This is a genomic window from Polynucleobacter sp. HIN9, assembly GCF_030297635.1.
Classification (GTDB): Bacteria; Pseudomonadota; Gammaproteobacteria; order Burkholderiales; family Burkholderiaceae; genus Polynucleobacter.
The window spans coordinates 1,768,633-1,809,006 of the sequence record NZ_AP028140.1 but is presented as its reverse complement, the minus strand read 5'-3'; the positions used below and the strand labels follow the sequence as shown (position 1 = coordinate 1,809,006).

Annotated in this window: 41 protein-coding genes, 1 tRNA gene and 1 pseudogene (1 of these 43 only partly in view); 31 read left to right on the top strand and 12 right to left on the bottom strand. The window is 46.8% G+C overall.

Annotated elements, in window-relative coordinates; all coding sequences use genetic code 11:
- The first annotated feature begins 112 nt into the window (after nt 1-112).
- From rpmH to QUE62_RS09080, 7 genes and pseudogenes are all read left to right on the top strand, one after another.
- Nucleotides 113-247 carry a 50S ribosomal protein L34 gene (gene rpmH / locus QUE62_RS09110; RefSeq protein ID WP_108509260.1) on the top strand — a complete coding sequence of 45 codons (135 nt, stop codon included), beginning with the start codon at nt 113-115 and terminating at the stop codon, nt 245-247.
- Between the two features lie 4 nt (nt 248-251).
- Entirely contained in the window at nt 252-566 is a 315-nt protein-coding gene (locus QUE62_RS09105) for a ribonuclease P protein component (RefSeq protein WP_286223740.1), read from the top strand.
- A complete protein-coding gene (yidD, locus tag QUE62_RS09100) occupies nt 563-811 on the top strand; it encodes a membrane protein insertion efficiency factor YidD (RefSeq protein ID WP_286225410.1) in 249 nt (82 codons plus the stop codon). Before QUE62_RS09105 ends, yidD begins: the two co-directional genes overlap by 4 nt.
- A gap of 2 nt (nt 812-813) precedes the next feature.
- Nucleotides 814-2,532: a membrane protein insertase YidC gene (gene yidC, locus QUE62_RS09095; RefSeq protein WP_286223738.1), complete on the top strand. Its 1,719-nt coding sequence runs from the start codon at nt 814-816 to the stop codon at nt 2,530-2,532.
- Nucleotides 2,533-2,553: 21 nt separating this feature from the next.
- Nucleotides 2,554-3,936: a tRNA uridine-5-carboxymethylaminomethyl(34) synthesis GTPase MnmE gene (gene mnmE, locus QUE62_RS09090; RefSeq protein WP_286261637.1), complete on the top strand. Its 1,383-nt coding sequence runs from the start codon at nt 2,554-2,556 to the stop codon at nt 3,934-3,936.
- A gap of 100 nt (nt 3,937-4,036) precedes the next feature.
- Complete coding sequence (locus tag QUE62_RS09085) at nt 4,037-5,905, top strand: phosphoenolpyruvate carboxykinase (GTP) (RefSeq protein WP_286225407.1); 1,869 nt, start codon at nt 4,037-4,039, stop codon at nt 5,903-5,905.
- 32 nt (nt 5,906-5,937) lie between these two features.
- Nucleotides 5,938-6,900 (top strand): annotated as a pseudogene (locus QUE62_RS09080) (FAD-dependent oxidoreductase); the annotation flags it as partial.
- A gap of 77 nt (nt 6,901-6,977) precedes the next feature.
- Here the strand turns inward: QUE62_RS09080 and QUE62_RS09075 are convergent.
- Nucleotides 6,978-9,602 carry a DNA topoisomerase III gene (locus QUE62_RS09075; RefSeq protein WP_286261635.1) on the bottom strand — a complete coding sequence of 875 codons (2,625 nt, stop codon included), beginning with the start codon at nt 9,600-9,602 and terminating at the stop codon, nt 6,978-6,980.
- A gap of 203 nt (nt 9,603-9,805) precedes the next feature.
- Complete coding sequence (gene dprA, locus QUE62_RS09070; RefSeq protein ID WP_286261633.1) at nt 9,806-10,501, bottom strand: DNA-processing protein DprA; 696 nt, start codon at nt 10,499-10,501, stop codon at nt 9,806-9,808.
- 71 nt (nt 10,502-10,572) lie between these two features.
- Here dprA and def point away from each other — a divergent pair, with 71 nt between their 5' ends.
- The 12 genes from def to QUE62_RS09010 all read left to right on the top strand — a co-directional run bounded on the left by def (nt 10,573) and on the right by QUE62_RS09010 (nt 23,189).
- Entirely contained in the window at nt 10,573-11,088 is a 516-nt protein-coding gene (def, locus tag QUE62_RS09065) for a peptide deformylase (RefSeq protein ID WP_286261630.1), read from the top strand.
- 10 nt (nt 11,089-11,098) lie between these two features.
- Nucleotides 11,099-12,085 carry a methionyl-tRNA formyltransferase gene (gene fmt, locus QUE62_RS09060; protein ID WP_286226811.1) on the top strand — a complete coding sequence of 329 codons (987 nt, stop codon included), beginning with the start codon at nt 11,099-11,101 and terminating at the stop codon, nt 12,083-12,085.
- Between the two features lie 172 nt (nt 12,086-12,257).
- Nucleotides 12,258-13,529 carry a 16S rRNA (cytosine(967)-C(5))-methyltransferase RsmB gene (gene rsmB / locus QUE62_RS09055; protein ID WP_286226810.1) on the top strand — a complete coding sequence of 424 codons (1,272 nt, stop codon included), beginning with the start codon at nt 12,258-12,260 and terminating at the stop codon, nt 13,527-13,529.
- On the top strand, nt 13,526-14,113 hold the full coding sequence (locus tag QUE62_RS09050) for a DUF4390 domain-containing protein (RefSeq protein ID WP_286223730.1): 588 nt from the start codon (nt 13,526-13,528) through the stop codon (nt 14,111-14,113). Before rsmB ends, QUE62_RS09050 begins: the two co-directional genes overlap by 4 nt.
- Nucleotides 14,113-16,392 carry a sensor histidine kinase gene (locus QUE62_RS09045; protein ID WP_286261628.1) on the top strand — a complete coding sequence of 760 codons (2,280 nt, stop codon included), beginning with the start codon at nt 14,113-14,115 and terminating at the stop codon, nt 16,390-16,392. The genes QUE62_RS09050 and QUE62_RS09045 overlap by 1 nt, the downstream gene beginning before the upstream one ends.
- 2 nt (nt 16,393-16,394) lie before the next feature.
- The gene (locus tag QUE62_RS09040; protein ID WP_286223728.1) at nt 16,395-17,042 is read left to right on the top strand and encodes a response regulator; all 648 of its coding nucleotides are present in this window, start codon (nt 16,395-16,397) and stop codon (nt 17,040-17,042) included.
- Nucleotides 17,043-17,523: 481 nt separating this feature from the next.
- Nucleotides 17,524-19,884: a beta strand repeat-containing protein gene (locus QUE62_RS09035; protein WP_286261626.1), complete on the top strand. Its 2,361-nt coding sequence runs from the start codon at nt 17,524-17,526 to the stop codon at nt 19,882-19,884.
- A gap of 91 nt (nt 19,885-19,975) precedes the next feature.
- Nucleotides 19,976-20,051: transfer RNA gene (locus tag QUE62_RS09030), tRNA-Phe, on the top strand.
- 112 nt (nt 20,052-20,163) lie between these two features.
- Nucleotides 20,164-20,652, top strand: coding sequence for a hypothetical protein (locus QUE62_RS09025; protein ID WP_286225400.1), 489 nt, complete (start codon nt 20,164-20,166; stop codon nt 20,650-20,652).
- Between the two features lie 113 nt (nt 20,653-20,765).
- Nucleotides 20,766-21,164, top strand: a complete 399-nt coding sequence (locus QUE62_RS09020; protein WP_286226793.1) for an MAPEG family protein — start codon at nt 20,766-20,768, stop codon at nt 21,162-21,164.
- Nucleotides 21,165-21,368: 204 nt separating this feature from the next.
- Nucleotides 21,369-22,133: a methyltransferase domain-containing protein gene (locus QUE62_RS09015; RefSeq protein WP_286261624.1), complete on the top strand. Its 765-nt coding sequence runs from the start codon at nt 21,369-21,371 to the stop codon at nt 22,131-22,133.
- Between the two features lie 30 nt (nt 22,134-22,163).
- The gene (locus tag QUE62_RS09010; RefSeq protein ID WP_286261623.1) at nt 22,164-23,189 is read left to right on the top strand and encodes an NAD(P)H-dependent flavin oxidoreductase; all 1,026 of its coding nucleotides are present in this window, start codon (nt 22,164-22,166) and stop codon (nt 23,187-23,189) included.
- Between the two features lie 13 nt (nt 23,190-23,202).
- Here the strand turns inward: QUE62_RS09010 and QUE62_RS09005 are convergent, their stop codons facing one another.
- On the bottom strand, nt 23,203-23,523 hold the full coding sequence (locus QUE62_RS09005; RefSeq protein WP_286223697.1) for a DMT family transporter: 321 nt from the start codon (nt 23,521-23,523) through the stop codon (nt 23,203-23,205).
- A gap of 46 nt (nt 23,524-23,569) precedes the next feature.
- Here QUE62_RS09005 and QUE62_RS09000 point away from each other — a divergent pair, with 46 nt between their 5' ends.
- Together QUE62_RS09000 and QUE62_RS08995 are read left to right on the top strand one after the other, a co-directional pair.
- Nucleotides 23,570-24,562: an NAD-dependent epimerase/dehydratase family protein gene (locus QUE62_RS09000; RefSeq protein WP_286223696.1), complete on the top strand. Its 993-nt coding sequence runs from the start codon at nt 23,570-23,572 to the stop codon at nt 24,560-24,562.
- Between the two features lie 155 nt (nt 24,563-24,717).
- Nucleotides 24,718-24,900, top strand: coding sequence for a hypothetical protein (locus QUE62_RS08995; protein ID WP_286223695.1), 183 nt, complete (start codon nt 24,718-24,720; stop codon nt 24,898-24,900).
- Between the two features lie 69 nt (nt 24,901-24,969).
- Here QUE62_RS08995 and QUE62_RS08990 read toward each other — a convergent pair whose 3' ends face one another.
- Nucleotides 24,970-25,797 (bottom strand): hypothetical protein, encoded by an 828-nt coding sequence (locus QUE62_RS08990; RefSeq protein ID WP_286223694.1) that lies wholly within the window; start codon nt 25,795-25,797, stop codon nt 24,970-24,972.
- A 74-nt stretch (nt 25,798-25,871) separates the two neighbouring features.
- On the opposite strand from QUE62_RS08990, the gene can reads away from it, so the two are divergent.
- Nucleotides 25,872-26,540, top strand: a complete 669-nt coding sequence (gene can / locus QUE62_RS08985) for a carbonate dehydratase (protein ID WP_286261621.1) — start codon at nt 25,872-25,874, stop codon at nt 26,538-26,540.
- Nucleotides 26,537-26,830 (top strand): DUF1330 domain-containing protein, encoded by a 294-nt coding sequence (locus tag QUE62_RS08980; RefSeq protein ID WP_286261619.1) that lies wholly within the window; start codon nt 26,537-26,539, stop codon nt 26,828-26,830. Before can ends, QUE62_RS08980 begins: the two co-directional genes overlap by 4 nt.
- Here QUE62_RS08980 and QUE62_RS08975 read toward each other — a convergent pair.
- Genes QUE62_RS08975 through QUE62_RS08965 form a run of 3 tightly spaced genes read right to left on the bottom strand, consistent with a single transcriptional unit; the run spans nt 26,827 to nt 28,861 of the window.
- On the bottom strand, nt 26,827-27,555 hold the full coding sequence (locus QUE62_RS08975; RefSeq protein ID WP_286223691.1) for a pseudouridine synthase: 729 nt from the start codon (nt 27,553-27,555) through the stop codon (nt 26,827-26,829). The genes QUE62_RS08980 and QUE62_RS08975 overlap by 4 nt on opposite strands.
- The gene (locus QUE62_RS08970; protein ID WP_286227517.1) at nt 27,555-28,451 is read right to left on the bottom strand and encodes an aspartyl/asparaginyl beta-hydroxylase domain-containing protein; all 897 of its coding nucleotides are present in this window, start codon (nt 28,449-28,451) and stop codon (nt 27,555-27,557) included. The genes QUE62_RS08975 and QUE62_RS08970 overlap by 1 nt, the downstream gene beginning before the upstream one ends.
- Nucleotides 28,452-28,465: 14 nt before the next feature.
- The gene (locus QUE62_RS08965; RefSeq protein WP_286225393.1) at nt 28,466-28,861 is read right to left on the bottom strand and encodes a c-type cytochrome; all 396 of its coding nucleotides are present in this window, start codon (nt 28,859-28,861) and stop codon (nt 28,466-28,468) included.
- A 60-nt stretch (nt 28,862-28,921) separates the two neighbouring features.
- Between QUE62_RS08965 and QUE62_RS08960 the strand changes: the two genes are divergently transcribed.
- Together QUE62_RS08960 and QUE62_RS08955 are read left to right on the top strand one after the other, a co-directional pair.
- Nucleotides 28,922-29,284, top strand: coding sequence for a hypothetical protein (locus QUE62_RS08960; RefSeq protein ID WP_286223689.1), 363 nt, complete (start codon nt 28,922-28,924; stop codon nt 29,282-29,284).
- A gap of 124 nt (nt 29,285-29,408) precedes the next feature.
- Nucleotides 29,409-29,693 (top strand): HU family DNA-binding protein, encoded by a 285-nt coding sequence (locus QUE62_RS08955; protein WP_108509234.1) that lies wholly within the window; start codon nt 29,409-29,411, stop codon nt 29,691-29,693.
- A gap of 64 nt (nt 29,694-29,757) precedes the next feature.
- Here the strand turns inward: QUE62_RS08955 and rodA are convergent, their stop codons facing one another.
- From rodA to QUE62_RS08930, 5 genes are read right to left on the bottom strand one after another with little or no spacing between them, the layout of a single operon-like run.
- A complete protein-coding gene (rodA, locus tag QUE62_RS08950; RefSeq protein WP_286225391.1) occupies nt 29,758-30,909 on the bottom strand; it encodes a rod shape-determining protein RodA in 1,152 nt (383 codons plus the stop codon).
- On the bottom strand, nt 30,891-32,801 hold the full coding sequence (gene mrdA, locus QUE62_RS08945; RefSeq protein WP_286226786.1) for a penicillin-binding protein 2: 1,911 nt from the start codon (nt 32,799-32,801) through the stop codon (nt 30,891-30,893). The genes rodA and mrdA overlap by 19 nt, the downstream gene beginning before the upstream one ends.
- Before the next feature lie 5 nt (nt 32,802-32,806).
- Nucleotides 32,807-33,331 carry a rod shape-determining protein MreD gene (gene mreD / locus QUE62_RS08940; RefSeq protein WP_286261617.1) on the bottom strand — a complete coding sequence of 175 codons (525 nt, stop codon included), beginning with the start codon at nt 33,329-33,331 and terminating at the stop codon, nt 32,807-32,809.
- The gene (gene mreC / locus QUE62_RS08935; RefSeq protein WP_286223685.1) at nt 33,328-34,242 is read right to left on the bottom strand and encodes a rod shape-determining protein MreC; all 915 of its coding nucleotides are present in this window, start codon (nt 34,240-34,242) and stop codon (nt 33,328-33,330) included. The genes mreD and mreC overlap by 4 nt, the downstream gene beginning before the upstream one ends.
- A 23-nt stretch (nt 34,243-34,265) precedes the next feature.
- Nucleotides 34,266-35,309: a rod shape-determining protein gene (locus QUE62_RS08930; protein ID WP_286261615.1), complete on the bottom strand. Its 1,044-nt coding sequence runs from the start codon at nt 35,307-35,309 to the stop codon at nt 34,266-34,268.
- A gap of 62 nt (nt 35,310-35,371) precedes the next feature.
- Here QUE62_RS08930 and gatC point away from each other — a divergent pair, with 62 nt between their 5' ends.
- The 6 genes in view from gatC to QUE62_RS08900 are tightly spaced (at most 21 nt apart) and all read left to right on the top strand, a layout consistent with a single transcriptional unit that may run on beyond the window.
- Nucleotides 35,372-35,665 carry an Asp-tRNA(Asn)/Glu-tRNA(Gln) amidotransferase subunit GatC gene (gene gatC / locus QUE62_RS08925; protein ID WP_286223684.1) on the top strand — a complete coding sequence of 98 codons (294 nt, stop codon included), beginning with the start codon at nt 35,372-35,374 and terminating at the stop codon, nt 35,663-35,665.
- A complete protein-coding gene (gatA, locus tag QUE62_RS08920; RefSeq protein ID WP_286261613.1) occupies nt 35,662-37,173 on the top strand; it encodes an Asp-tRNA(Asn)/Glu-tRNA(Gln) amidotransferase subunit GatA in 1,512 nt (503 codons plus the stop codon). The genes gatC and gatA overlap by 4 nt, the downstream gene beginning before the upstream one ends.
- Nucleotides 37,170-38,645, top strand: a complete 1,476-nt coding sequence (gene gatB / locus QUE62_RS08915) for an Asp-tRNA(Asn)/Glu-tRNA(Gln) amidotransferase subunit GatB (protein WP_286261611.1) — start codon at nt 37,170-37,172, stop codon at nt 38,643-38,645. The genes gatA and gatB overlap by 4 nt, the downstream gene beginning before the upstream one ends.
- A gap of 7 nt (nt 38,646-38,652) precedes the next feature.
- Nucleotides 38,653-39,291 carry a DUF484 family protein gene (locus QUE62_RS08910; RefSeq protein ID WP_286261610.1) on the top strand — a complete coding sequence of 213 codons (639 nt, stop codon included), beginning with the start codon at nt 38,653-38,655 and terminating at the stop codon, nt 39,289-39,291.
- Nucleotides 39,292-39,312: 21 nt separating this feature from the next.
- Entirely contained in the window at nt 39,313-40,269 is a 957-nt protein-coding gene (gene xerC / locus QUE62_RS08905; RefSeq protein WP_286261608.1) for a tyrosine recombinase XerC, read from the top strand.
- Nucleotides 40,266-40,374, top strand: partial view of a class I SAM-dependent rRNA methyltransferase gene (locus tag QUE62_RS08900; RefSeq protein ID WP_286261606.1) — the beginning only. 1,100 nt of this gene lie beyond the right edge of the window; only the first 109 of its 1,209 coding nucleotides appear in the window; the start codon lies at nt 40,266-40,268; its stop codon lies off the right edge, out of view. The genes xerC and QUE62_RS08900 overlap by 4 nt, the downstream gene beginning before the upstream one ends.

The window sequence follows — 40,374 nt, the reverse complement described above, 5'->3', positions numbered from 1 at the left end:
ATTTAAATCAAACGCCTAGGGTGTTTAGTGAAAATAATTAGGCAAAACCCGGATATAAAGTTGACGCTATCCTTGCAAATAGAGAAAATAGAGGGTTTTCTTAGGACAAATCATGAAAAGAACATATCAACCATCTGTAACGCGCCGTAAAAGAACTCACGGGTTTCGGGTGCGCATGAAAACTAAAGGCGGCAGAGCCGTACTCAATGCGCGTCGCTCTAAGGGTCGCAAAAGACTAGCAGTGTAATGAATTGAAGTCAGCACGCATCCAGGCGCTTTTGCGAACTAGTCCAGTAAGCAGTGGAGCCTGGGCCATATATGCGGAATCAAAAAAGGATGGCATCCCCGACCTTGGTCTTGCAATTGCAAAAAAATTTGCCAAACGGGCGGTAGATCGCAATCGTCTAAAAAGAGCCGCGCGAGAAATGACTCGCAACAAGACCCATGGTAATTTCGTAGAGCTTGTCATTCGATTAAAAAAACCCGTAGGCGGATCAACGCGCGGAAGACTTCGTAACCGAGAATACCAAGCGCTTAAGAGCCAACTTCAAGGTTTGGTTTCATGAACCGATTGCTGGGCTATTTAGTAAGGGCATATCAATTGACATTTTCACCTTTTGTGGGCGGGCAGTGCCGTTTCGTGCCAAGTTGCTCGGACTATGCATGCGAATGCCTAAAGAAACACTCTACGTTAAAAAGCATCGGTAAAATCAGTTGGCGTATTTTGCGATGCAACCCCTGGTCGGCTGGTGGTTACGATCCAGTTGATCATGAGCAGAAGAAACAAAACTTAATTGAAACGAATCAATAACTATGGACATTAAGCGCACACTACTTTGGGCGGTATTAACGATTTCGGGCTTAATGCTCTATAACAATTGGCTTATCTACGATGGTCGCCAAGCGCTCTTTGGCCCAACACCACTAACGCCTTCGAGCCAAACACCAAGCCCATCTAAAGTACCCGAGAGCCTGCCCGCTGCCGCAAACGCAACTCAGCCCCCAGCCGTTGCTCCAGGGCAGGCACAAAAATCAGCCGACCTTCCCAAGACAGAGAGCCTACCCGCTCCTCAGCAATCCCCAGTGCTTAATGCGGCTAATTTAGCCGCCGGTGAAAAACACACCATTAAAAATGATGTCCTAGAGCTCGAAATTAATGCAACGGGCGCAAGCGTCGTCAGCGCAAAACTGTTGAAACAACTAATGCCCGACCAAAAACCGGTCGCTTTATTGCAAATTACTCCACAAAACCAATACTTTGTTCGATCGGGCCTCATCTCGGCGGGCAGCAACGAATTACCCAATCACACAGTTTCCTTTGTAGTGAGCAAAAGCGGACGCGTTGATAACAAATCGTTTGTAACGTTTGTGAATGAGCGTGGCGGAGTTCGTCTTGAAAAAACCTATTATCTGGTCGATGGAAGTTATGTTATTGAGGTAGAACATCGCATTACTCAGCTCAACCAGGCCAATCCAAGTGGCCTGGTTCTCTACAACGAAATCGTGCGGGATAGTTCGGCTGTGAGTGACAGTGAGTTCTACAGCACCTTCACTGGCCCGGCGCTATATACCAACAAAGATAAATTTATTAAGATTAATTTTTCTGATATCGAAAAAAATAAGGCGGATATTCCAAAGCAAATACCTGCCGGAGAGCCAGGCTGGATTGCCATGGTGCAACATTATTTTGCAAGCGCCTGGATACCAAGCGATAAGTCAGCAAGAGACGTATACGTTGGAAAAGTTGAGCAAAACCTGTTTCGAATTGGCTTACAAATTCCGATTGCCGCAATTGCAGCGGGATCCAGCCATGTGGAAAGCACACGCTTGTTTATCGGCCCCCAGGAAGAAACGCTTTTAGAAAAAATTGCCCCCGGTTTTGACTTAATTAAAGATTACGGCTATCTCACAGTCATTGCCAAACCCATTTTTTGGCTTTTAGAGCAAATCCATTCCTACGTAGCCAACTGGGGTTGGTCAATTGTTATTTTGACCTTCATTATTAAATTAATTTTCTTCCCGCTTTCTGCGGCTAGTTATAAATCGATGGCGCGTATGAAAGAGGTGCAACCAAGATTAATGAATCTCCGCGAGCAATTTAAGGGCGATCCCCAGAAGTTAAATCGCGCGATGATGGACCTGTATAAACAAGAAAAAATTAATCCTTTAGGCGGATGCTTGCCGGTAGTTGTGCAGATTCCTGTTTTTATTGCTCTCTATTGGGTTTTGCTTTCATCAGTTGAAATGCGAAATGCACCATGGATTCTTTGGATTAAGGATTTGTCGGTACCCGACCCCTATTTCATTTTGCCAATCATTATGGCCGTATCGATGTTTGTGCAAACGCGCCTAAATCCGACGCCACCCGATCCACTTCAAGCAAAAATCATGCTGTGGATGCCGATCATCTTTTCGGTCATGTTCTTTTTCTTCCCAGCAGGATTGGTGTTGTACTGGGTGGTTAACAATATTTTGTCAATTGCCCAGCAGTGGCAAATTAATCAAATGTTTATTAAGCGACCTGCCAATTAGGTTGCTAAGGATCGGGGTTGAATGCATAAAAATCCCATTGCTGCGATAGCAACCCCCCGGGGCGCTGGCGGCGTTGGGATTGTTCGCGTTTCTGGTCCCGATCTTATTGGGCTTGCCAAAATATTTCTCGGCTCTGAACCCAAGCCCCGCTTTGCGCATTACTTGGTTTTAAAAGATGCACACCAAGAGCAAATAGATCAAGTTTTATTGTTGTACTTTAAAGCGCCTGCATCATTCACCGGCGAGGATGTGCTTGAGCTTCACTGCCACGGTGGGGCGCGCGTCACCCAATTGGTTCTCAATCGCGTCATGGAGCTTGGAGCCCCCGAAGGGATCGTGCTCGCTGGGCCGGGCGAGTTTTCATTGAGGGCGTATTTAAATGGCAAGATTGATTTAGTGCAGGCCGAGGCGATCGCTGATCTTATTAATGCTCAAAGTGATGCTGCCATACGAGGAGCAAACCTTTCTTTGCAAGGGCGCTTTTCTGATCAGATTAATGAATTGATTGATCAAATTACACAGTTACGAATCTTGGTCGAGTCAACCCTTGATTTTCCTGAAGAAGAAATTGAGTTTATTGAGGCCGCCAACGCACAGCAACGCCTTGAAAAAATTATGAACGATCTAGAACAAATTATTCAAACTTCGCGCCAAGGAAAAATTTTGCGCGATGGTATTCGTCTAGCACTCGTTGGCTCTCCAAATGTCGGAAAGAGCTCTTTATTAAATGCATTGGTAGGGGAGGAGCGAGCAATCGTCACACCAATTGCGGGCACGACACGCGATCGAATCATTGAAAACATTTCAATTGATGGCATACCTGTGCATGTGATTGATACCGCTGGTATTCGCGAGTCTAATGATGTTGTAGAGCAAATCGGCGTAGCCCAAACTTGGGATGAAATTGCTAGAGCCGATATCGTTTTATTAATACACGACGTTACACAGGCGCCCGAAGCAAATTTTGTAGACATTGAGAAGGCGGTCAGGGAACGTGTACATCCAGGCGCTCATATTCTGGATGTGATGAATAAGCTGGATTTGCTAGAGGGCCAAAAAGAAGGTCACACAAAAATCGGGCTAGGTGTAAAACAAATTTTTATATCAGCAAAAACGGGTGAGGGCATTAGTCGGCTTCAAGAAACAATCTTACGTTTTGCAGGGTGGGAAGGAAACGCAGGCGGCGGAATTTACACTGCGCGCTCCCGCCATCTTCGCGCCATCGGGCTTGCAAAGGATCGTTTACAAAAAGCCATGATGCATGGATTTGGCGGTAATCGTGCCCTGGAATTATTTGCTGAGGAGTTGCATTGCGCTCAAAATTGTCTCGGCGAAATTACTGGAAAACTGCTGCCTGACGACCTATTGGGCAAGATCTTCAGTGAGTTTTGCATTGGCAAATAATCAGTCAATTTAACGTTACACAAATGTTAAAATTGTTATAAATTTTGCGCAGGCATTAAATAATCTTCTTAAAAATTAAACGGTTACGTTTGAGGGTCCCATGAATAAACCAGCCAATCCCGCCACAGTAAATTTGAATGTTCCACCATATGTAAAGAACACAAAATTGATTCAATGGGTTGAAGAAGTTGCTTCCCTAACCCAGCCCGATCAGATCCATTGGTGCGATGGATCTCGGTCCGAATACGATGCGTTGTGTGAGCTGTTGGTTAAGGCTGGTAGCCTCAAGAAGCTAAATCCGCAAAAACGCAAGAATTCGTATTTAGCGATTTCGGATCCAATGGATGTGGCGCGCGTTGAGGATCGAACTTTTATTTGTTCAACCCATCAAGAGGATGCGGGGCCAACCAATCATTGGGTAGATCCCAACGAGATGCGCGCAACTCTAACCCCGTTATTTGAGGGTTGCATGCGGGGTCGCACGATGTATGTCGTTCCTTTTTCAATGGGACCTCTCGGATCCCCAATCGCACATATTGGCGTTGAGCTATCCGATAGCCCATACGTCGCAATTAATATGCGCATCATGACGCGCATGGGCAAATCGGTTCTTGAGTTATTGGGGGCCGATGGCGAGTTTGTTCACTGCGTTCATTCAGTCGGTAAGCCATTGGCTCCCGGTGAAAAAGACGTGGTTTGGCCTAATAACCCAACTAAATATATTGTTCATTACCCCGAAACGCGAGAGATTTGGTCGTTTGGTTCGGGCTATGGTGGCAACGCCCTTTTAGGAAAAAAATGTTTTGCTTTGCGTATCGCCTCAACCATGGGGCGCGAACAAGGATGGTTGGCAGAGCACATGCTGATTTTAGGAGTCACCTCTCCTGAAGGAAAAAAATACCACGTGGCAGCAGCCTTTCCGTCAGCCTGCGGCAAAACCAACTTCTCAATGATGATCCCTCCCAAGGGTTTTGAAGGATGGAAGGTAACCACGGTTGGCGATGACATTGCTTGGATTAAGCCTCGCAAAGATCCAAAAACTGGCCAGGTACGTCTTTACGCAATTAATCCTGAGTCGGGCTATTTTGGTGTGGCCCCTGGCACCAATCGCGAGACCAATGCCAATTGCCTTGACTCATTAAATGAAGATGTCATTTTTACCAATGTGGCGCTCACGGATGACGGCGATGTTTGGTGGGAGGGCTTAACGGAGACCCCACCAAGTCACTTAATTGATTGGCAGGGTAAGGACTGGACGCCTGAAGATGGCAAAGCCGGTCGCTTAGCCGCGCATCCTAATGCACGCTTTACGACGGCAGCAACCAACAACCCCGCGGTTGATCCAAATTGGGATAACCCGGAAGGGGTTCCATTAGACGCGTTTATTTTTGGGGGTCGCCGCTCAAATACAGTTCCCTTGGTTAGCGAGGCTCGAAACTGGACCGAGGGCGTTTATATGGCCGCAACAATGGGCTCAGAGACCACGGCTGCGATTACCGGTAAGGTTGGTGTCGTGCGGCGCGATCCGTTTGCGATGATTGCGTTTGCGGGCTACAACATGAGCGATTATTTTCAGCATTGGCTCAATATGGGCAAGAAGCTTGAGGCAGAAGGCGCCACCTTGCCAAAAATTTATTTAGTGAATTGGTTTCGCAAAGATGAAAATGGCAAGTTTATTTGGCCAGGCTTTGGTGAGAATATGCGCGTCTTGGCGTGGATCTTGGGCCGAACCGAAAACAAAGCGGGCGCAACTGAAACACCACTTGGCCTATCGCCAAGTCATGTAGATTTCAATTGGAATGGCTTAGCCTTGTCACCCGAGCAATTTAATCAATCTATTGCAGTTCGTGCTGATGATTGGAAAGTCGAACTCGATTTGCATCAAGAGCTTTTTGATAAATTGGCTAAGCGCTTACCAAAAGAGCTGCTCGAAATTAAAACCAAGATTGCCAGTCGCTTTCAAGCATAAGCAACTTGCTTTCCAAGCCGGTTGATGTTTTAGTGATCGGTGCCGGCATTGCTGGCGCCTCGATTGCTAATCAATATCACCGCCTTGGCATCTCAGTGTGCATTGTCGATGGTGCATCTGGACCTGGTCAAGCGACATCGGCTCATGATGGCGCAATCACGCATCCAGCTCTTGGCCGCACAGCTAGCAGATTACATCGTTTAGCCTTGGCTGCCTATCGGATGGTCGAGCTTGACTGTGCTGGCGCATGGGGCCAGCGCGGTGTTTTTGCCCTTGCTAAGATCGAGGCCCCTTTCGATGAAGAGGCATTGCAAAACAAATTAACTCAATTGGGCATTACGGCTGACATTGGGGAATACATTTCGGCTGAGAATGCTCAAAAGCGTTTTGGGATTGGGCGTGGAGGCATTTGGTTTCCTGGCGCCGGCTCTATCAATCTTGCGAAGTTATGTAAAGAACGAATTCTGTTTTGCAAGGGATTGCAGACCATTTGGTCTAAGACCATTGAATCCCTTGAGCGGAAAGGCGACCTCTGGTGCGCTTTGGATAAAAATGGTAGCTGTATAGCGACAGCACAAACAGTTGTCCTTGCAAATGCCTTTGGTGCCCAAGATCTTTTGACCCCATTTGGTCAAAAGCTTTATCTGAAGCCCGTGCGGGGCCAGCTTAGTATTTTTAGAATTGACCGACAGTCCGATTTGTTAGAGCGCATCCCCAAAATAAACTTATCCGGTGATGGCTATTGCACTCCTCCGGTTTGGAATCGAGAGGCCCAATCGTATCGTTGGTTAGTTGGCTCGACTTATGATGAGAATCAGAATTGCACACAACCAAGCGCCGCGAGCGATGAACACAATCGTCGGCTGGCACTGGGACTATTGAGGCCACACACAATTGATCCGGCCAAGCTAGTGGTGGCCGATCAATTTGTTGGCGTGCGCTGCGTAAGCAAAGATCGACTCCCGATCATAGGCGCTGTTTCGGGCCTACCAAACCTATATGTTGCTAGCGCCCTTGGCTCGCGCGGATTGCTTTGGTCAACACTTGCATCGGCCCTTATTCCGGCCCTTTCTCATTCGTCGGATTTTGCTTTGGAGCGACTCGCGCGTTTTGGTTTGGACTCTGAATCACTTTCACTCTTGTCGCCCGCACGCTTTTTGGCGGGAGCTTTAGCCTCAAACTCAAAACCAATTTTCCCCTTAGGATCTAAGGCTAGGTAAGCCTTAAAGCCACGCCCGGTACGATTGGATTTAAAGTTGGTTAAGAGGTCAGTTTTACCTTCTTTTAAGAGCTTCTTAATTTGATCAGAGCTTACTTCTTGCTGTAAGACGACTTTGCCAGTTTTAAAGTCACAAGTTTTTGCCGGACCCGTATTATGTTCGCAAACATAGCGCATGCCATCCTCGTATACCGCACCAGAACATTTTGGACAGACTCCAAGCGCTTCTTTGCCGGTGAAGTCAACGGCTTCCTCATCCTCTCCTCCTGAGTTGCCAAAATCAAACTCGAGCTTGAAGCCTGCGTTGGGATAATCCGCATCATCAAGTGGTATTTCTGTAAGACGAATTATTGCCGCAAAGGGCCTACCCATTTTGCTACGAAAGCCTTGTAACGGTCCGATGGTTTTTTCTTTAAGCAAAGATTCAACCTCTTCGTACTCAAATGCTCGACCGCCCGGGGTTTTACTAATCGTAAAACCGCAGGATTCGCAGGCAAAGCGTCGATAGTTTTCTTTCACGGCCTTGCCGCAATGTGGGCAGGGGGTTTTTAGAGTGGCATAGTCGCCCGGAATGGTGTCGCTACTAAATTCTTTTGCACGCTTGACAATTTTTTGTGTCATCTGTGCAATTTCTTGCATGAAGGTGTTGCGATCAAGCTTGCCTTCTTCAATCAGCGCTAACTTATGTTCCCAGGTTCCTGTAAGGTCGGGTTGGGTGAGTTCAGCAACATCTAGGCCCCGCAAAAGGGTCATCAATTGAAATGCTTTTGCAGTTGGTATTAACTCGCGGGCTTCACGAACGATGTACTTTTCTGCCAACAAACCTTCAATGATCGCAGCGCGCGTCGCGGGCGTCCCAAGGCCTTTTTCGGCCATTGCTTCACGCATTTCGTCATCATCGACCCATTTCCCTGCGCTTTCCATGGCCGACAATAAAGTTGCTTCACTGTAGCGCGCTGGTGGCTTGGTTTTTAAAGGGACCAGTTCAACGGTTTCGTTTTGAACAGACTCATTTTTTTGGACGGGCACTAGTTCATCGTCTGCCTGAGACGATTTTCCATAAACAGCCAACCAGCCCGGCTCAACTAGGACGCGGCCCTCAGTTTTAAATTGATGGCCAGACACTTCGGTGATGCGAGTGGTGACTCGATATTCGGCGGCAGGATAAAACACTGCCAAGAATCGACGAACCACTAGGTCATACAGCTTTTGTTCAGGCTCGCTTAGACTTTTAGGCGCTTCGAGCGTGGGGATGATGGCAAAGTGATCCGATATTTTGCTGTTATCAAAAATCCGCTTATTAGGTTTGACCCATGATTTTTTACCATCGCCTTTGAGGATTGCGGTCGCAAAAGGACGGTATTCTTGAGTGTGCTCTCCCAGCTGCTCAATAGTTTTTTGAACGGTATCCAAATAGTCTTCAGGGAGCGCACGCGCATCTGTTCTGGGATAGGTTAGGACCTTATGGCGCTCATACAAGGCTTGTGCAAGCCCCAGGGTATTTTTAGCAGAGAAACCAAAGCGCGCGTTCGCTTCACGCTGCAAACTCGTGAGGTCAAAAAGTTGGGGCGCCAGTTGCGTTGCGGGCTTTGATTCTTCAGAGACGCTTCCCTTTTTTCCTCGGCAGGCGGCCACAATGCTCTTAGCGGCAGCTTCGCTCCAGAGGCGATTTTCTCGCGCGTCAGGATCTGCGGGATCCTTTTTAAAATCAGGATTGATCCAGCGACCCTCATAAACCCCGGCCGCGGCAATGAACTCAGCGCGGACCTCCCAGTAGTCTTTGGATACAAACTTCCGAATTTGTTCTTCGCGCTGGACAACAATCGATAGGGTTGGTGTTTGAACGCGCCCAACCGTTGTTAGAAAAAATCCACCACTCTTACTATTAAATGCGGTCATGGCTCGGGTGCCATTAATCCCCACCAACCAGTCTGCCTCGGATCTGCAACGAGCCGCATCCGCAAGGGGAATTAACTCATCGTCCGAGCGCAACTTACTAAAGCCCTCCCGAATCGCAGTGGGTGTCATCGACTGAAGCCATAGGCGCTCAATTTTTTGCGGAGCTTTGGCGTGTTGGATAATCAAGCGAAAAATTAGCTCGCCTTCACGGCCCGCATCGCAGGCATTAATAATCCGATTTACATCTTTGCGTTTAATGAGCTTTTGTAAGACCTTAAGGCGGGATTCCGTTTTTGCAATCGGCCTCAGATCAAAATGCGGGGGAATCACCGGCAAATTAGCAAAGGACCACTTGCCCCGTTTGACTTCATATTCGTCAGGGGCGGCAATTTCAAGGAGATGGCCTACAGCTGAAGAGATCAAAAAGGCATCACTCTCAAAATACTCGTCATGCTTGGTAAAGCCGCCCAGGGCCTTAGCAATGTCGTTTGCTACCGATGGTTTTTCAGCGATGATGAGCGCTTTTGGGTGCTCAGCGACTAAATTTTTTTTGCTGCTCGACTTTGTACTGGTTGCCACACTATGCCTAATCAAGATAAGTTTTTTGCACCCCTATTAGGGCCAAAAGGAAGACTAATTTAAACGGTTTTTTAAAAGAGCTCGTCTTCACCCCTTTTTTATTATTAGCCTAGGTCTTTGTAAAAAGTCAAACAAATCCCGGCATCCATAAGCACAAGATAGGATAAAACTGTTTAAATTCAATAAGTTAAATCGATTTACTCTCAATGGGGGCGGACATTAGGCAATTCTTCAAGCACATCCTGAACACTCCTAACTAATTTCGCCCCCTCCTGAATCAGTTGGTGAGACCCTTCAAAAAGGGGTGATGTAATCGGTCCAGGCAAAACGAAAACCTCTCTTCCGAGGGAGCTTGCCTGATAAGCTGTAATTAGGGATCCAGATTTCTGGGCCGCCTCAATCACCACAACACCTAAAGATAGAGCGGCGATGAGTCGATTACGCCTTGGAAAATGAAAGCCTTTTGGGCCGGTTCCCGGAGGATATTCTGAGAGTAGTAGGCCATTGGTGGCAATACGCCTGGCCAATTCGCGATGTTCGGGTGGATAGGTTCGATCGAGCCCGCTACCGCAAACCGCAATGGTTTTACAGCTTGCCCCGATGTCCAAGATGCCTCGGTGTGCGGCGCCATCAATCCCGTAAGCCATCCCAGAAATGATGTGATATCCGGCAAGACCCAGTGCACTGGAAAAGCGCTGCGCTAATAAGAGCCCAGAGGGTGAGGCTTTACGCGCCCCCACCACCGCCAACATCGGCTGTGTCAGTAACCCAATGTCCCCAATATAAAAAAGCCTTTTTGGTGGGTCGCTCAGATCCAATAAGCGTTTTGGATAAAACGAAGAGCCTTGTGTAATCGATTGAATTTGAAAATCGGCATTTGCTTGGAGTTGCTTGTGCATCCCTCATTGTTGCGATAGTAAAAAGGCTTCACTAGAGGGCCAAACGGATTTGTTTGTAAGATAATTGGAATATGGCTGTCTTACCCATCCTTCATTACCCTGACCCACGCTTGCATAAGATTGCCAAGCCGGTAGCTGCAGTAGATGAGCGAATTCAAACCATTGTCGCGAACATGGCACAAACCATGTATGAGGCACCAGGGATTGGGCTTGCGGCCACTCAGGTCGATATTCATGAGCGCATTATTGTGATCGATACCTCTGAGGAGCGGGATCAGTTAATGGTATTTATTAATCCAGAGGTGGTGTGGGCAAGCCCTGAAAAGAAATCATGGCGCGAAGGATGTTTATCCGTTCCTGAATTTTTTGATGAGGTAGAGCGCCCTGAGCGAATTCGAGTGAAGGCGTTAAACCAAGATGGTAAGGCATTTGAGCTTGAAGCCGATGGTTTATTGGCAGTTTGTCTGCAACACGAAATGGATCACTTGCAGGGCAAAGTATTTGTTGAGTATTTGTCACCCTTAAAACAGAGTCGGATTTCAGCAAAACTCAAAAAGCGGGCAAAAGAAATGGTTGGTCTTCGCTAAGCGAGACATCATGAAAATTATTTTTGCCGGCACCCCAGACTTTGCCGCTACCGCATTGGCCGCGATACTTTCAGCGGGTCACGAAGTGGTGGCTGTTCTAACTCAGCCCGATCGTCCTGCGGGACGCGGTTTGCAATTACAAGAGAGCCCGGTCAAACGTCTTGCGAAGGCCAACCATATTCCGGTGCTGCAACCACAAAGCCTGCATTTGCAGAATAAGGATGAAAAGCTGTCAGAGGAGGCCAAGCAGACACTAGCCGCAATAGACCGGATGGATTTCGAGGTAATCGTTGTGGTTGCCTACGGCCTCATTTTGCCTGCAGCATTCTTGGATATGGCAAAGCGTTCGGGTCGCAGGGGCTGTTTTAATATTCATGCTTCGCTACTGCCACGTTGGCGCGGGGCGGCCCCCATTCAGCGAGCGATAGAGGCGGGTGATACCAAGACCGGAGTAGCTATTATGGAAATGGAGCCAGGTTTAGATACTGGCCCTGTCTTAATCGACGAAGCATTGTTGATCACAAATGACGATACTACTCAAACTCTCCACGACCGTTTGGCCCAACTGGGGGGTGAGTTAATTGTTAAGGCCTTGAAATTAATTGCTGATACTACCGACTTAATATTGCATCCTCAGGACCCAAATAGGGTGACCTATGCGCATAAGATTCTGAAGAGTGAGGCAAAACTGGATTGGTCGAGCGCAGCCGAGCTGATTGATCGCAAGGTGCGCGCGCTCAATCCAGCGCCTGGCGCAAGCACAGAGCTTGAGGGTGAGCTTGTAAAAGTCTGGCTTACTCGTATTCCGAAGACCTCAAAAGACGCAGTTGATACAAGACCCGGCACGATTTTGGGAGAGGGTGAGCAAGGGGTTCTGGTCCAATGCGGAGATCGCGCGATTGAGCTTCTTGAGGTACAAAATGCTGGGGGTAAAAAGATCACAGGTCGGCAGTGGTTTTTTGGAAGGCCCAAAGAGAAGACGCAATGTTTTTCCTAAGAAGTCTTGAGCGGATTTCAGGTTGGCCTGTTTGAAAATAATGGAAATAAAGTCATGTTTAATTTAGTCAGCACAGCGATCCTGATGAAGATGGCGCGAACGGGAAGCCATCCTGTCTAAGATCTCCAATCATGATGGGGTCGCTAAACGCAGCGCCCCTCTCGCCCAGCTAATGCTGGAGACTAAAAAAATCGTGATGCAAGTTGTGCACGAGGGGCGTTCATTAAGTACGCTGCTCGATAAATTGAATGAAACAGAGCGACCTGCAATCCAAAGCCTAGCCTATGCAACCTTGCGCAATTGGAATCGCTCCCAAGCGCTCACTTCAAAGTATGTGAGTAAAAAGCCAAGCAAGGAACTTGATGTGCTCCTGACGGTTGCAGCAATGCTGATCATGAATCAAGGGCGCGCTCAAAACCAATACGCGGTTCCAACGATTGTGAATGAGGCAGTGAAGGCGGGCGGGATGTCGCCTAAGACAAGGCATGCCCAAGGGCTAATCAATGCTGTATTGCGCAAAGTCGCCACTGCAGTGCAAAACAATGGCGCTCCGAACATTCAGTTTGGACTTCCTTACCCAGATTGGTGGTTAGGGCGGATTCGGAAAGCATACCCAGAACAGTGGGAGAGCATTTGTAGCCATCAACAATCGCTACCCCCGCTCACCTTGCGGGTCAATCAAATGGTCAATACGCGTGCTGATTATGGTTTGAAGTTAGAGGGTTCGGGCATTGCCTATCAAACCATTGCTGAGCTCGCTGGTGTCCCGTTGGAGAGCGCGGTGATCATTGATGTCCCGCTACCGGTTTCCCAGTTGCCCGAGTTTATGAAGGGGGCTGTATCCGTTCAGGATGCCGGGGCTCAGCTTGCTCCAGTTCTACTTAGCCCACAGAAAGGCGAGCGGCTGCTAGATGCATGTGCTGCTCCCGGAGGAAAGACCGCACATCTTTTAGAGACAATTGACGCTAAACCCGCAGAATTGATTGCGCTGGAGATCGATGCAGACCGTGCAAAGAAAATAGTGCATACGCTTACTCGACTTCGGCTTCTTAATGATCAAGTGCGCGTAATGACAGGCGATGCCGGTCAACAGGATTGGTGGGACGGCAATTTATTTGACAAGATTCTTTTGGACGTTCCTTGTTCCGCATCTGGAATTGTGCGCCGTCATCCTGACATTGTTTTTTTACGCAGATCTGAGGACCTTGCGCGCTTGGTCAAGACTCAACGAGTCATTCTTGAGAATGCCTGGGCAATGCTAAAGAATGGCGGCACCTTGCTTTATCTAACCTGCTCTATTTTTCCTGAAGAGGGCGAAGAGCAGATCGCCCGGTTTGTGAAAGACCACCCAAATGCTTTACGATTAGAAGCACCAGGCCAGTTACTGCCAAGCGAGTATCACGATGGATTTTTTTATGGCTTATTAAAAAAGCATCAACCATGACCACCTTCTTACGACATTCTTTGTGGGGACTGGCTTGCCTGATCGCGGTGTGCGTGACTGGCCCTGCCCAAGCACAAGTCATCAAGGTGAAGCAGGCAGAGTTGGAAAAGGTTGAAAGCGCTTGGTTATTAAACGCCAATTTTGGAATTGAATTACCACCCGGCCTAGAAAATGCCCTAAAAAAAGGGGTAACACTTCATTTCCTGGTTCAGTTTGAATTAACCCGCAGTCGTTGGTATTGGTTTGATGAAAAAGCGGTCAATGTTCAGCGTCAAGTTCGCCTATCGCATCAACCACTGATTAATCAATACCGCATCAATGCTGGAGGGTTGGCATTAAATGCGAGCTCATTAGTGGAGGCATTGCGCATCGCTGGCACGATTGGTGGCTGGAGCGTGATTGAGGCTGCAGCGATTGATGCCGATAAGCAATACGAGGCTGCGCTACGAATGACCTTAGATCTTGGAAAGCTACCAAAACCTTTTCAGGTGGACGCGCTCAATAGTCGAGACTGGTCTTTAAGCGGAGAGTGGTTGCGCTTTCCGTTTAACGCATCGATGACCTCTGTATCGGGGCGTAAATAATGAGCCCTGTATTTACCCTCAGCAATAAAGACTTTATTAAGCGCAGAGCCTTGCCGCTGGTTACTTTATTAAGCGGTCTGATTGCCTTGATTTTGCTGCTTCTCTTATCAACCGCTACATCCAATACTGAGTTCTTTGATCAATATTTCATTTGGTTGTATGCCGCCAATATTGTGGTGGGTATCTTGCTCTTACTCACCATCATTATTTTGGTGGTGGTTATTAGCATTCGTTGGCGCAAGGGTCGATTTGGTACGCGTTTAATTGCGAAGCTCGCCATGATTTTTGCTTTGGTTGGGGTAGTGCCAGGCCTTATTTTGTATAGCGTATCGTGGCAATTCGTTTCAAAAAGTATTGAGACCTGGTTTGACGTCAAGGTGGAGTCTGCTCTGAACTCCGGCTTGGAATTAGGACGCGTGACCTTGCGCATTGCCCAAGAAGAAATTCTGGCGGAGGGAAAGTTTATTGCGGAACAGGTAGTTCAGGTTCCGCCGGGCACGAGCTCCGAACAGGTGGGAAGCATGATTGCCAAGATACGCAATCAGTTTGGGATACAGGAGGTGAGCTTATTTAATATGCAGCGCACCTTGATTCTCAGCACTGAATCCAGACCGAAACAATTTTTCCCGGCGCCCAGTGCCGAGGTCGTAGCTGAGGCCTTTCAGAAAAACGGCATCACCTTCCTCGATGAAATTGAGCTTACCAAGGGGCAGCCTGGATACCGCGTGCGCGCAATCGTCCCCATTGTTCGCCAAAAAGCGGTTCCAACCAAGACCGGTGCCTCACGATACGTCGACGATAAGTACTTCTTGCAGCTGGTTCGATTCATTCCGGAGCCATTAGCCAAAAATATTTATGCGGTTGAGTCTGCCTATAGCGAATACCAAGAGAAAGCACTGGGGCGTATTGGGCTACGCAAGATGTATATCGGCACGCTCACTCTCACACTATTTTTTGCTCTATTTGTTGCAGTGACTTTGGCACTTCTCTTAGGTCGTCAGTTGGCGCAACCGCTGTTAATGCTTTTACGTGGAACCCAGGCGGTCGCACAGGGCGATCTAAGCCCCAAGCCTGAACTTGATACTGGTGATGAGCTGGGCATGCTGACCCGTCAATTTAATGTCATGACCAAGCAGCTCTCGGATGCGCGCGATTCGCTCCAGGAATCAAAGTCGTTTTTGGAGACCGTACTGGGCAACTTAACAGCCGGCGTTTGTATCTTTGATAACAACTTTAATTTGGCATCTAGCAATCCCGGGGCGGCTAAGATTTTGGGGCAAGACCTGTTGCCCATTACTGGTAAGCCCCTTAACTCGGTTGCTGAGCTGGCTGAGTTTGATGGCGCAGTCCGTGAGGGCTTTGCTACCCAAAATTTAATTACCTCTGCCAAAACAGGGGAAGCTAACAAAGCCGAGCTAGTTTGGCAAAAGCAAATTCAGGTACACCCTGTTAATGAGTACGAGAACGATCTTGGCTCAACCCTATTTGTACGTGGAACCCAACTTTCCCCCAGCCTAAAGATGATTGTGTTTGATGATATTAGTGACGTGATTGCGGCACAGCGTTCGATCGCATGGAGTGAAGTCGCCAGGCGCTTGGCGCATGAGATTAAGAACCCACTCACGCCAATTCAGTTATCGGCAGAGCGCCTGCAGCAAAAGCTCGTTGGCAAATTAAGCCCCGACCAAGACGAGATGATCGAGCGCAGCACTAATACTATTATTGGTCAAGTACAAGCCATGAAGCAGATGGTTAATGAGTTCAGGGATTTTGCTAAGACCCCTAGCCCAACCTTGGGAAGCCTTGATTTAAATGGTTTGATTCAAGAGGTGATGGGTTTGTATGAGGGCAGCAACATCGAGGTTCGTTTGGATTCCAGGTGCCCGCGGGTCATGGGCGACCCAACGCAATTACGGCAAGTAATTCATAATCTCTTACAAAACGCTCAAGATGCTAGTTTAGAAACCAATCGTCCTCAACAACTTATCGAGATCACAACGGAGCTTGTGCAAATTCAAGATGCCGATCAAAATAGATCTGCAGTGCGCATGACGATTACTGATAGTGGGCCTGGTTTTCAGGCTAAGATATTAGCAAGAGCATTTGAGCCCTATATAACAACTAAGGCTAAGGGAACTGGATTGGGATTGGCGGTCGTGAAAAAAATTATTGATGATCATGGTGCAAAAATTGAGATCCGTAATCGCAAACAAGGAGACGATGTATTGGGCGCCCAAGTATCTATTTTGTTTGTAAAGCTTGCTAAAGAGGCGACCTAACGATGGCGAGCATTTTGGTAGTTGATGATGAGATGGGCATCCGTGAGTTATTACACGAGATATTGACCGAAGAGGGTCATACGGTATATCCCGCTGAGAGTGCCAATCAGGCAAGAGCAGTGCGAGAGCAAATGGAGCCCGATTTGGTACTCCTCGATATTTGGATGCCAGACACTGACGGCATCACTTTATTAAAAGAGTGGGCTCGAGATAATTTGCTAACGATGCCAGTGGTCATGATGTCTGGTCATGCAACTATTGATACGGCTGTTGAAGCAACACGTATTGGCGCCCTTAATTTTCTGGAAAAGCCCATCGCGCTCCAGAAGCTTTTAAAGACAGTCAGCAAGGCTCTTGAGCGCGCTCCCCTGAAAAAACCAGACGAACTAGAACCTCAAGCCCAGCCCAAATCAATTGATTTACCTAAAACTACGAATCAGGATGAATACATTAGCGGAATTGCAAAAAGCTACTACTCCCTGCCACTTCGTGAGTCGCGCGATCTCTTTGAGAAGGCCTATTTTGAATACCAAATGGTGGTCACGGGGGGTAGCATGACCCGTATCTCAGAGTTCACTGGCCTTGAGCGAACCCATCTCTATCGCAAGCTAAAAGCACTTGGTATTGATGTCACCAAAAAGCAAGAGTAGCTTGCCCAAGAGCCTCTAATTCTTGGCCAGGTGGCGCAGTTGGTAGAGCAGAGGACTGCTGATCCGTTTTCACGGAAATCCCACCGCAATTTCAAAGATCTAGGCATAGTAAAAATCGGGTGTGCTACAAAATGTTTTTTAAAGGACATATACTTATACGGCTAAATTAGCGGCCATAGTAAAAGATAGACGATTTCCACGCCTACCCACCAGCTTTTGGGTTACCCAATCCCCAGATCTAGGGCGCTAGTTGCGCAGGGAAAGCCAGACATTTTTGCTTAGATTTTTGTAAATCGTGTATCGAAAAGGAGCTGTTAATGAAACTCCTAAAGCTTTTACCTAATAGATTTATTGGCGAATCGTTATCAAAAAAAAGTTAAGAAAAAATATACCATTAACCATCGGGATAAATTATTCTTAAGCCCAAATCATTTTCTTATCTGTTTGCGACGTATTAGAAGCATTTTTATTAAAAGGGTATATGGCACCATCTAAATTTTCAGCATTATCTGAAAAGTTATTTTTTGTATCTTTTCAAATTGGTATTTCATTCTTTTGTCTTTTTTCAAATGCGGCACATTCTGCTCCGTGCACCTCGGTTACCGGCGGAGAAAACGCTACTATAAGTGTAGATTGTGAGCAATTGGTTTTAGATTCTGCCGGAGTAGTAACAATTAATTCCGGAGCGACGGTCTCTGGTAACCAAGCAATTTTGAACTCGACTAATAGCTCAACAACATCCCTAAATATTAATGGAACCATTTCGTCAAGCAATAATCAATCAAGTATCTATATTCAGTCAGGAAGTACCATAAACTCCATAACAAATTCAGGCTCCATTGCTTCAGGGGGTTCGTTTGGGGGAAGTGCTGTTGGCATCTATCTTGAATATCAGCCTCGTACAACCACTATTGCCAACTTTGTTAATAGCGGAACAATCTCAGTGGGTAACGGTGCGATTGCTATTGGTAATGCAGGCGGTGTGATTTCTTTGTTGAGTAATACTGGAACAATTTCAGCTGGTCGTTCAAACCCCACCCTTCCCTATGCAATAGATAACTCTAACGATGGTTTGATAACTACGCTGAATAACTCGGGCACAATTTCTACTGGGGCTGGCGGAGTCGGAATTAATAATAGCGCTACTATTACATCACTTGATAATTCCGGTTCGGCCTCTGCTGGAGATAACGGCAGTGCAATCAGAAATACCGGAACCATTTCAACACTAAACAACTCAGGGACAATTTCCGTTACTGATAATGGAACAGGAGCTGCCTACAGCGTTAACTACGGCATTCTTAATACAGGTTCGATCACCACATTAAGTAACCAGGGCAATATTACAGTAACCGCATCAGGACTGGGTAGTTCGGCCGTTGGTATACGAGCTGCCTTTGGCGGCACGGTAACATCATTTTTAAACTCAGGCGCTATTCGTGCCACTACTACAAATACTGATGGCGTTGCTTATGGAATTCGTATTTGGGATGGCGGTACGTTTTCGACAATTACAAATACTGGATCGATTACTGCCGTATCATCCGGCGTAAACGGATTGGCATATGGAATAGCGAGTGTTAATGTTCTAACTACGCTCAACAATGCCCAGGGCGGTAATGCATCATCGCCTGCAACCACCGCATTAACTTACCGAGGCGTTCTTCCGACCAACTACAACATTATTATTAATAGTGCTAGCTATTATGGACAGTTAGCCGTTAGTTCTCCGATTGGCACCATCACCAACTTCGGTATCTATGGCGCCCCATTTATTACTTTACGAACCTATGGCAGCGTTCTTAGTGGAACAGCCCTACCCAGCGGAACTAGATCTGGAACCTATGACAATATGACTTGGTCATTGGTTGAGAATGGTAGCGCCATTGATCTGGTATTTACGGGCGCCTCCCTCATGGGAACCCAACAATCCCTCGTCAACACCGCCTCGGTACTCCAGGGCACCTTCACCCTTCAAAATTCCGTGATGGTGAACGGCTTTACCTACGATTGCTCCCTATTTGATCGGCGTGGTATTTGTGTAAGCGCCGGTGGTCGCAATACTACGGTACAAGCCCAAGGGATTAACAACACCAGTGGCCTCTTGATTGCTTCTTACCGATTAAACAAGAACAATAGCCGGATTGGTGCCTGGGTGGACCAAAACTTGTCCGTGAATGGCCCGGGTACAGTAAAACTCGGTAATAGCACTCCCATGATTGGACTCTTTGGTGTGTGGAGCCAACGACCGGACGGTGTGGGAGCTGAAGTCAAAGTGTCAGCGGCTTATGGTCAAAAGGACACCACGATCACTCGACAAATCGTAGGCTTAAGTGAAGCAGGTAGTGGTAGCTCAAAACTCATCAGCCAAGGTGCCCAAGTGGTCGCTAAGTATGGCTTTGCTGTTCTTCCTGATGTGGTTGTGTCCCCTTATGCTGGGGTGCGCTATACACAGAACAATATGGGTGGTTATACCGAAGCCACGAGCTCTGCTGTGACGACACCGTTGACCTACTCGGCGCTGAACACCAATGCCACCACTGCCTTGGCAGGAGCAGAAGCAAGATACCGTGGCATTCCAAAAACTACGCTCTTTGCCAGCGCGGGAGTGGAAACCGATACTAATACTAGTAATGGTTCCTACTCAGCCACTGGCATTACTGGCTTAACCCCAGTGAACTTCAATCCCAATCCAGTAAAGACTAGACCCACTGCCACAGTCGGTGGTTACTACGACATCCTCAAGAACCAACGCATTGGTATTACTGGTATCTATCGCCAAGAGCCATTCCAAGCCGTATCCACCACTACAGTTCTAGCCACATACACCATTGGTTTGTAGTGTCCTCTTAAAAGACAAACAAATACGTGGGCACGAATCCGATTGGTTTAAGCCTCCTTACCCAGTTTGCGTATAATGAGCACTCTTCCGTGGCCTGGTAGCTCAGTCGGTAGAGCAGAGGACTGAAAATCCTTGTGTCGGTGGTTCGATTCCGCCCCGGGCCACCAAAATGCATCAAAACCACCTTCGGGTGGTTTTTCTTTTTACACAGCAAACAAGAGTTTCATCAGCATTTAATGGTGTAATAAGCGACAAGAATTACATATTGGAGAGCTCGCAATGAGAGAAATTTCAATTGATGATTTATCTTCCTTTGGTTTGTTGATCGGATTTATCGTAGTCTTTTTCATACTAATCGTGTATCACGGACTATGTTTGTGGGGTGCTCAATCTATATATCACCGGCACGCTAAAACACTGATTGCCAAAAATCAATACTTCAGAATGGAAATTTTTTTCTTCATGGGCCTATCCGCCCTTGCCTTAATTCATTTAAGTGAAATTGGAATACTTTCTATATTGGGACTAAAGCATGGAGTAGCAACCAGTATTGATCATGCAATTTTTGTGATTGGTAGTATTTACACGACTATTGGGGCAGAGGGGGCCGTTTCAAATTTACCAAGCCGATATCGCATTCTTGCTGTGGTTCTCTCTATGAGCAGTCTTTTTTGTTTTGCTTGGAGCACGGCCGTAATGATGGATATGATGCGAACTTATCGCAATATAAGAGCGGTTAACCAAAGCCCTGAATCTAGTTCTAATTAGTTCAGAGAAGTCACAGGATTTTTAATACCGACTTATCAAAATATTAACCATATGCCACTCTTCTAGATCTTTTGGGGTTACGTTAACGTCTTTAGCTTATCTAGGATCTCAACATGCTACTAGTAACCTCCATCATTGCTGCTACTCTGACCATTATTTTTATTAAGCTATCTTTCAATGTGATTAGTTTGCGCAGAAAGAATAAGGTTGGCTTGGGTAGTGGAGGCTACGAGGACTTGGAGAGGGCAATTCGTGCACAGGGCAATTTTGCCGAATATGTCCCTTTCGGAATTATTATGATTGCCTGTTTGGAGTTAAACGGAGCACCGTGGTGGTTAGTTCTTGCGCCAGGAATTTTTCTGATTATTGGACGTTTAATTCACGCTAAAGGTATCAATACTCCGCCTCCAGATTTCAGTTTGCGTGTGCTCGGCATGAAATTTACATTCAATACATTAATTGCCCTAGTGGTCTTGAATTTATGTTGGACCCTCTATCAATTGATGATTTAGGCGCTCTGTTTTAAATAAACACTATTGACTGGCTCAACCTAAAAACTAGAGGGTTATTGTCTCCGGGTAGATGGCTTCCCCATACAATGCTCAAAAATAACCTTTGGGACATTTATGCGCCTTTTAGCCATCATCATATCCACCATTTCACTGTTAACCGGTTGCGCGTTACATAACTATGGAGATGACCAATTTCAATTGAGAATGGCCGCCCACGGAAAAGACATTATGTGGGTACCCACGAGGGTTGATACAGCAACGCAGATGCTGGCACTAGCGCAAGTAAAGCCTGGTGATATAGTCTATGACCTTGGCTCGGGTGATGGCGTCATTCCAATACAAGCAGCCAAGCGCTATAGTGTTCGTGCCGTTGGAATTGAATACAACCCCGATTTGGTTGCGCTATCAAAGCGCAATGCGATTCGTGAGAATGTACAAAACTTGGTGACCTTTAAACAGGGCGATATTTTTGTAGAAGACTTTTCATCAGCAACAGTTCTAACTTTATTTTTGGGTGAAAGCCTAAATTTAAGACTGATGCCAACGATTTTGAAGATGAAACCTGGGACTCGAGTGGTTTCCAATACATTTCGGATGGAATCTTGGATTCCTGATCAAGAGGTATCCGTTAGATTAAGTGAGACCACGATTGGCACATTAAATGAAACCATTTATTTATGGATCGTGCCCGCAAATATTGATGGCACATGGGAGTTTACGGGTTTGCCTGGTTTAGATAAAACCGCAATTCGGTTTATCCAGAAAAAGCAGTTCTTTGATGGCAGCATTACCTCACAAGGTAAGCGCTCGATTGCATTTGAGGATGGCCGAATTCGGGGGGATGGGATTCGGTTTGATTTTGAGGGCAATGGAAAAAAATATTCGTTTAATGGACAAGTGAATGGATCTCAAATGCGGGGCACTCTCAATGGAGACCCCAAATTAGTCGTTGTTGGCAAGCGACTTTAGCTGGCTGTATTCATGGTGGATTGATAGAGTATGTTTTCATTCGCCAATCTTTCTATCCCTGTGATTCAGGCGCCAATGGCTGGGGGCATTACCACCCCAGCCTTGGTTTCGGGGGTTTCTAATGCGGGCGGTTTAGGAAGCTTCGGTTTTGCTTATAGTTCGCCCGAAACAATTGGCCACGACCTAAAGCTTGCACAGTCATTAACGCAAGGCCCGATTAATGCCAACTTTTTCATATTTCCAAGTGCCGAATTACCTGATTCAAAAACGATAGGGCAGGTAATTGAGCTTCTTCAAGAATTGACTCCTGATATTGATTTCGTTGTTCCAAAACCACCCTTTTGCCCCGACCTTGAAACGCAATTAGAGCCTGTTTGGCAGTTGCAGCCAGCGGTTCTTAGTTTTCATTTTGGTATCCCGCCTGAATGGGTTATGCAGCGGGCCAGGGCGCTTAGTATCGCCATCGGAATTACAGCAACCAGTCTTGAGGAGGCGCTAAAGATTGAGCAAGCGGGTGCCAGCTTTATTGTTGCTCAAGGCATTGAGGCGGGCGGCCATCGCGGAACATTTGAGATCGATAGTCCTGATGAGCGTTTATCAACATTTGATCTTTTGCATCAATTGGGCAAGCGCTGCACTATCCCGGTGGTTGCAGCCGGCGGCATGATGAATGGCCGTGATATTCGAAAGGCCTTGGATCTTGGAGCAAGTGCTGTGCAAATGGGGTCCGCATTTTTGTGTTGCCCTGAATCGGGAGCCTCTTCTGAATATAAGGCCCTTCTCTTAGATGAGAATCCGCGACCAAGTATTTTTACAAAAGGCTTCTCGGGGCGCTGGGCTCGGGGGGTTGAGAATACGTTTACTCGCCACATGGATGCTAAGTCGACATTACCGTTCCCAATCCAAAATACACTCACTGGCCAATTACGCCAAGCAGCAGCCCGCTCACATAATGCAGAGCATCAGAGTCTATGGGCTGGCAGCGCTTTTTATAAAGCCCGAACTCTTACAGTTGGTGAGCTCATGAAAGCGTTGCAAATTGAGTTTGTGAGCTAGAAAGCATTAAGCATCAGCCCATTTTTAGCAGGATCACCCCAAGCAAAATTAGCGCAACACCAATCCAGCGAATCGGAATATTAGGGTCACCAAAAACTAAGACTCCGAGAGTAAACGTACCCACAGCTCCAATCGATGTCCAAACTGCATAGGCGGTTCCAATCGGAATTTCCTTTAGTGAGTACCAAAGCAGCACCCCACTAAGGGCCATGCTGATTACAGCAATACCAATGCCCCAAATTTTCATATTGGGAAGATCGGCGAGTTTCAAACCTAAGGGCCAGCCTATTTCACAAGCACCAGCGAGAAGTAGTGAGATCCAGTAAATACTCAAGAGTAATTAATCATCCATGTATGTGAATTACGCTAGCATAGCAAAGATGAAAATATTGATCACTGGCGCCACGGGATTTATTGGGCGGCATTTAGTAAGTCGCCTATTAGAGGAGGGTTACTCGATCAGTGGCACCGCCAGATCTGAGGCGGATGCGAAATCTTTAAATCAGCGTGGGGTCAATACGACCCAGATCGATCTTCTGTCGACGAATGATTTGCAATCCTTGGTTCGTGGTCACGATTGCGTGATTCATTGTGCGGCCCACGTTGGGCTATGGGGTCCCAAATCGCTCTATCAGAGGCTGAATATTCAGTTGACGAAACGACTGCTTGAGGCTGCGACTCAAGTGGGCGTTGGTAAATTTATTTACATGAGCTGTGCAAATGTGGCGCTCAATGACTCGGTGCCGATCGAAAATGCTACAGAAGACGTGCCAATTTGCCATCAAGATTCATTGCATTATGCTCACTCAAAAGCACAAGCTGAACAATTGGTGCTATCGAGCGCATCAGAGCGTTTTACCGCAATCGCATTGCGACCCGCCTTGGTTTGGGGTAATGGAGACATCATCGATCGCCAAATCGGACCCGCGGCAGATCGTGGACAGTTTGGTTGGTTTGGTCACGGTCGCTATCCCTATTCCACCTGTTATATCGGCAATTTATGCCAAGCAGTCTTGCAAGTTCTTATAGCAAATGTTCCTAGCGGAGCATTTTTTATTCGGGATGAGGAGCAAATGACCCTGCGCGAATTTCTGAGTGCACGACTTGAGGCCAGCGGCTATGCAGTACCAACCCTATCGATCCCACTATCGCTTGCTTGGCCTTTGGCACGATTTACAGAAAATGGATGGAATTATTTGCCACTCAAAGGAGACCCACCACTTGTACGTGAAGCAGTGCGTACTATGGGCTATCCATTTTCCGTCTCCATGAATAAGGCAAAAATTGCATTTGACTACCGCGCTCTATATTCGGTGGCTGAGGGGATGGCGGCAATTGAGAAGGGCGCCAATAAATCGCTGAATATTTCGTAATACGAAATGGTGTGCTGAAAAATGAAACAGGCCTTACAAAAAACCCATCCGTAAGTAATGCTAATAACATAAGCTTCTGATTTATATAGATTTATTTTGTAATTTCCTATGCTACATTGATTCCATCTAATTATTTTTTTACTTTTGGAGGATCTATGAATAGCAAGCTGGTTGATGAAGCGCCGTATCACCCCGGTTATGAGGATGCGTCTTTTGAGCAGGTTGAGAACCCATTAATGGCTGAATTAGCTCAATACCGCAAAATGAATGAGCGCTATATTGAAACTGCCAAGAAAATTGTTGAATTTTTAGGGGCTGGTAATAAAGCCGCGGCTTAAGCACTCTTTTTTCAAACAAAAACCACCTTCGGGTGGTTTTTTGTTATCCATTAAATAGAGAGAAATTGCTCAAAATCGCAAGGAAACCTTTCCATAGATGGACCAATCATAGGACTTAAAGGTTTGAACTACTTGCTTACTGGCCCCAACGGCAAATAAAAGATGTTTGCTGATGGAGTGTGTCACCATCGCATCAAGTGGTACAAACCAACCACCACCTGCGGTGTTATACAGAATCCCGTTTTCATCCCAAAAGCGGATTTGAGTTCTTGGAGTTAATTGCAGGCCTACGGTTGGAAAAAGTTGCAGCGATCGCAATAACGGTGGTTGCGATGGATTAACTGCAAATGAATTATTTTTGCTATCAAATCCATACATGTAGCGAACAAGCGGAGAAAAATCAGATAGTAGAGATTGACTGGGCGATTGCGGCACAAATGATGCGCTCACTTGTGGGCCAACCGCCCACTGACCATTATTACCGAACGGAAAAATAATTCGACCGCCTAGGTTTAGATTCCATTTGGGGAAAAAATCAGGTGGCATACCCCAGATGGTGAGCATCGTATTACCTGCACTAAATTGACCACTACTTTGACCTGGGGCTGCTGGCCCCCAAGTGGAGTTGTAGGCAGTGTCAATCCGCATCATGCCCTTCCATTGATTAATCGATAGTGGTTGATAGAATCGAAGTCGATAAATATCGCTCAGATTGCCATCACCATATCCATTTTGATAAACCCATAACTCTAAAATCGAATCCTTGCTGTAATTAAACGAATCAGTTTTTAGTCTTAAGAGATTATCTGGTTCTCCCGCAGTATCTTCATCTTGAGCAAAGCTGCACTGAGTAAACAAAAAAGAAAATACACAGAATAGAGTTCTACAAATTCTCATAACTTCATTGACATATATATGAGGGAATAACAAGATCTTGTATATTAGACTTCATTGCCACCAAAGGTATAAAAATGGGTAATCACAATTCGAAGCCCGATCTAGAGCGACTGTTTGAGCAAAATCGCCAGTGGATCGAATCGGTGACAAAAGCTGATCCAGATTATTTTTCAAGATTGGTTGATCAGCAAAATCCCGAGTATCTGTGGATTGGATGTTCGGATTCGCGGGTCCCCGCCAATCAAATCGTCGGACTTAAGCCTGGTGAGGTATTTGTTCATCGCAACATCGCGAACATTGTCGTTCATACCGATTTCAATGCGCTGTCGGTCATTCAATTCGCAATTGATCGCCTAAAAGTTAAGCATATTATTGTGGTTGGCCATTACGGTTGTTCAGGAATTGCTGCTGCCATGAATAACACTCGCATTGGACTCGCCGATAACTGGATTCGACACATTAAAGATGTACACGATAAGCATCATCATGAGCTTTGTACCATTGAGGAGGAGAATGCTCGGTTAGATCGCCTCTGTGAGCTTAATGTATTGGAGCAAGTGATCAATATTGGACAAACTAATATTGTGCAAGATGCTTGGGCAAAGGGTCAGATCATTTCAATTCATGGATGTATCTATCGATTGCATGATGGCTTACTCAAAGACCTTCATACCAGCATCTCTAATCCCCAAGAGCTTCATGATCGATATCATGCACAACTGATGAATTCAGGACCACTATGAGCATTCACGTAATCGGAATATTTAAAATTAAGAGCCCGATAGACTTTGATGACTATCGTGCCCAGGTTAGTACAACCATTGAGCTCTATGGCGGAAAGTTAATACGCCGAGGGGTTTGCCAAAATCCTTTTTGGAACCAGTTAAATTCGGAGCCGTTTGATACCTTTGTTGAGCTTAGTTTTTCAAGTCTAGAGGATGCAAAGCGCTGGGCCGGCAGCCCTGAATACGCAGCATTGCTTCCAGTGCGTGAGCGAGCAATGCAATTGACACTTTTCCCCCTGGTGGTCTAAAAGCGCTCTTCTTTGCCTAAGATGCGCCACTGCCCGCTTGGCAGTGATCCGAGACTTATTTGGCCAATGCGGATTCGTTTTAGACCAACAACAGTGAGCCCAACGAGCTCACACATGCGACGAATTTGTCGTTTACGACCTTCCCGTAATACAAAACGAAGTTGATCTTCATTTTGCCAACTTACTTTGGCTGGTTTTAGTGCCTTACCATCAAGCGATAGCCCATGCTGCAAAGAGCGCAAACCCGTATCCGACAATTTGCCGCTGACACGAACCAGATACTCTTTTTCAATCGGGCTATCCTCGCCGATTAATAGCTTGGCAATCCGCCCATCTTGGGTAAGTACTAATAAACCTGAGGAATCAATATCAAGCCGTCCAGCAGGGGCGAGACTTTTAAAGATGGTGCGCTCGGTTCGTTGAGGTGCGTTCGCATATTGATTTTCAGGGACGATGAGGGACGCTGCTGGCTTATATTGCTCTTCATCATCTAAGTGCGAAATATAGCCTACTGGCTTATTAAGCAAAATCGTGAGGCGTTGCTCTTGTTGGCGTTTAGCGCCAGAGCGTAACTCAATCGTTTGATGCCGAAAGGCTCGCGTACCTAATTCTTGAACAACCTCTCCGTCAACGGTTACCAGTCCCTGTTCAATATAAGCATCTGCTTCCCGCCTTGAACACAAACCACGTTCGGATAGTAGTTTAGAAACCCGAATTTTTTCCATTACCAAAAAATCAACCAAATAAGGCCAATAATTAACACCCACTTAGCAATGTAATAGATCCCTCGGTGTGAGGCCTTCAGCTTTTTGGCCTGCATCCGCAGCCGATAAAAATAGGTAAAGAGAACATTCACAAAACCGAGTGACTCGCCCTCAACATTTTGTGAGGCTGCCGCACTCATCACTTGTAAACCAAACCAGCGATTAAAGCTTCGCATGATTTTGGTATGCAATGGCCTTTCAATATCGCAAAACAAGACAATCCGTTGATGTTCAGTATTGTTGGCCGCAAAGTGGATGTAGGTTTCGTCAAATACAACCGCTTCGCCATCTTTCCAATAATAGGGTTCACCATCGACATCAATAAAACACTTTGGGCTGTTTGGGGTTACAAGCCCTAAGTGGTAGCGCAATGATCCGGCATAGGGGTCCCGATGGCGAACCAATTTTGCTCCAGGCGGCAATGAAGCAAACATAGCCGCTTTGATGCTTGGGATCGATTTAAGGAGCGCTACTGTTTGGGGGCAGGACTCTTCGGCCGACGGGAGATCTTTGCCGTACCAATATAAATAAAAACGCTTCCAGCCAGTACGAAAAAACGAATTAAAGCCAATATCGTTATAGCCAGTTGCTTGACGAATTTGCCCGCTATCTTGAAGCGCCAAGGCTTCATCCCGGATGATTTGCCAGCGATCTTTTAGGGGCTGTAATTCTGGGAATTGATTAACGGGTAGGTAGGCGCTACGTCCTACTTTTGAAAACAAATAAATCAATGTGTTGATGGGCGCCAATAACACCACATAATCAGTGAGGGAGCGCAATAGACCAAAGCGTACCTTACCCCGAAAATAAATAAATAGTGCCGACCCCAAAAAGACCAGAAAAATACTATGCCGAATCTCCATGCCGATTCCTATTTACGAAGCTGTGCCTGTCGACGTTGGATTTCCGCATCGATTTTTTTCAACATGGCATCATCTGGATTATTCCAGTTTGCACCCGCCTGATTGGCCATATAGACAACCGATGCCGCAAAATCACTGGCGCTCAAATCCGGCTTCCCCCCCTTGGCGGGCATGCCACGAACCCCAACGTAGCCATGGGCCGTAATCTGAACCTGACCTTCTTTAATTAGCTTTGCCCATTTTGCTTTGTCGCCCAGCCTCGGAGCCCCCGCCACTCCGGGAGTATGACAGCTGGCGCAAACTTGCTGATAAGTCGACTCACCCGTGTTGGCCAATGAGACACCTGGAAATATAAGCAAGGTGCTGACGCTAAATAAATACGAAGCTGTAATGGGGCGCATCATGAACTCATCCTCTTTGGTCAATTTAATCCAGTAAGATAGCTTTTTAATTCAGTAACTTATATGGCACGTTTCTTTCGATCACTCCTTATTTTAATTCTGATTGGCGGCGTTTTAACTGCCGGCTATACCTATTTAATGCTTCATTGGAGCTATGCGGAGGGCGAACGAGCCGGCTATGTGCAAAAGTTCTCTAAACGGGGCTGGCTCTGTAAGACCTGGGAAGGCGAGTTAGCGATGGTCTCGATGCCAGGAACCATGTCTGAAAAGTTCTTCTTTTCGGTGCGTGATGATGCCGTTGCCAATAAGATTAACGCCAATATGGGGCGTAAAGTTGCATTGCAGTATGAGCAGCACGTTGGTTTACCGACGAATTGTTTTGCAGAAACCCAGTATTTTGTCGTTGACTTGGTCGTTTTGGATTAGTCATATCCTAAAAGGCTCCGCGGCCAATTTTTTTCAAAAGATTATTTATTTTTATAACATTTTGTGTTTACAATTGCGTCAGCGCATGTGCGCGACACAATGAACAATCAACAAGGAGCTTCACTTGAATAAAGCAGACTTAATCGCAGCAATTGCTGACGATGCCGAGATTTCTAAAGCAAAAGCAGAGTACGCATTGAATTCTGCTATTGAGCACATCATCAAAGCAGTAACCAAAGGTGACTCGGTGCAATTAATTGGTTTTGGAACATTTGCTTCTGGCAAACGTGCTGCTCGCATGGGCCGCAATCCAAAAACTGGTGAACCTCTCAAAATTGCCGCTTCCAAGACTGTGAAGTTTTCTGCTGGCAAGGCATTTAAAGACGCTGTGAATAAGCGTAAAAAGTAATCGAGAGCAATCTCTTATCAACCCAGCTTCGGCTGGGTTTTTTATTGCCGTTTTTTGTTACTACTTAGCTTTGTACGAGTCGTCGATGGCGATGAATGCTCATCAAGATACCAGCCCCAAACCCAAGCGTGACAAGGGCTGTGCCGCCATAGCTAAGGAGCGGGAGGGGGACGCCTACTACGGGTAGGAGTCCAGTGACCATGCCGATATTGACAAAGGCATAGGTGAAAAAGATCATGCTGATAGCGCCTCCCAAGAGGCGCGTAAACAAAGTAGGTGCATTGACTGAGATCGCCAAGCCACGCTTAATCAGTGCAAAAAAGAGTAGGATCAAAAGAACATTGCCAAGAAATCCAAACTCTTCAGCAAAAACGGCAAACACAAAGTCAGTATGTTTTTCAGGAATAAACTCCAAATGAGATTGAGTTCCTTCGCGCCAGCCTTTGCCAAAAAACCCACCAGCACCAACCGCAATGACGGCCTGAATGGTATGAAAGCCCTTTCCAAGGGGATCGCTTGATGGGTCTAGCAATGTACAAACCCTATTTTTTTGATACTCCCGAATCAATGGCCAATTGACGTCAGGAGCACAAATGCTGCCACTAAATACAACTAGTAAAAGAATCGCAATTGTGCCAATCGCCACCACAGGAATGATCCAACGCCAAGGAAGGCCCGCCAAAATAATCACATAAAGGCCAGAGGCAAGCACCAACAAAGAGGTTCCTAAATCAGGTTGACGGGCAATCAAAAATACTGGTAAGGCCAACAATAGCGCTGCCACTAAATAATCAAACCCCGAACGAATGCCCTCGCGTTTCTGGAAATACCAGGCGAGCATCAGCGGTACCGCGATCTTCATGATCTCGGATGGCTGAATCACAATACCAACATTAATCCAGCGCCTTGCCCCCTTTTTAACCAATCCAAAAAGAGCAACAGCAATTAGCAGAGCAATGCCAATGCCGTATACCCAAATCGCAGCTATCTCTAGCCATTTGGGCGGAATCTGTGAAACCAGCCACATAATCACAAAGGCAATTAGCAGGTTGCGGACCTGATCGATAAGCGCTACGGGCGTTCCCTGGCCTGCCGATAAAAAGACAAAGAAACTAATTAGGGCAAGGGCTAAGAAAATGAGGCCCAGACGAGGATCAAAACCACTAAAGGCTTGCGAGAGTAATAATTTGAGTCGGACTAAGGCACTCTTTTCCATTCCGGAATCTCCTTAGGCCATTTACCATCGATGTAGTAATCAAGTGCTTTACGAGCAATCGGCGCGGCTTGCGTAGAGCCAAAGCCCGCATTTTCAACGATCATTGCAATGGCAATTTTGGGTTTGTCGTTAGGCGCGTATGCCACGAATAAAGCATGGTCGCGCAGAAACTCAGGGGTTGAGGCATGGTTATACTTTTTTGAGTTCAAACTGAAGACTTGGGCCGTTCCCGTTTTGCCACCGGAGGTGTAGGCCGCGCCACGGAATGATGCTGCTGATGTACCCGTTTTATTGGTTTCCGCCATTGCCTTTTTGATGATTTCAACATTTTCGGGTTTGAGGGTAATGCGATAACTTTCTTTGGGTGTTGTGAGTTCTTTTTGGCGTGTAAATGGATCTTCAATCGCCTTTGCAATGTGAGGCTTCATCACGACACCGTAGTTGAGCATATTGGCGAGTCCGTGCGCTAATTGCAAAATCGTAAACGCGTTATATCCCTGCCCAATTCCGAGTGAGATGGTTTCGCCTTCGAACCACTTTTGTTGTTCAGGCTTCTTAAAAGCAGTTTTTTTCCATTCCGTCGACGGTAATACGCCTTTTGCTTCTCCTTCCAGGTCAATTCCTGTAAGCTGACCAAAGCCAAATGGCTTCATAAAATCATGCATCATGTTGACGCCCATGTCGCGCGCTAACAGGTAGTAGTAGGTATCGCAAGACTCCACTAGAGATTTCTCCATATTCACCATCCCATGACCACCCACCTTAATATCACGAAAGGTATTATTGCCAAATGTAAAAAACCCTGGATCGGCAATCGCATCTTCAGGCTTGCGCTTATTGAGCTCAAGGGCCGCGAGTGCCATAAAGGGCTTATAGGTTGATGCGGGAGGATAAATTCCTTTCAAAGGTCGGTTATAGAGCGGCTTTTCCTTGGATTCATTCAATTCCTTCCAAGTCACAGGATCAATGCCTTCGACAAAATCATTGGGATTGAAATTCGGTTTTGAAACGAAGGCGAGAATATCGCCCGTTTCAGGTTCAATGGCGACAAATGCCCCACGATAGTTACCGTAAAGCTGTTCAACCAAGGCTTGCAATTTAATGTCAATCGAGAGAATGACGTTTTTGCCAGGGATGGATGGCCTACTTGATAGAGTGCGCACAGGCTTGCCACCAGCGGTGATTTCAACCTCGTCGTAGCCTGGAACGCCGCGTAAGACCCTTTCATACGTTTGTTCAATGCCAATCTTCCCAACATATTGAATGCCAGGCAAGAACGCGCCTTGAAGCGCATAAGGGTCTTGACTGCCTTTCGTAGCCTCAAGCTCATTTTGCATCCGCTCCTTATCTTTTTGTGAGACTCGCCCAATGTATCCAATCAGATGGGAGGCTAATTCGTTGTATGGGTATTCACGAAAATTACGTGCACTGACATCGACACCCGGAAAGCGATAGCGATTTGCTAGAAATCGAGCCATCTCAGCTTCAGTCAACATGGAGCGTAATGGAAAAGTACCCATGTTTCGAGAATCTTCCAAGGCGCGCTTAAAGTTGCGACGATCTCTTGGGCTAATCTGAATAATCTCAGATAGTTGATTAATTAAATCATCAACATTTCCTTTAATTTGAGAGGCGTCCACCTCTAGCGTTAGCGCTGAATAATTACGTCCAATCACAATGCCATTGCGATCAATCAGTAAGCCACGATTAGCGGGAACTGGGACAATCGCAATCCGATTACTCTCAGCAAGCGTTGAATATTGCTGGTGACTAACAATTTGTAACCAAAATAAGCGGACGACGAGTAAGCCAAAACAGACGCCTACGAAGATGATTGCGATCCGCGCTCGCTCCTGAAACGAATAGAGATCGGGTTTTTTAATTGAGGACATGCAGCTTATAGAGGTCGATGTGGGTCGACATCAATCGGTCGTCGTTGCGGCAAGAGTAAAAGATAGCTGGCGAGAGGCCAAAGCAAGGCCTCAATGGCCGCTTGGATAAGGCTTGTAAGCCCCCACCAATAGATTTGCTCATTTAGAGCCCAAAGCACAAGGACTGGAAAAACAGACACTAAAGCAAAGATAGGAAATACATTCAGGATTTGAGTGGTCACAGGCAAAGCAGTGATGCGGTGATGCCAGGCAATTGCAATGTATGCCACCAGAGAGTAACTAAAGGCATGAACCCCGAGCAAGTCCCCGCTATGAATATCCATCACCAATCCAAATACAAATGCGGTAATCACGCCAACAAAGCGATGCTGATGAATATTCCAAAATACAATGCAAATAATGAGCCAGTCTGGAACCCACGCATGATTGCCCCACGGTAAAAAATTCAGCAACAGCGCGATGACTAAGCTAAAGTAAATGAAGGGTGGCTTGACTGGACGAAGAATGTAGCCGCTCTGATAATCAATCATAACTGGCCCTTTGGTCGCGTTTGTCGTCGACCGGTCGATGACGGTGCATTACTGTTAGACGCTGGCTTTGCGTCTAACTGCGGATCGTAGATTAAGGCAAGTGCTTGGAGGTGACGATTGACCTCAGCAATCGGACTACAGAAGACATTTGCTGAGTTTTGATCAAGGTTGCGCTCGATCTTGGTAATTACTGCCACCGCAAACCCTGGGGGATATACCCCATCAACCCCTGACGTTAAAAGAATGTCGCCCACTTCCAGATCGCTGGCTACGGGTAAGTAACGGAGTTGCAATAATTGACCACGTCCGCTTCCAACCACCGCAGCGCGAAGCCCATTGCGAGCGACAAGAACGGGGACTGCAAAATCACGATCTTCCAATAAAGATACTTCGGCCGAATTGTCATACAGACGAACCACTTGACCGAGAATGCCCATGTCATTGGCAATGGGTGAGCCTAATCGAAGGCCTTGGTTTTCACCCCGATTGATCACGACGCGTTGTGAGACGGGGTTGGGTGGATTAAATAAAATTTCCACAGGGACAGTTTTGAACGCCACCTTTTTTTGTAAATCTAAGAGGCTGCGAAGATTTTGATTTTCAATCGCCAGAAGTGCGGATTGATTGGCTAGCAGGGAGAGTTCTGCTTGTCGTAACTTGAGAGCCTCATTTTCTTTTTCAAGCGTGCTGCGACTTGTTAAATAGTCACTACCTCCTGAAATCATCGAGCCAGGCAGGAGCATTAGCTGCTCCAATGGACGTAGAACAACGCTGACTTGATTGCGAATAAAGTCCAGCGATTTGATCTGAAAATCAATAATCATCAGTGCCAGGCTAATTACAAGGCACGCAATTAATTTGGCAAGCGCTGGAATGCCTTGCTTGAAAAGTGGTGGGGCGCTATATTGCACAGCCCGCTCCGGCGCTTAGCCGCTTATTCTTGTGAGAACACTCCACCTAATTTATCCATGCGCTCTAATGCAATGCCGCAACCACGAGCAACACAGGTCAAAGGATCTTCTGCGACATGGATTGGCAAGCCTGTTTCTTCCATCAAAAGGCGATCGAGGTCACGTAGCAAGGCACCACCGCCAGTGAGCATAACGCCGCGTTCAGCAATATCGGCAGCTAGCTCAGGCGGAGTTTGCTCAAGAGCTGCTTTTACCGCTGTCACAATTTGATTGAGTGGATCAGTTAATGCTTCTAGGATCTCATTGCTGGTCACAGTAAAGCTACGGGGAATACCTTCTGAGATATTGCGACCTTTGATTTCTAGCTCTTTAACTTCTGCACCCGGGAAGGCTGAACCGATTGCTTTTTTAACTGCTTCAGCCGTTTGTTCGCCAATCAGCATCCCATAGTTGCGTCGGATGTAATTCGTAATTGCTTCATCGAACTTATCTCCACCAACCCGAACCGAACCTTTGTAAACGACGCCACCTAAGGACATCACACCCACTTCGGTGGTTCCGCCACCGATGTCAACCACCATGGATCCCGCAGCTTCAGAAACTGGCAGCCCTGCACCAATGGCAGCTGCCATTGGCTCTTCAATCAGAAATACTTGAGAAGCTCCTGCACCTAAAGCTGACTCACGAATCGCACGACGCTCAACCTGTGTTGAACCGCAGGGCACACAAATAATGATTCGAGGGCTGGGTTTTAATAGCTTGCTCTCGTGAACCATTTTGATAAATTGCTTGAGCATTTGTTCGGTAATGGTGAAATCTGCAATCACACCATCTTTCATAGGGCGAATTGCTTCGATGTTTCCAGGCACTCGACCCAACATGCTTTTTGCTTCACGACCCACCGCCAAAATGGTTTTTTTGGCATTTGGGCCACCCTCTTGGCGGATCGCAACCACCGAGGGCTCATCAAGCACAATGCCCTTATCACGCATGTAAATTAAGGTGTTTGCGGTACCTAGATCAATGGCTAGGTCATTGGAAAAATAGCTACGAAAGAGACCAAACATAATGTAAGTGGGAAAATAGAAATATTAATTAGCTCAAAGATGAAATGATACTCTAGCACCCCATGGATATAAATGAAGTTCACCGTATAGCGAAGCTCTCGCGCCTGGAGTTAAGCGCCTCAGAAGCCGAGGCAGTGCTGCCACAATTAGAGGCCGTTTTTGCTCTCGTCGAACAAATGCAAGCGGTCAATACTGAGCAGATTGAGCCTTTGCCCCACCCCATTTTGTTTATAGAAGATTTGGCTCAGCCTTTGAGGGCCGACGCATGCACCGAGGCAAATACGCGGGAACAGAATATGGCGAACGCACCCGCCCAAGCCGAGGGTTACTTTTTGGTCCCGAGGGTGATCGAATGAATTGGCAGCACCAAACCCTAAAAAGCTTATCTAAGTCATTGATTAGTAAGGAAATATCCAGCCTAGAGTTATGTGAATTTTTTCTGAGGCGGATGACAAAATATCAGCATCTAAATGCCTACCTTGATGTTTTGCCAGATCAGACGCGAGCGCAGGCCAGACGTGCTGATCAGTTGATATCACAAGGGGTTATTGGCCCCTTAACCGGAATCCCGATTGCCCATAAAGATGTCTTTGTTACCAAAGAATGGGCCACCACTGCCGCCTCAAAAATGTTGGCAGGCTATAAAAGCCCTTTTGATGCAGCCGTGGTGGCAAGTTTGGGCTTGCCAGACGCAGATAATCCAAAGGCTGCAGGAATGGTGTGCCTAGGCAAAACCAATATGGATGAATTTGCAATGGGTTCCTCCAATGAGAACTCAGCATTTGGGCCGGCACTTAATCCTTGGAATACACAGCGGGTTGCTGGTGGTTCTTCAGGCGGCTCAGCGGTCGCAGTTGCCGCAGGTTTGGCGCCGATTGCGACGGGAACCGATACCGGTGGATCGATCCGCCAGCCCGCTGCTTTTTGTGGCCTGACCGGCATCAAGCCAACCTATGGACGTGTTTCACGATACGGCATGATTGCTTACGCCTCCTCATTGGATCAGGCGGGCCCAATTGGAAAAACTGCCGAGGATTGCGCCCTATTACTAAGCGCGATGTCGACGCACGATCCGCGCGATTCAACATCCCTTGCTGATAGCGGCGAAGACTATGGGCGTTTTCTCAATCAAGCTTGGTCGGGCGAAGATTCTAAAAAACCCTTAACTGGTCTAAGAATTGGTTTGCCAAAAGAATTCTTTGCCGAAGGCCTTTCGCACGATGTAGCGCAAGCGGTTCTAGCTGCTAAAGAGGTGCTTCAGTCTTTGGGCGCTGCTGTTTGCGAAGTGAGTTTGCCTAAAACTAAGCTATCAATCCCAGTGTATTACGTTTTAGCTCCCGCTGAAGCGTCGAGTAACTTGAGTCGTTACGACGGGGTGCGTTATGGTCATCGCGCGAGCGAGTACTCTGATTTATTAGAGATGTATCAACGTTCCCGTAGTGAGGGTTTTGGTGCGGAAGTGAAGCGACGGATCTTAATTGGTAGTTATGTCTTATCGCACGGTTATTACGACGCTTACTATCTGCAAGCCCAGAAGATTCGTCGCATCATCGCAGCAGATTTTGCACAGGCCTTTACTCAGTGTGATGTGATTTTGGGGCCAGTAGCTCCAGATGTTGCTTGGGGTCTGGGTGAAAAGACGAAAGATCCCTTACAGATGTACCTTGAGGATATATACACTTTGTCAGCGAATTTGGCGGGCTTGCCAGCGATGAGTGCGCCCTGCGGATTCTCAAGCGCTGGATTGCCAATTGGTATGCAATTGATTGGAAATTATTTCTCTGAGGCTCGACTATTGCAAGTTGCGCACCAGTATCAGCAAGCAAGCGATTGGCATTTGCGCAGACCCGAAGGGATTGCATGATGAAGTGGGAAATTGTCATCGGACTTGAAACGCATACGCAACTGTTAACCCATTCCAAGATATTTAGTGGGGCGAGTACGCAATTTGGGGCTCAGCCAAATACGCAAGCATGTGCAGTTGATTTAGCGTTACCGGGAGTATTACCCGTTCTTAATCGTCAAGCAGTTGAGCACGCGATTCGCTTTGGCTTGGCGATTGGTGCCCAGATTTCTCCGCGCAGTATTTTTGCCCGTAAAAATTATTTTTATCCTGATCTGCCTAAAGGCTATCAAATCAGTCAATATGAGATACCAGTAGTCGTCGGTGGACAAATTGAAATCGTTGTCGATGGCCAGACAAAGGTGGTTGAGTTAACGCGAGCCCACTTAGAGGAAGATGCTGGTAAATCCGTTCACGAGAACTTTGTTGGCCCTCATGGCGAACCAGCTAGCGGGATTGATTTAAATAGAGCCGGCACTCCTCTTTTAGAAATTGTCACTGAGCCCGTAATGCGCAGTGCTGCTGAGGCGGTTGCTTATGCCAAAGCTCTTCATGCCTTAGTGGTGTGGTTAGGGGTATGCGATGGCAATATGCAAGAAGGCTCGTTTCGATGCGATGCCAATGTATCGGTGCGGCCCATGGGACAGAGTGAATTCGGGACGCGTTGCGAGATTAAGAATTTAAATTCCTTCCGATTCTTAGAGGAGGCCATTCAGTATGAAGTGCGTCGCCAAATTGAATTGATTGAAGATGGTGGTACGGTCATTCAGGAGACACGTTTATATGACCCTGATCTTCAGGAAACGCGCAGCATGCGCAGTAAAGAAGATGCACAAGATTATCGGTATTTCCCTGACCCTGATTTATTACCGCTCGTCATTCATTCGGATTGGATTGAAGAAATTCGTGCTGGTATGCCAGCTTTACCAACGACGCTACGCGCCCAGTGGCAATCTGAATATGGACTAAGCCCTTACGATAGTCAAATCCTCAGCCAGGATCGCGCCACAGCCGATTTATTTATTGAGCTAGTCCGTCGTTTAGGCGCAAAACATGCAAAGACCATTGCGAACTTCATTGCAGGTGATTTGGCCTCGGCGTTAAATCGCTCGAATTTATCTGTTCATGAATTACCAATTGATATTGCTCAGATCGAGGCGCTACTTAATCGTTCTTTAGACGGAACGATTTCCAACAAGATTGCAAAAGAGATATTCATCTTCATTTGGGAAGATGCGCTTGCCAATAAACCGGCTATCTCAATTGATGAAATCATTGAGCAACGGGGATTAAAGCAAATTACCGATATTGGCGCCCTTGAGGCGCTTATTGATGGGGTATTGCAGGCCAATGCAAAATCCGTTGAGGAGTTTAAGTCTGGCAAAGAGAAAGCCTTTAATGCCTTAATTGGGCAGGTGATGAAAGCCTCGCAAGGTAAAGCAAACCCTCAGCAACTCAATGAGTTACTGCGCAAGAAATTACAAAGTGGATAGGAAAGAAATGAGTGCTCCAGAACTTAGTCAGGATGAACAAGAAGCCTTAGTGGCCCAATGGCTAAAAGCTTGCCCAGGTTTTTTTGAGCGCCATGCTGAGGTGTTGCAAGAGGTTCGCCTAAAAGATCCCAATAGCGATCGAGCCATCTCCTTGCAAGAGCGGCAAATGCATTTGTTACGTTCACAAAATCAAGAACTCAACTCCCGGTTAAATGAAATGCTGCGTTTTGGCAGTCGCAATGACAAGACCCAAGTAGCAATGGTTGCTTGGTTACAAAAGCTGATTGAAGCGCAAGATAGCCAGCAAGTAAATAGCGCAATTGAAAGTGGCCTTTCCTCTGTCTTTGAGGTCGAGGTTTGTAAAGTATTGCCAATCGATTCTGCGTTTGAGGCATTGCTAGAACGCCCCATTTGCCAGTCCTTCGTGAAATGCCCAGATGTATTTAAAGAAAAGCTAGCCCATTTACAGGCCGATGATGATTGGCAGAGCGTTGCGATATTAGCAATACCATTGGAGCAAAATCGCTTTGCTGGCTTAGCCCTTCTTAGTAAAGACGGTGAACGTTTTACAGAGGATATGGGCGTGTTTTATTTAAGACAAATTGCTGGTTTGGCTGCAGCAGCGTTGCGGCGGGTTGCCGGTTAAGCTCAAGATAAGTAAACGATTGTGGACACTCTCTCGGCAAAGATCGAGGCTTACCTAAATAACTTGCATGTTGTGCGGCAATTATCAGTTCATACGATTAAAGCGTATCGCGCCGATTTAAAAATTCTCTGCGAGAGTGCGCAAGCCGAGAAGTGTGCGATCGATCAAATAAATCATGCGCTCATTCGTCGTTGGACTGCAACCCTTCATGCGAAGGGATTGTCTGCGCGATCGATTGCTCGGGTTTTATCAGCATGGCGCGGTTTTTATGACTGGCTCCTGTTGGAATGTAAAGGTCAGCTCGAACTAGGATCAAATCCGGTTGCTGATATCAAGGCTCCCAAACGCAGTAAGTTACTGCCAAAGGCATTATCGGTAGAACAAGCACTAGCCCTCATTGAGTTTGCTGCCAAGGAGGCGGCTGAAAACGACAATTGGGAACTGAGTCGTGATCATGCTTTGATCGAACTTTTGTACTCATCAGGCTTGCGCCTCTCAGAGCTCCTAGGCTTAGATAGTGAGCCCAGTCGAGATTCTTTGGGTTGGATTGATTGGACTACAAGTGAGGTTTCGGTTCTTGGTAAGGGCAATAAGCGCAGAACCATTCCAGTTGGAAAGCCCGCCATGGCAGCATTGCAGCGTTGGAAATCGCAACGCGCATTATTAACGCTGCAGCATGAGCAGGCTTTATTTGTATCCATTCAGGGTAAGCGTCTTGCGCCACGAACCGTTCAGGCCCGTTTGCGATCAATGGCTATTCGTGCCGGTTTGCCGACTCATGTGCACCCACACATGATGCGCCACAGCTTTGCCAGCCATGTTCTGCAATCGTCCCATGACTTGCGAGCCGTACAAGAAATGTTAGGCCATGCCAGTATTGCCAGTACGCAAATTTATACTGCGTTGGATTTTCAGCATCTAGCAAAAGCCTATGACAATGCTCACCCCCGCGCCAAAGTGAAGAGTAATAAAGCGTGAACTACAACATCATCCTTGAGGCCGGAAAAGAGCGGCCCATTGTGCGCAGGCACCCTTGGGTCTATGGCACTGCAATCAAGCGGGTTGATGGAAAGCCAAAAGCGG

What these genes read in the sequence shown, in the direction of transcription:
- rpmH (WP_108509260.1), top strand. Translation starts at nt 113, where the DNA reads ATGAAAAGAACATATCAACCATCTGTAACGCGCCGTAAAAGAACTCAC.
- yidD (WP_286225410.1), top strand. Translation starts at nt 563, where the DNA reads ATGAACCGATTGCTGGGCTATTTAGTAAGGGCATATCAATTGACATTT.
- yidC (WP_286223738.1), top strand. Translation starts at nt 814, where the DNA reads ATGGACATTAAGCGCACACTACTTTGGGCGGTATTAACGATTTCGGGC.
- mnmE (WP_286261637.1), top strand. Translation starts at nt 2,554, where the DNA reads ATGCATAAAAATCCCATTGCTGCGATAGCAACCCCCCGGGGCGCTGGC.
- QUE62_RS09085 (WP_286225407.1), top strand. Translation starts at nt 4,037, where the DNA reads ATGAATAAACCAGCCAATCCCGCCACAGTAAATTTGAATGTTCCACCA.
- dprA (WP_286261633.1), bottom strand. Translation starts at nt 10,501, where the DNA reads ATGCACAAGCAACTCCAAGCAAATGCCGATTTTCAAATTCAATCGATT.
- def (WP_286261630.1), top strand. Translation starts at nt 10,573, where the DNA reads ATGGCTGTCTTACCCATCCTTCATTACCCTGACCCACGCTTGCATAAG.
- fmt (WP_286226811.1), top strand. Translation starts at nt 11,099, where the DNA reads ATGAAAATTATTTTTGCCGGCACCCCAGACTTTGCCGCTACCGCATTG.
- rsmB (WP_286226810.1), top strand. Translation starts at nt 12,258, where the DNA reads ATGCTGGAGACTAAAAAAATCGTGATGCAAGTTGTGCACGAGGGGCGT.
- QUE62_RS09050 (WP_286223730.1), top strand. Translation starts at nt 13,526, where the DNA reads ATGACCACCTTCTTACGACATTCTTTGTGGGGACTGGCTTGCCTGATC.
- QUE62_RS09045 (WP_286261628.1), top strand. Translation starts at nt 14,113, where the DNA reads ATGAGCCCTGTATTTACCCTCAGCAATAAAGACTTTATTAAGCGCAGA.
- QUE62_RS09040 (WP_286223728.1), top strand. Translation starts at nt 16,395, where the DNA reads ATGGCGAGCATTTTGGTAGTTGATGATGAGATGGGCATCCGTGAGTTA.
- QUE62_RS09035 (WP_286261626.1), top strand. Translation starts at nt 17,524, where the DNA reads ATGGCACCATCTAAATTTTCAGCATTATCTGAAAAGTTATTTTTTGTA.
- QUE62_RS09025 (WP_286225400.1), top strand. Translation starts at nt 20,164, where the DNA reads ATGAGAGAAATTTCAATTGATGATTTATCTTCCTTTGGTTTGTTGATC.
- QUE62_RS09020 (WP_286226793.1), top strand. Translation starts at nt 20,766, where the DNA reads ATGCTACTAGTAACCTCCATCATTGCTGCTACTCTGACCATTATTTTT.
- QUE62_RS09015 (WP_286261624.1), top strand. Translation starts at nt 21,369, where the DNA reads ATGGCCGCCCACGGAAAAGACATTATGTGGGTACCCACGAGGGTTGAT.
- QUE62_RS09010 (WP_286261623.1), top strand. Translation starts at nt 22,164, where the DNA reads ATGTTTTCATTCGCCAATCTTTCTATCCCTGTGATTCAGGCGCCAATG.
- QUE62_RS09000 (WP_286223696.1), top strand. Translation starts at nt 23,570, where the DNA reads ATGAAAATATTGATCACTGGCGCCACGGGATTTATTGGGCGGCATTTA.
- QUE62_RS08995 (WP_286223695.1), top strand. Translation starts at nt 24,718, where the DNA reads ATGAATAGCAAGCTGGTTGATGAAGCGCCGTATCACCCCGGTTATGAG.
- QUE62_RS08990 (WP_286223694.1), bottom strand. Translation starts at nt 25,797, where the DNA reads ATGAGAATTTGTAGAACTCTATTCTGTGTATTTTCTTTTTTGTTTACT.
- can (WP_286261621.1), top strand. Translation starts at nt 25,872, where the DNA reads ATGGGTAATCACAATTCGAAGCCCGATCTAGAGCGACTGTTTGAGCAA.
- QUE62_RS08980 (WP_286261619.1), top strand. Translation starts at nt 26,537, where the DNA reads ATGAGCATTCACGTAATCGGAATATTTAAAATTAAGAGCCCGATAGAC.
- QUE62_RS08975 (WP_286223691.1), bottom strand. Translation starts at nt 27,555, where the DNA reads ATGGAAAAAATTCGGGTTTCTAAACTACTATCCGAACGTGGTTTGTGT.
- QUE62_RS08965 (WP_286225393.1), bottom strand. Translation starts at nt 28,861, where the DNA reads ATGATGCGCCCCATTACAGCTTCGTATTTATTTAGCGTCAGCACCTTG.
- QUE62_RS08960 (WP_286223689.1), top strand. Translation starts at nt 28,922, where the DNA reads ATGGCACGTTTCTTTCGATCACTCCTTATTTTAATTCTGATTGGCGGC.
- rodA (WP_286225391.1), bottom strand. Translation starts at nt 30,909, where the DNA reads ATGGAAAAGAGTGCCTTAGTCCGACTCAAATTATTACTCTCGCAAGCC.
- mrdA (WP_286226786.1), bottom strand. Translation starts at nt 32,801, where the DNA reads ATGTCCTCAATTAAAAAACCCGATCTCTATTCGTTTCAGGAGCGAGCG.
- mreD (WP_286261617.1), bottom strand. Translation starts at nt 33,331, where the DNA reads ATGATTGATTATCAGAGCGGCTACATTCTTCGTCCAGTCAAGCCACCC.
- QUE62_RS08930 (WP_286261615.1), bottom strand. Translation starts at nt 35,309, where the DNA reads ATGTTTGGTCTCTTTCGTAGCTATTTTTCCAATGACCTAGCCATTGAT.
- gatC (WP_286223684.1), top strand. Translation starts at nt 35,372, where the DNA reads ATGGATATAAATGAAGTTCACCGTATAGCGAAGCTCTCGCGCCTGGAG.
- gatA (WP_286261613.1), top strand. Translation starts at nt 35,662, where the DNA reads ATGAATTGGCAGCACCAAACCCTAAAAAGCTTATCTAAGTCATTGATT.
- gatB (WP_286261611.1), top strand. Translation starts at nt 37,170, where the DNA reads ATGATGAAGTGGGAAATTGTCATCGGACTTGAAACGCATACGCAACTG.
- QUE62_RS08910 (WP_286261610.1), top strand. Translation starts at nt 38,653, where the DNA reads ATGAGTGCTCCAGAACTTAGTCAGGATGAACAAGAAGCCTTAGTGGCC.